At 51.2% G+C, this 57,671-nt stretch carries 51 protein-coding genes (1 of these 51 running past the window's edge); 35 read left to right on the forward strand and 16 right to left on the reverse strand.

Going from position 1 to position 57,671, the window contains the following annotated elements:
• The first annotated feature begins 98 nt into the window (after positions 1 to 98).
• Positions 99 to 1,178 carry a succinate dehydrogenase/fumarate reductase iron-sulfur subunit gene (locus AC5JO6_RS02740; RefSeq protein ID WP_496079505.1) on the forward strand — a complete coding sequence of 360 codons (1,080 nt, stop codon included), beginning with the start codon at positions 99 to 101 and terminating at the stop codon, positions 1,176 to 1,178.
• Positions 1,179 to 1,245: 67 nt separating this feature from the next.
• Here AC5JO6_RS02740 and AC5JO6_RS02745 read toward each other — a convergent pair whose 3' ends face one another.
• The 4 genes from AC5JO6_RS02745 to AC5JO6_RS02760 form a co-directional block, all read right to left on the reverse strand.
• Positions 1,246 to 1,761: a TolB family protein gene (locus tag AC5JO6_RS02745; protein ID WP_496079506.1), complete on the reverse strand. Its 516-nt coding sequence runs from the start codon at positions 1,759 to 1,761 to the stop codon at positions 1,246 to 1,248.
• Positions 1,762 to 1,823: 62 nt separating this feature from the next.
• The gene (locus AC5JO6_RS02750; RefSeq protein ID WP_496079507.1) at positions 1,824 to 2,363 is read right to left on the reverse strand and encodes a TolB family protein; all 540 of its coding nucleotides are present in this window, start codon (positions 2,361 to 2,363) and stop codon (positions 1,824 to 1,826) included.
• Between the two features lie 95 nt (positions 2,364 to 2,458).
• On the reverse strand, positions 2,459 to 3,235 hold the full coding sequence (locus AC5JO6_RS02755) for a Ycf66 family protein (protein ID WP_496079508.1): 777 nt from the start codon (positions 3,233 to 3,235) through the stop codon (positions 2,459 to 2,461).
• A 470-nt stretch (positions 3,236 to 3,705) separates the two neighbouring features.
• The gene (locus tag AC5JO6_RS02760; RefSeq protein ID WP_496079509.1) at positions 3,706 to 3,822 is read right to left on the reverse strand and encodes a photosystem II reaction center X protein; all 117 of its coding nucleotides are present in this window, start codon (positions 3,820 to 3,822) and stop codon (positions 3,706 to 3,708) included.
• 175 nt (positions 3,823 to 3,997) lie between these two features.
• Between AC5JO6_RS02760 and AC5JO6_RS02765 the strand changes: the two genes are divergently transcribed.
• Positions 3,998 to 4,291: a YggT family protein gene (locus tag AC5JO6_RS02765; protein ID WP_496079510.1), complete on the forward strand. Its 294-nt coding sequence runs from the start codon at positions 3,998 to 4,000 to the stop codon at positions 4,289 to 4,291.
• 94 nt (positions 4,292 to 4,385) lie between these two features.
• On the opposite strand, the gene purH is transcribed toward AC5JO6_RS02765, so the two are convergent.
• Positions 4,386 to 6,014: a bifunctional phosphoribosylaminoimidazolecarboxamide formyltransferase/IMP cyclohydrolase gene (purH, locus tag AC5JO6_RS02770; RefSeq protein ID WP_496079511.1), complete on the reverse strand. Its 1,629-nt coding sequence runs from the start codon at positions 6,012 to 6,014 to the stop codon at positions 4,386 to 4,388.
• 190 nt (positions 6,015 to 6,204) lie between these two features.
• Here purH and AC5JO6_RS02775 point away from each other — a divergent pair, with 190 nt between their 5' ends.
• The 3 genes from AC5JO6_RS02775 to coaBC all read left to right on the forward strand — a co-directional run bounded on the left by AC5JO6_RS02775 (position 6,205) and on the right by coaBC (position 8,572).
• Positions 6,205 to 6,858, forward strand: a complete 654-nt coding sequence (locus tag AC5JO6_RS02775) for an alpha/beta hydrolase (protein ID WP_496079512.1) — start codon at positions 6,205 to 6,207, stop codon at positions 6,856 to 6,858.
• A gap of 105 nt (positions 6,859 to 6,963) precedes the next feature.
• A complete protein-coding gene (gene isiD, locus AC5JO6_RS02780) occupies positions 6,964 to 7,176 on the forward strand; it encodes a protein IsiD (RefSeq protein ID WP_496079615.1) in 213 nt (70 codons plus the stop codon).
• Between the two features lie 190 nt (positions 7,177 to 7,366).
• Positions 7,367 to 8,572 (forward strand): bifunctional phosphopantothenoylcysteine decarboxylase/phosphopantothenate--cysteine ligase CoaBC, encoded by a 1,206-nt coding sequence (gene coaBC / locus AC5JO6_RS02785; protein ID WP_496079513.1) that lies wholly within the window; start codon positions 7,367 to 7,369, stop codon positions 8,570 to 8,572.
• 22 nt (positions 8,573 to 8,594) lie between these two features.
• Here the strand turns inward: coaBC and AC5JO6_RS02790 are convergent, their stop codons facing one another.
• Together AC5JO6_RS02790 and argZ are read right to left on the reverse strand one after the other, a co-directional pair.
• Entirely contained in the window at positions 8,595 to 8,801 is a 207-nt protein-coding gene (locus AC5JO6_RS02790) for a hypothetical protein (RefSeq protein WP_496079514.1), read from the reverse strand.
• A gap of 425 nt (positions 8,802 to 9,226) precedes the next feature.
• Positions 9,227 to 11,332 carry a bifunctional arginine dihydrolase/ornithine cyclodeaminase gene (gene argZ, locus AC5JO6_RS02795; RefSeq protein WP_496079515.1) on the reverse strand — a complete coding sequence of 702 codons (2,106 nt, stop codon included), beginning with the start codon at positions 11,330 to 11,332 and terminating at the stop codon, positions 9,227 to 9,229.
• 230 nt (positions 11,333 to 11,562) lie between these two features.
• On the opposite strand from argZ, the gene AC5JO6_RS02800 reads away from it, so the two are divergent.
• From AC5JO6_RS02800 to AC5JO6_RS02825, 6 genes are all read left to right on the forward strand, one after another.
• Positions 11,563 to 11,739, forward strand: a complete 177-nt coding sequence (locus AC5JO6_RS02800) for a DUF6888 family protein (protein WP_496079616.1) — start codon at positions 11,563 to 11,565, stop codon at positions 11,737 to 11,739.
• A complete protein-coding gene (locus AC5JO6_RS02805; protein WP_496079516.1) occupies positions 11,736 to 11,957 on the forward strand; it encodes a DUF6887 family protein in 222 nt (73 codons plus the stop codon). The genes AC5JO6_RS02800 and AC5JO6_RS02805 overlap by 4 nt, the downstream gene beginning before the upstream one ends.
• A gap of 70 nt (positions 11,958 to 12,027) precedes the next feature.
• Positions 12,028 to 12,201, forward strand: coding sequence for a hypothetical protein (locus tag AC5JO6_RS02810; protein WP_496079517.1), 174 nt, complete (start codon positions 12,028 to 12,030; stop codon positions 12,199 to 12,201).
• A 258-nt stretch (positions 12,202 to 12,459) separates the two neighbouring features.
• On the forward strand, positions 12,460 to 13,179 hold the full coding sequence (gene sfsA, locus AC5JO6_RS02815; protein ID WP_496079518.1) for a DNA/RNA nuclease SfsA: 720 nt from the start codon (positions 12,460 to 12,462) through the stop codon (positions 13,177 to 13,179).
• Positions 13,180 to 13,288: 109 nt separating this feature from the next.
• Positions 13,289 to 13,900: a hypothetical protein gene (locus AC5JO6_RS02820; RefSeq protein WP_496079519.1), complete on the forward strand. Its 612-nt coding sequence runs from the start codon at positions 13,289 to 13,291 to the stop codon at positions 13,898 to 13,900.
• A gap of 215 nt (positions 13,901 to 14,115) precedes the next feature.
• Positions 14,116 to 14,781, forward strand: coding sequence for a M23 family metallopeptidase (locus AC5JO6_RS02825; protein ID WP_496079520.1), 666 nt, complete (start codon positions 14,116 to 14,118; stop codon positions 14,779 to 14,781).
• Between the two features lie 256 nt (positions 14,782 to 15,037).
• On the opposite strand, the gene topA is transcribed toward AC5JO6_RS02825, so the two are convergent.
• Complete coding sequence (gene topA / locus AC5JO6_RS02830) at positions 15,038 to 17,782, reverse strand: type I DNA topoisomerase (RefSeq protein WP_496079521.1); 2,745 nt, start codon at positions 17,780 to 17,782, stop codon at positions 15,038 to 15,040.
• A gap of 441 nt (positions 17,783 to 18,223) precedes the next feature.
• On the opposite strand from topA, the gene AC5JO6_RS02835 reads away from it, so the two are divergent.
• Both AC5JO6_RS02835 and AC5JO6_RS02840 read left to right on the forward strand, forming a co-directional pair.
• A complete protein-coding gene (locus AC5JO6_RS02835; RefSeq protein WP_496079522.1) occupies positions 18,224 to 19,813 on the forward strand; it encodes an NAD(P)H-quinone oxidoreductase subunit N in 1,590 nt (529 codons plus the stop codon).
• Between the two features lie 4 nt (positions 19,814 to 19,817).
• Complete coding sequence (locus AC5JO6_RS02840; RefSeq protein WP_496079523.1) at positions 19,818 to 20,288, forward strand: cobalamin biosynthesis protein; 471 nt, start codon at positions 19,818 to 19,820, stop codon at positions 20,286 to 20,288.
• 9 nt (positions 20,289 to 20,297) lie between these two features.
• Here AC5JO6_RS02840 and AC5JO6_RS02845 read toward each other — a convergent pair whose 3' ends face one another.
• Positions 20,298 to 21,770: a tellurite resistance TerB C-terminal domain-containing protein gene (locus tag AC5JO6_RS02845; RefSeq protein WP_496079524.1), complete on the reverse strand. Its 1,473-nt coding sequence runs from the start codon at positions 21,768 to 21,770 to the stop codon at positions 20,298 to 20,300.
• 246 nt (positions 21,771 to 22,016) lie between these two features.
• Between AC5JO6_RS02845 and AC5JO6_RS02850 the strand changes: the two genes are divergently transcribed.
• From AC5JO6_RS02850 to AC5JO6_RS02865, 4 genes are all read left to right on the forward strand, one after another.
• Positions 22,017 to 22,736: a TIGR02117 family protein gene (locus AC5JO6_RS02850; protein WP_496079525.1), complete on the forward strand. Its 720-nt coding sequence runs from the start codon at positions 22,017 to 22,019 to the stop codon at positions 22,734 to 22,736.
• Between the two features lie 286 nt (positions 22,737 to 23,022).
• On the forward strand, positions 23,023 to 24,396 hold the full coding sequence (gene accC / locus AC5JO6_RS02855) for an acetyl-CoA carboxylase biotin carboxylase subunit (RefSeq protein WP_496079526.1): 1,374 nt from the start codon (positions 23,023 to 23,025) through the stop codon (positions 24,394 to 24,396).
• 279 nt (positions 24,397 to 24,675) lie between these two features.
• Complete coding sequence (locus AC5JO6_RS02860; protein ID WP_496079527.1) at positions 24,676 to 25,146, forward strand: DUF4079 domain-containing protein; 471 nt, start codon at positions 24,676 to 24,678, stop codon at positions 25,144 to 25,146.
• A gap of 222 nt (positions 25,147 to 25,368) precedes the next feature.
• Entirely contained in the window at positions 25,369 to 26,697 is a 1,329-nt protein-coding gene (locus AC5JO6_RS02865) for a leucine-rich repeat-containing protein kinase family protein (protein ID WP_496079528.1), read from the forward strand.
• Positions 26,698 to 26,764: 67 nt separating this feature from the next.
• Here AC5JO6_RS02865 and AC5JO6_RS02870 read toward each other — a convergent pair whose 3' ends face one another.
• From AC5JO6_RS02870 to AC5JO6_RS02880, 3 genes are all read right to left on the reverse strand, one after another.
• On the reverse strand, positions 26,765 to 28,189 hold the full coding sequence (locus AC5JO6_RS02870) for an ABC transporter ATP-binding protein (protein WP_496079529.1): 1,425 nt from the start codon (positions 28,187 to 28,189) through the stop codon (positions 26,765 to 26,767).
• A gap of 95 nt (positions 28,190 to 28,284) precedes the next feature.
• Positions 28,285 to 28,551, reverse strand: a complete 267-nt coding sequence (locus AC5JO6_RS02875; RefSeq protein ID WP_496079530.1) for a hypothetical protein — start codon at positions 28,549 to 28,551, stop codon at positions 28,285 to 28,287.
• A 13-nt stretch (positions 28,552 to 28,564) separates the two neighbouring features.
• Positions 28,565 to 28,945 (reverse strand): DUF6883 domain-containing protein, encoded by a 381-nt coding sequence (locus AC5JO6_RS02880; RefSeq protein WP_496079531.1) that lies wholly within the window; start codon positions 28,943 to 28,945, stop codon positions 28,565 to 28,567.
• A 190-nt stretch (positions 28,946 to 29,135) separates the two neighbouring features.
• On the opposite strand from AC5JO6_RS02880, the gene AC5JO6_RS02885 reads away from it, so the two are divergent.
• From AC5JO6_RS02885 to infB, 9 genes are all read left to right on the forward strand, one after another.
• Positions 29,136 to 31,250, forward strand: a complete 2,115-nt coding sequence (locus AC5JO6_RS02885; RefSeq protein ID WP_496079532.1) for a hypothetical protein — start codon at positions 29,136 to 29,138, stop codon at positions 31,248 to 31,250.
• A 242-nt stretch (positions 31,251 to 31,492) separates the two neighbouring features.
• Positions 31,493 to 34,312, forward strand: coding sequence for a zinc-dependent metalloprotease (locus AC5JO6_RS02890; RefSeq protein ID WP_496079533.1), 2,820 nt, complete (start codon positions 31,493 to 31,495; stop codon positions 34,310 to 34,312).
• 69 nt (positions 34,313 to 34,381) lie between these two features.
• Positions 34,382 to 36,181, forward strand: a complete 1,800-nt coding sequence (sppA, locus tag AC5JO6_RS02895; protein WP_496079534.1) for a signal peptide peptidase SppA — start codon at positions 34,382 to 34,384, stop codon at positions 36,179 to 36,181.
• Between the two features lie 199 nt (positions 36,182 to 36,380).
• Complete coding sequence (locus tag AC5JO6_RS02900) at positions 36,381 to 36,581, forward strand: hypothetical protein (RefSeq protein WP_496079535.1); 201 nt, start codon at positions 36,381 to 36,383, stop codon at positions 36,579 to 36,581.
• A 651-nt stretch (positions 36,582 to 37,232) separates the two neighbouring features.
• Entirely contained in the window at positions 37,233 to 38,552 is a 1,320-nt protein-coding gene (locus tag AC5JO6_RS02905) for an SGNH/GDSL hydrolase family protein (RefSeq protein WP_496079536.1), read from the forward strand.
• A gap of 161 nt (positions 38,553 to 38,713) precedes the next feature.
• Positions 38,714 to 39,175 carry a ribosome maturation factor RimP gene (gene rimP / locus AC5JO6_RS02910; protein WP_496079537.1) on the forward strand — a complete coding sequence of 154 codons (462 nt, stop codon included), beginning with the start codon at positions 38,714 to 38,716 and terminating at the stop codon, positions 39,173 to 39,175.
• 134 nt (positions 39,176 to 39,309) lie between these two features.
• Entirely contained in the window at positions 39,310 to 40,677 is a 1,368-nt protein-coding gene (gene nusA, locus AC5JO6_RS02915) for a transcription termination factor NusA (protein ID WP_496079538.1), read from the forward strand.
• A gap of 23 nt (positions 40,678 to 40,700) precedes the next feature.
• Positions 40,701 to 41,000: a YlxR family protein gene (locus tag AC5JO6_RS02920; RefSeq protein WP_496079539.1), complete on the forward strand. Its 300-nt coding sequence runs from the start codon at positions 40,701 to 40,703 to the stop codon at positions 40,998 to 41,000.
• A gap of 765 nt (positions 41,001 to 41,765) precedes the next feature.
• The gene (infB, locus tag AC5JO6_RS02925) at positions 41,766 to 44,921 is read left to right on the forward strand and encodes a translation initiation factor IF-2 (RefSeq protein ID WP_496079540.1); all 3,156 of its coding nucleotides are present in this window, start codon (positions 41,766 to 41,768) and stop codon (positions 44,919 to 44,921) included.
• 152 nt (positions 44,922 to 45,073) lie between these two features.
• On the opposite strand, the gene sodB is transcribed toward infB, so the two are convergent.
• A complete protein-coding gene (gene sodB / locus AC5JO6_RS02930) occupies positions 45,074 to 45,682 on the reverse strand; it encodes a superoxide dismutase [Fe] (RefSeq protein ID WP_496079541.1) in 609 nt (202 codons plus the stop codon).
• A gap of 585 nt (positions 45,683 to 46,267) precedes the next feature.
• Between sodB and AC5JO6_RS02935 the strand changes: the two genes are divergently transcribed.
• From AC5JO6_RS02935 to AC5JO6_RS02950, 4 genes are all read left to right on the forward strand, one after another.
• Entirely contained in the window at positions 46,268 to 47,557 is a 1,290-nt protein-coding gene (locus AC5JO6_RS02935; protein WP_496079617.1) for a M16 family metallopeptidase, read from the forward strand.
• 241 nt (positions 47,558 to 47,798) lie between these two features.
• Complete coding sequence (locus tag AC5JO6_RS02940) at positions 47,799 to 49,100, forward strand: M16 family metallopeptidase (protein WP_496079542.1); 1,302 nt, start codon at positions 47,799 to 47,801, stop codon at positions 49,098 to 49,100.
• 330 nt (positions 49,101 to 49,430) lie between these two features.
• Positions 49,431 to 50,525: a tetratricopeptide repeat protein gene (locus tag AC5JO6_RS02945; protein WP_496079543.1), complete on the forward strand. Its 1,095-nt coding sequence runs from the start codon at positions 49,431 to 49,433 to the stop codon at positions 50,523 to 50,525.
• Positions 50,526 to 50,626: 101 nt separating this feature from the next.
• Positions 50,627 to 51,280: a cadmium resistance transporter gene (locus AC5JO6_RS02950; RefSeq protein WP_496079544.1), complete on the forward strand. Its 654-nt coding sequence runs from the start codon at positions 50,627 to 50,629 to the stop codon at positions 51,278 to 51,280.
• 35 nt (positions 51,281 to 51,315) lie between these two features.
• On the opposite strand, the gene AC5JO6_RS02955 is transcribed toward AC5JO6_RS02950, so the two are convergent.
• Positions 51,316 to 52,329, reverse strand: a complete 1,014-nt coding sequence (locus AC5JO6_RS02955; protein WP_496079545.1) for an FkbM family methyltransferase — start codon at positions 52,327 to 52,329, stop codon at positions 51,316 to 51,318.
• A gap of 614 nt (positions 52,330 to 52,943) precedes the next feature.
• Between AC5JO6_RS02955 and AC5JO6_RS02960 the strand changes: the two genes are divergently transcribed.
• From AC5JO6_RS02960 to ruvC, 5 genes are all read left to right on the forward strand, one after another.
• Complete coding sequence (locus AC5JO6_RS02960; RefSeq protein ID WP_496079546.1) at positions 52,944 to 53,525, forward strand: biotin transporter BioY; 582 nt, start codon at positions 52,944 to 52,946, stop codon at positions 53,523 to 53,525.
• A gap of 47 nt (positions 53,526 to 53,572) precedes the next feature.
• Complete coding sequence (gene lspA, locus AC5JO6_RS02965; protein ID WP_496079547.1) at positions 53,573 to 54,061, forward strand: signal peptidase II; 489 nt, start codon at positions 53,573 to 53,575, stop codon at positions 54,059 to 54,061.
• Positions 54,062 to 54,367: 306 nt separating this feature from the next.
• Complete coding sequence (locus AC5JO6_RS02970; protein WP_496079548.1) at positions 54,368 to 54,718, forward strand: phosphomannose isomerase type II C-terminal cupin domain; 351 nt, start codon at positions 54,368 to 54,370, stop codon at positions 54,716 to 54,718.
• A 116-nt stretch (positions 54,719 to 54,834) separates the two neighbouring features.
• Positions 54,835 to 55,935 (forward strand): magnesium chelatase ATPase subunit I, encoded by a 1,101-nt coding sequence (gene bchI / locus AC5JO6_RS02975; protein WP_496079618.1) that lies wholly within the window; start codon positions 54,835 to 54,837, stop codon positions 55,933 to 55,935.
• Between the two features lie 58 nt (positions 55,936 to 55,993).
• Positions 55,994 to 56,485, forward strand: a complete 492-nt coding sequence (gene ruvC / locus AC5JO6_RS02980) for a crossover junction endodeoxyribonuclease RuvC (RefSeq protein ID WP_496079549.1) — start codon at positions 55,994 to 55,996, stop codon at positions 56,483 to 56,485.
• Between the two features lie 12 nt (positions 56,486 to 56,497).
• Here the strand turns inward: ruvC and AC5JO6_RS02985 are convergent, their stop codons facing one another.
• Together AC5JO6_RS02985 and AC5JO6_RS02990 are read right to left on the reverse strand one after the other, a co-directional pair.
• Complete coding sequence (locus AC5JO6_RS02985; RefSeq protein WP_496079619.1) at positions 56,498 to 56,959, reverse strand: GNAT family N-acetyltransferase; 462 nt, start codon at positions 56,957 to 56,959, stop codon at positions 56,498 to 56,500.
• 12 nt (positions 56,960 to 56,971) lie between these two features.
• Positions 56,972 to 57,671 carry the 3' portion of a transglutaminase TgpA family protein gene (locus AC5JO6_RS02990; RefSeq protein WP_496079550.1) on the reverse strand. The gene runs 1,601 nt beyond the window's last position, so the window shows 700 of its 2,301 coding nt (coding positions 1,602-2,301); its start codon lies off the right edge, out of view — the gene reads right to left on this strand; its stop codon occupies positions 56,972 to 56,974.

Consider the following 57,671-nt stretch of genomic DNA (forward strand, 5'->3'; position numbering starts at 1 on the left):
CAAAACCAGTCTCAGCTTTTCTTGTGTCAATTTCTGTTCGTCGAACTCACGTTAAACTAGAAGCACAGCAGCATACTTCCGACTGAAGAACGCCTAAAATGCAAGTCCTCTTTAAAGTCATCCGCCAAGACCAAGCCACTGCACCGAGAGTTGAAACCTTCACACTCGACGTTGATCCCGGCAGCACAATTTTGGACTGCTTAAATCGTATTAAATGGGAGCAGGACGGCACATTGGCATACCGTAAAAATTGTCGTAACACGATTTGCGGCAGTTGTTCTATTCGCATCAACGGGCGATCGGCGCTGGCGTGCAAAGAAAATGTTGGCAGCGAACTGGCACGGCTGCATCAGTCGATGCCTAATTTTGTAGACAATACGACAGACGGTACACCACAAGACACCGCTGAAACAATTCCCACAATCACAGTGGCACCAATGGGCAATATGCCCGTGATTAAGGATTTAGTGGTAGATATGCAGAGCTTCTGGTCGAATTTGAAGGCGATCGATCCTTACGTCAGTACGGCTGCACGGCAAATTCCAGAGCGCGAATTTTTACAGACTCCAGAAGAACGCGCCAAACTTAACCAGACAGGCAATTGCATCCTTTGCGGCGCTTGCTATTCCGAGTGCAATGCGTATGAGGTAAATCCCAACTTTGTGGGACCACATGCTCTAGCGAAGGCATATCGTATGGTTGCCGACTCGCGCGATGACGAAACGGAAGCGCGGCTAGAAAAATACAACCAGGGTACAGACGGCGTTTGGGGCTGTACGCGCTGTTATTTCTGCAATTCCGTCTGCCCGATGGAAGTCGCGCCGATGGATCAAATCAGCAAAATCAAAAGCGAGATCCTAGACCGCAAAACTGATCAGTCGAGCCGCTCCATTCGTCACCGCAAAACGCTGATTGAGCTGGTAAAACAAGGCGGCTGGATCGACGAGCGTCAGTTCGGTCTAAAGGTCATGGGCAACTCCTTCCGCGATCTCAAAGGTTTAGCCAGCATCAGCCCGTTAGGGTTACGGATGGCTGTGAAGGGCAAGTTTCCGCTCAGCTTTGAGCCATCTGAGGGAGCCGCGACCGTACGATCGCTCATCGAATCTGTACAAACCCTGGAAGCATCAAACGTTCAGCTTGAGACTCTCGCCGAAACACCAGAACCTGTTGGTGGTTAGCGCAAGACAAGGCTAAAGGCTAAAATTGCTTAAACACTAGAGCCTGTTGGTGGCTAGAGCGTGAACTCTAACGGGAATGAGGCAACGTCTCCAACGGTTGTCCATCGCGGTTGTACAACAAAATATCCCACTGTCCGTTGGCACTCGACTCAAACGCGATCGTGTTGCCATCAGCAGTAATGGTCGGGTTACGAACCTCCGCCTTCAGATTTTCCGTGAGGTTGCGAAGCTGTCGGGTCTCGCGATCGTAGAGATAAATGCCCGATCGCCCTTCACGAGAGCCAGCAAACACCAGCAAGCGACCATTTTCCGAAATGCCGGGACTGGAGATAATCATGTCGATCGCGTTCAACCCAGGCAATTCCACCAAATTGTGAACCACCGTGTCGTAAAGATATAGGTTTTGGCTGCCACTGCGATCGGACACAAAGACGATGTAACGACCCGAAACGCGCGGTTGCAGGTCGGCAAAACCACTATTGAGGCTCCGTCCACCGGGATCAAACGGGAAATTGACCAACTGAGCACCACAGCCACTCAAAACGCTGGCGCAAAAGAGACTGACAGGGAGACGGCACTTCACAAACAAAGGATGAAGGATTAAAAAGTTTTGAGTTCATTCAGCCTTTAGCCTTCTAACCACTGCTAAGGAGACGCTGACGGTTGCGATCGCCGCACATCCGACATATCTGATTCGACATTCGGACCGCGATCAATCACTTCAATATCCCACTGCCCTCGAATGCCTGTTTCAAAAGCGACATAGCGTCCATCAGGGCTAATGCTAGGGTTGCGAAACCAGCCACGGTAGTTAGCAGTCAGTATCTGCGGTTGCTGGAGAACCCGATCGTAGAGTTCGATTTCAGGACGGACAGTATCGCTGGCAATATAGACGATGTAGCGTCCCGTATAGCTCAAGCTGGGCGATTCTGCGATCGCGTCAAGCCGATTCAAGCGAGGCAAATCAACGACCTGCCGCTGCTTCAAGTCATAAAGCAAAATGCCACGATTGCCGTTACGGTTTGACACAAAGGCTAGAAAGTGACCATCGCCGCTGAGGGCTGGCTGTTCGTCATGATGGCGGCTGTCAAATTCAGCAGAAACAGTAGGTAAACGTTCTTGACTACAAGCGATAGTCAAAACAGCCAGTAAACCGAAGCGAACGCTTGCCTTCAATAATCTCACGCTTTGCCACGCTTGCTTTGGCTCACCGTTGCAATAGCCTCTAGAAGCGTTCCCAAGCTGGCTGTTCCTCACCTTCACACAGGCTGTGAAAGTCTCTAGTAATTTCCCCAATTGTCGTCTTCATCCGTGTCCACCGGACGATAGTCAACATACTCTGAAGACACACCATTTCTCGACTCAGAGCGTCGATCGCGCGAAGGTGCTACATCGTCAGACACTGGACGGGAACGTCGTGGACGGGATGCAGGCGACTGGTTACTTGAGCGCGAGGGGGACGTGCCACGACTACGAGTAGGTCTATCATCCCAAAGGTCGGTATTCTCACGATTGCTGCTGGGCGTATCGGTTACATCTTCAGTAGGACGAGGGCGACGCTTGCGAGTGCGATCGCCAGTACCAAGTCGGGCTTCGCTGGTACGACTGGTGGAACGACGACCCGGCTCCTCATCATACTCATCTCGCTCAGAGCGAACGTCACGAGTCCCCCTGATGCGTCTGGCGGCTGGTCGTTCTTCGTAGGGATTCAACTCTTCCAAATCTGCCCGATAGACCCGACTAACCGGACGCTCATCATCAACAATGGGTGTGTTTCGCTTTGCCTGCTCTGTAGCAGCACCGCGTAGACGGATGCTTTCGTAAGCAAAGAAGATTGCTGCACCCGCCAGTAGAAACTGGTTGAACTGCAAGATTGGGTCTAGCCGCCAGCCCTGGAATACAAGAATGCCGCCACAAAGGAGCGCGATCGCTGCAAAGAAAATATCGTGATCGCGGGCAAGTCTAGGACGGTACGATCGCAGAGCGTAGAGACCAGCGCCAGAGAGTGCTAACACTATTCCTACAAGACTCGCCGGATTCAGCGCAAAGTTGACCATCGCATCCCTCTCCTAAGTACATCCTATGTTAACGACTGATGCCGAAATCTCCAACAAACCCATCCAAAAATGACGCTCGTTTTGGGGGCGCTGTCACCACAGAATCAAGAATCTCGCTCGCTCCTGAACTGCTCAGAGAGATCACAGAACCTGTGACGGCAAGCTTAAAAACGTTGCCAAGCGGCTTGAGAGATACAGCACTGCTGCTTCAGTATTCCCTAACTATAGGCTAACTAAAGATCCGAACGGCTGGATCGCACTGACTGGCTCGCACTGGCTGGCTTGCGATTTAACCGTCATCAACCCGAGTAACCCCTGGGATCACCTTAGAAACGCAGCTTAAAGCTTGTTTCTGCGTTAGCCCAAGGGTTTCACTCGTCTGTGATCCATTTGCCTTTTATCAATGCGGGCTTCATCTATTCGATGTAAGCAGCCATAACTGCTACTAGCATCTGCCTAAGAGCATTTGCCTAAGACCGTTGGATTTTATCTTTCTGGCTAATGAAAAGAAGTGCGCCGAAAATGCCTCCGACCACCACACCACCTGCCAACAGGCTGATGAAAAAGTTTACTAAAGCAGGAGTCATAAGTAGGTTGCCTCTTGAATAACGCTGTCTTGATCATCAGTTTAACGGTCTGTTACGCACTTGAGAAGCAGATTGAGCAAAAGGATTTTGATCACACAGTGGGTTTTCTGACTGCCAGGGGGATGAATGGCGTTAAAATCGTCTGTAGCACGCCTTAACACTTATTTGCTGAGTTATGGATTCTGTCGCGATCGCCTCCCTGGTTCTCGGTCTGCTCCTCGGTGCCATGACCTTTCTCTTCATCTTCCGTATTGTGCTGACTTGGTATCCTCAAGTTGACCTGACACGCTTTCCCTTTAATGTGATTGCAGTGCCGACTGAGCCATTCCTATCACCCTCGCGGAAAATCGTACCACCACTTGGCGGAGTCGATATCACACCGATCCTCTGGGTTGGTATTTTTAGTCTTGTACGAGAAATCTTGCTGGGGCAGCAGGGGCTTTTAACAATGATGCAGAGAGGCTTTTAGTTGAGAGGAACCAGGAGACAGGAGTCAGATTCACTCAAAACTTCCCTTTACCTCCCCATCTCCTCATCTCCTTTTCACCCCCCTCTCTCCTCCACTAATGCAAGAAGTGCCTCATGCCTGTTAGCACCATCACAAGCCCCAATTCGTTAGCAGCATCGATCGAGTCTTGATCGCGGAGACTGCCACCGGGTTGGACGATCGCACTAATCCCAGCCGCTGCTGCTGTACGCACAGAGTCATCAAACGGGAAAAAGCCATCGCTGGCAAGGACTGCCCCCTGTGAGCGATCGCCTGCTTGCTCCAGGGCAATTTTAACGGAGCCGACACGGTTCATTTGTCCCGCACCGACTCCTAATGTGGCGCGATCGCGCGTGACGACAATAGCATTAGACTTTACATGCTTGCAGAGCTTCCAGGCAAACAGCAGTTCTTCTAGCTGCGTGTCTGTGGGCTGTTTCTCGGTGACGACCTTCCATTGGTTTGGATCAACAGGGCGATCGTCTGAAGTTTGTGTCAGAAAGCCACCTGCGATCGCCTTCACAGTTTCCTTTGCACCGTGGCTCAAATCCTTGAGCACCAGAACTCTAAGGTTCTTCTTGGCGCTGAGGATCGTGGCTGCCTCCGGTTCACAGCCTGGGGCTACGACACATTCTAAAAAGGTCTTGGTCATGGCTGTTGCGGTATCGGCATCAATGGGACGATTGAGCGCCACAATGCCGCCAAACGCGGAAGTAGAATCGGCATCAAAGGCTTTTTGGTATGCGTCTACTAATGTTTGACCAAGCGCTGCACCACAGGGATTTGTGTGTTTGACGATCGCCACTGCTGGATCGCTCTGAGGATCAGCAAACTCAGCGATAATCTGCCGTGCTCCCTCCAAATCGACAAGATTGTTGTAGCTCAACTCCTTTCCCTGAAGTTGTGTTGCCGCTGCCCATCCCGTTGCGATCGTACCCGTTTGATACCACGCTGCGGGCTGATGCGGATTTTCGCCATACCGCAATGCCTGAAGTCGCGCTCCCACCAGCTCAAAGGTTTTCGGTAACACCTCTGTTGACTGCTGACCGCTGACCGCTGACCGCTCTTCTAACTTCTCTTCTAAATGCGCCTCTGCTGACTGCTGACCGCTGACCGCTGACCGCTCTTCTAAATACACCGTGATCGCCCGATCATAACTCGCCGTATGCTGAAATGCCCGTAAAGCAGCCGTTTGTCGAAAGGCTGGTGACGCACTGCCGTTGTTTTGCTGCAATTCCTTTAGATAGTCGCTGTACTGAGTGGGGCTACACAAAATGGTAACGTGAGCATGATTTTTGGCAGACGCACGAATCATGGCAGGACCGCCAATGTCAATTTGCTCGATCGCTTCTGTCAGAGAGACGTTTGGTTTGGCGATCGTCTGCTCAAACGGGTACAGGTTCACGACGACTAGCTCGATCGGGCGTATTTGCTGTGCGTCCAAATCGGCTAGATCTTGCGGCACATCGCGCTGCGCCAGGATGCCACCATGAATGCGGGGATGCAGCGTTTTTACTCGCCCTCCCAGAATTTCAGGCGATCCGGTGTAATCCGAGACTTTGGTGACAGGCAGTCCAGCAGCCTTCAGCGTTTGAGCCGTACCACCGCTGCTAATCAGGTCAAAGCCAAACTCGGTTACCAGGTTCTGTGCCAGTTCAATCAGCCCTGTTTTGTCAGATACACTGAGCAGTGCCAGCCGTGCCATGCGCCTCAACTCCCGTAAAACCCTAGATTAGTGTACTGGAGGATGCGTCAGGGAACAGAACGCTCCCAAACTTGCGCCAGTCACGCTCAAGCAAGCTCACGTTTTTGGCTGCAAAATTTTTGCGGAAATACCACCAGTAAGCCGATCCCACGTTACGATGAGCGTTGCAGTATCGATAAGGAAAAGCCCTGTGACCCTGCAAGCGCTCACCATTTCACCCGCTACAGGCAAGCCACCCCAAGGCACGATCGTCATTTTGCACGGTTGGGGTGCTAGTGCTCAGGATGTGTTTTCTTTAGCGCCAATCATCCGCTTACCCGCTTACCAGTTGGTTTTTCCTGATGCACCCTTCTCATATCCATATGCAGCGGGCGGCAGAATGTGGTACGACTTCCCCAAAAACTTTAGCTTTCAAAGTACGCCTGAGTTTCGCTCTCGTGCTGATCTGTCTACCAGCCGTCGGTTGTTGACTGACTTTCTCAAGGCGTTGCCCAAAACAACTGGAGTGCCGCTCTCGCAAACCATTCTGGGTGGATTTTCTCAGGGTGGTGCCATGACGCTAGATGTTGGCTTGGGGCTACCGTTAGCAGGCTTGCTGGTGCTGAGTGGCTATCTACACGCGCCGATCGCCCCTCAAAAAACGACCTTTCCGCCTCTGCTTATGGTGCATGGTAAGCAGGATCAGGTTGTACCCCTGTCAGCAGCACAGCAAGCACTGAGAAGCCTACAGGCTCTAAAAATCTCTGTGCGCTATCGAGAATTTGAGATGGGACACGAGATTCAGCCGATCGTGCTGGAGCAAGTACAAAGTTTTGTTAAAGAGTTATTGCCTAACAATAAGTAAACTGTTAAGGCTGCACTTGGATGAATTGTGTGGGGTAGTATGTAGTACGGGCTTATACCTAGAGTCAGTTGAGTGACCTGGGCGTTTACGAAAGAGGTGATAATGATGGCGACTCTAAGCGTTGAGCAATTGGATGTGACCAAGTTGACCACTACAGACGTGGCAGAACTCGCTATTCGTCTGGAAAAGGATGATTATGTCAATGCTTTTGAAGGGCTGAGTGACTGGCATCTTCTGCGGAAAATTGCCTTCCATCGTCCAGAATTGGTCGAGTCTTACCTCTATCTGCTTGACATGGAAGCCTACGACGAAGCCTGAAAGAATGCAGGATTAGACGCTAGAAGTGGAGGATGCAGACTAAGAGCTTGCTAAAAAATAACGGCACACTTTTGGATCAGCGATCAGCTTTTCGCTGACGGCTGACAGCTACAGACCATGCTGTTATTTCTGTACAACTCCTAAAGTAAAGAAGTTAGCCTCTTCAATTCTGCCTCTTTAGTCTTAATCTATGCAAGGCAAACGTGTTCTCATTGGCATTAGTGGCGGCATTGCAGCATACAAGGTTTGCGAAGTCATATCCACTCTGGCAAAGCAGGGAGTTGCGGTACGCGCGATTTTAACCAACTCGGCACAAGCGTTTATTACACCGTTAACCATTGCAACCCTGTGCCGCCACCCTGCCTATACCGATGAGGCGTTCTGGCAGGCAACCCACGATCGCCCCTTGCATATTGAACTCGGTGAATGGGCAGACGTATTCGTACTCGCACCGTTGACGGCAAACACGCTGGCAAAGCTGGTCTACGGCATGGCAGATAACCTGCTCACAAATACAGTGCTGGCTTCCACCTGCCCCGTGCTGCTTGCGCCTGCCATGAACACCGATATGTGGGAGCAAGCGCCCGTGCAGCAAAACTGGCAGGCAGTGCAAACCCAGGCACGGATGCATACCCTTGACCCTGGTGAGGGAATTTTGGCGTGCGATCGTGTCGGCACAGGACGCATGGCTGAACCAGTCTCAATGCTGGCTCATATCGAATCGTTACTATACACCAATGGGCACCGCTATCTGGTCGGCAAGCAGGTGCTTATCAGCGCTGGCGGTACCCGTGAATTTTTTGATCCCGTTCGCTTTCTGGGCAATCCGTCAACTGGGAAAATGGGCATTGCGTTGGCACAGGCAGCACTGCATCGTGGCGCTACGGTCACGCTAGTACATGGTCTAGACGTGTCGATCGCCGCTTTGGATGGCGTGAGAACGCTTGCCGTTACCAGTGCTGATGAGATGCAGAAAGCACTGTTTGACTGTTTCTCTGATGCAGACTGGACAATTATGGCGGCAGCGGTAGCCGATGTGAAACCTGCCAGCTACAGCCCAGAAAAGTTGCCAAAGCGATCGCTCCCCGCAGCGCTTCCTTTAGAACCCGTCACCGATATAGTGGCGACACTCGCCACCTTGAAACAGCCGCACCAAAAGCTCATTGGCTTTGCAGCGCAGAGTGGCGATATTGTGACACCTGCTCTAGAGAAACTGAAGCAGAAAAAACTGGATGCGATCGCGGCTAACCCGATCGACCAACCAGATAGCGGGTTTGGCAGCGATTTTAACCAGGCTGTGCTGCTGGATGCTCGAGGGCGAAAGCAGGTGGTTGAGCCATGCAGTAAGCTCCACATGGCGCACCAGTTGCTTGATTTTGTTCAAACACTGGCGTAGCAAGCGTTGAATAAGCTTCAGCTCAAAGATAGAAGGTTGGGTAAGACGGATTGGCGCGATCGCAATCCAGTACTGCTTTGCCACTATCTATGGGTTGATCGACCGTTTTGGAGACTGACCGATCGGACGCAACTTGCTTCTCATCTGAGATCTGTGTGTTGCGCGGTTTTTTGCGTGCCGATAGTTCGGCTTCTTCAGCCAGGATGTAGAGGTAGGCAAGATTTTCCATAGGAGCCAGGGAGCTTTTTAGCCGAGTGTGGTTTTGAACATTGCTAACGTAGAGTTCAACTAATGCATCAACCCTGATTACGTAGCCAGTAGACCAGTTAGTTAACAGGCTCATTCGCCGCCATACGAAGTACCTGACTAGCTGTTGATTTGATCGGTTCTACGATCGCGTGTGATCTGTATCTGGAGGTAGAGCAAAGACTGAAGAGACAATATGATGCAGAGAGCTTATCTACTAGAGATAAGGACTGCGCTACATATTGTGCTGATAAATCGGCTGACATCTTCATTCATCATCATTGATGCAAGATCAGTAAGCATCACACAAACTGGGTAATTATTCTATTACAAAAATTAAAGGAGACATGATGAAACACGTCTCCTAAAGCGACAGTTTCGATCGCAAGGAATCAGGCAGAGGTCGATTTAAGCCACGCGGTATGGACTGGTGAGCTTGTTGAGTTGCTGTACGAGCAGGCTGAGGAATAACCCAACATCCGTCACTACACCCACCGATTCAACGGAGCCACGATCGCTCAGCTTCGTGACGACAGCGGGGTTGATATCCACGCAAACCATTTTTACGCCAGCGGGGGTCATATTGCCCACGCCGATCGAGTGCAGCATGGACGACAGCATCAAAATCAGATCGGCACCTTGAATCAACCGGGCGTAGTCTGTTTGCGCTTTGATCAAGTCCATTTGCGTATCCGGCAGCGGACCATCATCACGAATGGAACCAGCCAACGAGAACGGGATGTTGTGCTGCACACATTCGTACAGAATGCCGCTGGTAACAATGCCTTGCTCGACTGCTTTGGCAATGCTACCGTAGCGACGAATCGTGTTAATCACCTTCAAATGGTGCCGATGCCCACCACGTACCGAAACCCCTCGCTTCATATCCACACCCAATGATGTGCCCATCATGGATTGCTCGATATCGTGCACGGCGATCGCGTTTCCACCCAAGAGCGCCTGTACATAGCCTTCGCGCACCAGATGTGCAAGATGTTCGCCACCACCTGTATGAATCACCACAGGACCAGCGCTGACGACGACTTTGCCGCCCTGATCGCGGATCTGGCGCAGTTCCCAGGCGATTTGCTCGACCACCAGTTCTACGCGCCGCTCACTAGAAACGCCAGCACCCATGAAACTAAATTCCTGAGTATTGCGCTGTTCCCGTGATTCGGTTTTGCGAATGGTACGGATGCCTTCAATGCCAACGACGACACGATCGCCCACCTGCAAATCGCGTAGCAGGCTGCAATACGCATCAAGACCATCAGGGGTTTCGCGGACGACGATCGCAGCATCCATCCGCTGTCCACGCACCTTCACCCACTGGCACTGTACCCTCACTTCAGTGGGGTAGATGGTTGTGACGTAAAAGTCATCGGGTGAAACGCCTGCCTGCGTCACCGTTTCTAAAATGCTGTCACAGACATCCTCTGGCGGTGGCAAGGCGCCCAAGTCAATCAACTGAGACATGAGCGTTTCCATCACCTCGTGGGATGGCGCGGTCACTTTCACTTCCGCAGACGAGGTGCTTTGGCGCTGTTCACCAAGATTAAAATTCAGCACCTGGAAACTGCCGCCACCGTCCACAATCAAGTCCAACGCCTGGTTGATCAATCCTGCGTCCAGCAAATGTCCATCCATGCGAACCACACGGCTCTCGACGGTTGCACTGGCATGAACGTCTACCTGGACTGGCTCTGTGACTCTTAGCGTCAAACATTTCGCCGCGCCGCCTGCCTTCAAGAATTCTGTTAAGGGCGTTTCCAACACTCGAAAGCCAACCGATTCCAGTCGTTGCTTCAGCTTGTCGCTGGCTTTGTTGAGGACGATCGTGCGATCGATGTTGACAGCATTACACGCAAAGGTGACCGCATCTTCTTCCGTGATCGCAATCCGCTTTGCTTCTGGTACTCGCATTTCAATCAGGCGATTAGAGTAGGCATCAAACGCAGGCGCATAGTACAGTAAATAGCCATCCGCTAGCGGACAAAAGCAGGTATCCAGGTGATAAAACCGCTCATCCGTCAACCGTAGCGACAGCACTTCAATATCTAACCAACGCGCTAGATACGGGTGGGAATCGAGTTCCGATCGAAAGCCATAGCCAGCCCATAGCCAGCGTCCTTCGCGGTCAAATAGCGCATCGCCCGCACCTTCAAACGGCAGATCCTTTGGCAGTTCATGCACCGTAAAGTCATGCTCCTCCAGCCATGCCTTGAAGAACGGTTCTTCACCCTGGCGCTCTTTATGGAAAAAGCGACTGAGTACGGCTGTCTTACCGAGCACCAACCCTGCATTCGCTGTAAAGACCATATCTGGTACACCTTTTTCGGGCTTGACCAGATCCACGATCGCGTGATCTTTCAACAGATGAAACAGTTGCTGCCACTGCTCAACGGCGCGATCGCGAGACGACTTGTGAACATTACCCTCCATCCACGGATTAATCACATAATCCACGTCGTAATGGTCAGGCGCACACATGAGAAAGCGAATTGAAGATGTCATAAGAATGGCTGCCAGCGTAGACGCAGGGAAGAAAACTGGGGAAGGTCAAGCATCTATTGTATTACAGGAGTTTCCTTGCTCATCACCACCGTCACTGTTCAGTAACAATCTCTGCGGCTTGAGGACTGCGGCTTGAGGCAAGGACAAGTAACCCTTGGAGAGGGCTTTGCCAGTGGAGGTTTCGTTCCATGAGTCCTCTAGAATAGAAGCACATAGTTGAGGCTAGAGTCATTTTACCGACGGGTGAGCAGGGAAAAGCGTGTATTCGGGTTTGTCAATATCTCACGAACTTCTATCGTTCCTTAGACCTTGTGCGGTTTGATGAGCGGTCAGGCATCGTCTACATCTTTAGAGGCGAAGATCTGCAAGTTGTAATTTATCGTGATGGCAAGTGGAGGTTTAGATGAAACCAGACTTTGACGCTATGAGTCTTCCAGAGCTACGGGCTTACCTGCTTTCACATCGCAATGACGACAAGGCGTTTTACAAACTTGCCGATCGCCTCGAATCAAGTGCCGACGAGTCAGAGCTTTACCCGCTACCAGAGACACCTGAAACCATCGCTATCATGGAAACTGCTATCCAGAACCACATCAAGACGTTAGAAGAGAAGCGAAACGGTTAGGCGATAGTGGCTACGGCATTGACCGAGAGAGTCATACTGGGCATAAACGTCTTTTACACTGCTGCTATAAATGTCTGAAACCAAAGTAGCTGATCCTGAATTTGTCAATAACCGTGAATCGTTCTTTGCTTTCGTGCAGGCGCTTATTGATGATCGGGAAGCGGCGATTGAACAAGAAAAATTATCTCCAAGCTGTTCGTACAGTCCGAACGTAGGAGGGTGGGAGAATGTGAGTGACCATTGAACGCTACTTGGATGCAGCTTTAGCATGGGCAAAAGCAACGAACATGGGTATCTCGCAAGGGCTTCCTGAAGAACCGTCGTGGAGAGCTTTCGCAATATTTCTATACCTTGGCAAGATATACGAGTAGGTTGAAGTGGATTAGCCGTTGGCTCGTGATTGCAATCGCTTCGCGCACATTCTGCCTGTGTTTTCTGTTTATTGCTCACATCGATCGCGTTCGATCGATCACCTTTCTGTATCCACATCTAGTTTCTAGTAATGACCGACTTTCTGTATCAATATCCCACGCTTTATCCTGGCATTTTGCTGAAACGGTACAAGCGGTTTTTTGCCGATATTGAGTTAGCAACAGGCGAAATCATTACGGCACATTGTCCGAATACGGGACCGATGACGGGCGTTTGCACAGTGGGCAGCAAGGTTTACGTCTCTGCCAGCGATAACCCAAACCGCAAGTTGGCGTATACGTGGGAACTCATTGAAGTGTGCGATACCGTACCAACCTGTGTCGGCGTGAATACCAGTTTGCCGAATCGGGTGGTTAATCTAGCGCTGATGGCTCAGGTGATCCCAGAGTTGGGTGCATACAGCGAGATTCGGTTGGAGGTACCCTATGGTCAGGACAAGAAGAGTCGGGTGGATTTTTTGCTGAAAGGGAGCGATCGCCCCATTTACATCGAAGTCAAGAACACAACCTGGGTGCAAGGTAATCTGGCACTGTTTCCCGATACGGTGACGACACGCGGACAGAAGCACTTGCGCGAATTAACCGCACTGTTGCCCAATGCAACCGCAGTGATGCTGTATTTCATTAACCGCAATGACTGCCCTTATTTTGCCTCAGGCGATAGTGCTGATCCAGCTTATGGAAACTTGTTGCGGGAGGCGATCGCCCTCGGCTTACAGGTTCTACCCTGCCGTTTCGATATTTCTCCGCTCGGCATTCGCTACCTGGGTTTAGCTGAACTGAGACGTTAGGCTGGAAAATCTTGCTCATTACCGCCATCATATTGGTCTGGTTTTGTACCACAGGGACTAAACCAGAGAGACCCAACGAATGGCGTGGATTGGGCAACAGGAGAACACCATGCTAAGTGATACGCCCAAAATGGCATACCCGCTACTGTGGGCGATGGGACGGCAGCGGACTGACCAGCGGCAAGCGGTACGATCGCACGTCTCTCTTGCACGCGCCACAGATGATCTGTTGTATGAGCTTCAACTGCTTGATGCTGTGGAGATTGTCATCAGTTGCAATGTGGAGCCATTAAAGCAGTTTCCCGGCTATCCCGAACGCTTTGAACTGCCCGACGATCCTGGGGTTGCTGTTTATTTCACCGTGGATGGCATCCCCTACATTTTTGCGTGCGATGACTTTGAAGCCGTGCAGGGTAATATGCGAGACATTGGACAACTGCTGCGCGAAAAACGGATGCTGAGTCAACTTCACCAATGCGCGTCGATCGAGCGTGAATTTGCAGGCTACAAAGCAGCGGTCATGCCTGTCGAAGCCTCACCGCGTCGTAAACCCTGGTGGAAAGTATTGTATGTCTCACCGGATGCACCCTTAGCGGTTATAGAAGCGGCGTACAAAGGTTTAGCCAGAATTGTGCATAGCGACCTGGCGCAAAACAGCGACGATGCAGCGATGGCAGCATTGAACCGCGCGATCGAAGAAGCGAGATTGATGCGACGGTAAAGGTTTACCAAAAAAATACGGTCATCGATCGATGTCGTGCAGTAAGATACATCGGGCACTGTTGTGCAGATGTCTAAGCTGATTTATGGCAGTCAAAGACGATTTTATCCGGATGGCTGTTGGTGTAGTCCGTCAATGTAGCAGACCCATTCACTGAATCATGTACAGCATCCAGAAACCTTTTACAGACGCATCAGGCAGTTGAGGAGCAAGCAATGACACAACGGTCAACCCCTTCACTACGTTGTAGATTGACGTTAGCTAGTCAGATTTTGTTGCTGGCAGGTCTTGGACTGGCAAGTGTATTTTCGCTCAGCAACGAACAAGCAACTGTGAGAGCCTCAGAAACTAGCTCTAGCCAAGTTGCCACATCTGGGGGCACCTGGCGCGGCGCATCGTTTCCAGTTGAAAATTTTCAGGCATACACCTCACCCTTTGGCTACCGTGGTTCTGTCGATGGTGCCGCTGGGCAGGAGTTTCATCGGGGACTTGATCTGGCAGCGCCAGAAGGCAGCTATATTCGCAACTGGTGGGCAGGCAAGGTGGTTGAAGTGTCAGATAATTCTGCCTGTGGTACGTCTGTTGTGGTTCAATCCGGTGAATGGGAACACGTTTATTGCCACATGAAAGGGCGAGTTGAGACGGCGAATGGTGGACGTTATCTCAGCGATCGCAGCGGTGGCATTCAACTTTGGGAAGGACAAGTTATCCCAGCAGGTGTGCGGATTGGTCGTGTCGGCATGACTGGACGCACCACAGGTCCGCACTTGCATTGGGGGCTGAAATATACCGGGAAATGGGTTGATCCGGCATTGGTACTGCGCGCGATGTATGCCGAACAGCCCAGAGCAAGAGTCATCTCCAATCGTTCTCAGGGATAACGAGCGATCGGGCTAAAAACATCTGCGTCAGTGCTGGAAAGACACGATCGCTCGTAAGCGAACGCCTCAAGATGAAAACTTCTTGAAACAGTGTGCTGCAACGATCAAGCTGCTACGGTCTTTGGCATATCAGATTGACATACAGCCATAGTCACCTGGGTTAGGACGGGGTGCAAGGGTGAAACACCGTTGAATTCATCGCTGACTGTTGATCGCTGATCGTCAATCGCAAGACTTCTCAGTATTAGAGGAACATTCAAGCGGGTGACGCTTTCTTCTTCGTGCTCGTTTTGGTCGCTGCTTTTTTAGCCGTCGTGGTCTTTGCTGCGGCAGTTTTTTTAGCGGCTGTCTTTTTAGTCGTGCTGGTTTTGGTGGTTTCAGCCGTTGAGGCGGCACTGGCTTTGCGCGATCGTCCGGTTTTCTTGGTACCTGCTTTGGCGTTGAGCGCTTCCACAGCCGTTGTCATGGCGATCGCCTCAACCGTTTCGCCTTCTGGTAGCGAGGCGTTGACCTTGCCATGTTTGATGTAAGGACCGTAAGGACCGTCATAGATATTAACAGGTTCGCTGTCTTCAGGATGGGCACCCAGTTCTCGAAGTGGCTTGGCTGCGCCACGTTTACCGCGTCCAGCTTTGGGTTCTGCCAGCATTTCGAGGGCGCGATCGAGCGTAATGGTTAGCACATCGTCGCCTGCTTTGATCGAGCGATACTCCTTCACGCCCTTGCCCTGATCCAACACGACGTAAGGACCAAAGCGACCCAAGCTAGCTTGAATTTTGCCGCCCAGTTCGGGATGTACGCCCAGCAGTCGCGGCAGCATAAGTAGCCCTACTGCTTGCTCCAGGGTGAGCGTATCGGATGTGACACCTTTGGGTAGCGAGGCGCGTTTGGGCTTCGGGTTGGCTTCCGATTCGTCACCGAGCTGCACATACGGACCGTAAGCACCAATTTTGAGGTAGATCGGTTCGCCCGTTTCGGGATGTAGACCGACTTTATCGGGTCCTTCAGTTTTTTGACGCAGCAGGGTTTCTACCTGTGCTGGATCGAGATCCGCTGGAGTCAAATCTTTAGGGATCGAGGCTTTTACTGTCCCGTCGCTGTCTTCGGCTTCAATATAGGCACCAAAACGACCAATGCGAACTTTCGCTGCCAGATTTTCCAGATTGACAGTTCGTGCCTCAGTGGGATCAATTTCACTTTCACGGTCTTTGACCTGGGTTTCCAGTCCGGTTTCACCCAGATAAAAGGCTTTGAGGTATGGGAGCCATTCCAGTGCGCCTGTTGAAATTTCGTCCAGGTCGTGTTCCATCCGGGCGGTAAAGCTGGTGTCTACGAGGTTGGGGAAATGTTTCTCCAGCAGGGCAGTAACAGCAAAGGCTGTAAAGGTGGGTATTAACGCATTGCCGACCATGTTGGCATAGCCCCGATCGATGATTGTGCCAATAATGCTGGCGTAGGTACTGGGGCGACCGATGCCTTCACTTTCTAGAGTTTTGACGAGAGAGGCTTCGGTAAAGCGGGCGGGGGGTTGCGTTTCGTGACCGATCGCATCCAGATCCGTGCAGTTGGGTGTGTCACCAACCTGTAGTGCGGGTAGAATCACTTCCTGGTCTTCGATCGCCGCATTGGGATCATCTGACCCTTCCACATAGGCGCGGAAAAAGCCCGCAAAATCAATGCGCTTACCGCTGGCACGAAAGCCTGCATCCTCAACCTGAATCTGCACAGTAATGTGAGTTTGACGCACTTCTGCCATTTGGGTCGCCACCGTGCGTTTCCAGATCAGGTCATAGAGGCGAAATTCGCGGTCTTTCAGCCCCGTTTGCTGTGGTGTACGGAAGCTGCTGCCAGAGGGACGAATGGCTTCGTGTGCCTCTTGAGCACCTTTGCTCTTCGTGGCATATTTGCGCGGCTCAGGGCTGAGGTACTCGGCACCATACATCGACTGAACGCAATCGCGCGCTGCGGTAATGGCTTGCTGAGACAGGCTCACGGAGTCTGTCCGCATATAGGTGATGTAGCCTTGCTCGTAAAGGCTTTGCGCGGTTCGCATAGTGTCTCGTGCCGAAAGCCCCAGTTTGCGGTTTGCTTCCTGTTGCAGCGTAGAGGTTGTAAAGGGTGGCGAGGGCTTCCGGTTGACGGGACGCTCTTCGAGGTTGGTGACTGTCCACGGGCGATCGCGGACTCGATCCTGTAGCGTCTGCGCTTCTGCCTCATTCAGCAGCACTACATTACGTCCAGCAATCACCTGCCCGGTTGCCTCATCAAAGTCGCTACCGTTGGCAACTCGCACACCTGCCAGAGTGACGAGACGGGCTTCAAAGTGAGGTGTATTTCGATCACTCCTCTCTCCTCTCTCCTCGTCCCTCACCTCCAACATTGCCTTCAAATCCCAGTAGCTACCCTGACGGAACGCTCGTCGCTCACGTTCGCGTCTGACCAGCAGACGAACAGAGACAGACTGCACCCGTCCAGCGGAGAGTCCAAACGCGATTTTTTTCCACAGCAGGGGCGAAAGGGTGTAGCCAACGAGTCGATCGAGAATGCGACGCGTTTCCTGAGCGCGCACCAGACGTTCATCCACATCGCGGCAATTGAGAATGGCTTGGCGAATCGCATCCTCAGTGATTTCATGAAACACCATGCGCTTGATGGGCACGGTCGGCTTGAGGATTTGCAGCAGGTGCCAACTAATGCTTTCGCCTTCGCGGTCTTCGTCAGTTGCCAGAAAGAGTTCGTCAACGCCTTTGAGTGCCTCTTTCAGTTCCTTAACAATTTTCTTTTTATCTTGTGGAACGACATACAAAGGCTCAAAGTTAGCCTCTACGTTGACACCCAGCGGTGCCCACTTTTCACCCTTGACGCTTGCCGGAATCTCACTCGCAGACTGAGGCAAATCACGCACGTGCCCCATTGACGCTTCTACCCGATAACCTGCGGGAAGGTAGTTGCGAATGGTACGTGCTTTAGTGGGCGACTCGACAATGACAAGCTTTGACATGGGGATCGTTAACGCTGAGAAGGATATCGCGGCAATCAGGTTGCTCCCTATTTGTAACCAATATTGCATTGACTACCAGGGGAAGTGAGCGTTTCCTGAAATGTGGTTTCTAGAGCTGATGAACGTGACGGTTAGCCTGATGCTTGGCTACATGCGAGGGGGAGAGTTGGTTTCATCACTAAAGTTGCTTCATCACAGAGTTGCATCATCACAGAGTTGCATCGTCACATTGAGAAAGGGTTTCAACAAGATGGCATAGAGACGATCGCAACTGCAACTAACCTTAATCCCAATGCTACGGAATACAGCGCTACAGTAAATTGCGATGTAGAATCCACTGTAGAGGATTTCTGACTCGCCCGCCTCCCTGATGACTCAGAGAGTCGATCGTTCCTTTCCCTCACGTAACCCTAACGTATCTTATTCATAGAGCTAAACCTCATGGATTTCGCCACGCTTGCTGCCCAGCTCAACACTGGGACGATTCTGCCGGAAGGCATTGTGATTACTACCCTCTTGATCGTCATTGTGGGTGATTTGATTGTGGGGCGCACTGCCTCCGCTCGATGGACACCCTATGTTTCGATCGCAGGACTCCTCGCTGCTGTGGTCGCCCTGTATTACCAGTGGGAGACGTCAAACCCGATCGCCTTCCTGGGAAGCTTCAACGGCGATTCGCTGAGCGTACTTTTCCGGGGCATCATTGCGCTGTCGGCAGTGATGACAATTCTGATGTCGGTGAGCTATATCGATCAGTCTGGTACATCGCTGGCAGAATTTCTGTCGATTTTGCTCACTGCGACGATCGGCGGGATGTTCTTGTCAGGTGCAGACGAACTGGTCATGATTTTCGTCTCGCTGGAAACGCTTAGTATCTCCTCGTATCTCCTGACGGGTTATACCAAGCGTGACCCCCGCTCGAATGAAGCGTCGTTGAAATATTTGCTCATTGGAGCATCCAGTTCCGCTATTTTCCTCTACGGTCTGTCGCTACTGTATGGCTTGTCTGGTGGCAAAACGACGCTGAGTAGCATTGCTGCTCAGATTGCCGAGACGGGATCAACACAGTCGCTGGGTCTGGCGATCGCGCTGGTGTTTGCGATCGCGGGTATTGCCTTCAAAATCGCCGCTGTTCCCTTCCATCAGTGGACTCCAGATGTGTACGAAGGTGCGCCTACGCCTGTTGTTGCCTTTCTCTCGGTTGGCTCCAAGGCGGCTGGGTTTGCCCTGGCAATCCGCTTGCTGGTAACGGCGTTCCCATTGCTGACGGAAGAATGGCATCTCGTCATGACAGCGCTGGCGGTTCTTAGCCTTATTTTGGGCAATGTAGTGGCGCTGGCGCAAACTAGCATGAAGCGACTGCTGGCATATTCCTCGATTGGGCAGGCTGGCTTTGTCATGATCGGTTTGGTCATCGATAGCAATGCCGGGTACGCCAGTCTACTCTTTTATCTGATTTCGTATCTGTTCATGAACCTGGGCGCGTTTACAGGTGTGATTCTCTTCTCGCTGCGAACAGGCACCGACCAGATCAGCGAGTACGCAGGGTTGTACCAAAAAGACCCACTCTTGACCCTTTGCCTGAGTCTTTGCCTACTCTCGTTGGGTGGGATTCCGCCTCTGGTTGGTTTCTTCGGTAAGATTTACCTGTTTTGGGCTGGCTGGCAAGCAGGTGCCTATGGACTGGTGTTGCTGGGGTTGGTTACTAGCGTGATCTCCATTTACTACTACATCCGCGTGGTCAAGATGATGGTGGTCAAGGAACCGCAGGAAATGTCTGACTCCGTGAAGAACTATCCCGCTATTAGCTGGGAACTGCCGGGGATGCGATCGCTCCAAGTAGGGCTTGTGCTGACGGTCATTGTCACGTCGCTGGCTGGCATTCTCTCTAACCCGTTGTTTACGCTGGCAAACAACGCTGTCCTGCAAACACCGCTGTTGCAAGCCACTCTGACGGCTGGCAAGGAGGCTGTGGCAACTCCAGTGGCTCAGCGGTCAGCAGGCAGCGGTCAGCCGATCGTTCTGCGATAGCTGAATGCTGAGTGCCCATTTTAAGGCTGAAACGTTGGGCGACCAATGCTCATTCAGAGAACTCTGGGTGGGCATTGGTTGTAAGCGAGGAACGTCAGCGATCGTCATTGAGCAAGCGATCCAGGCGGTCTTTCAAGCACATGGTTTAGCAGAAGAGGCGATCGCAGGCATTGCTACTGTTAATACCAAGGCGGATGAAGTGGGATTAGTCGCCTTTTGCCGCGATCGCCATTTACCTTTGCGCTACTTTTCCGCTGATGTGTTGCGCTCAGTCACGATCCCCAATCCGTCGAGCGCGATCGACAAATATGTCGGCACATCCAGCGTGGCTGAAGCAGCCGCTCTTCTAGCGTGTTCCCTACACGCCATACCCCAGCTTTGCGTCCCCAAGCAAATTGTTCGCCATGTGGGGCAACCAGGAGTGGTGACGGTTGCGGTTGCCCGATCGCTGGCAACGTCTGTTCACCCGCTTTAGTTGATAGACTCAGTTCGCCAAGTATTCGTAAGTCTTCAGCAGCTTTTTGACCGTTTTGAGATGGTCACGCACGATCGTGGCTGATCCTGCTCCTGATCCCGCGTCAATCAGCAAATCCCCGATCGTCTCCAGCGCCCGCTCATTGATGGAGTCGATCAGCAGTTCAGGCATGGTCAAATTTTCCTCGGCAATATGCTTCAGCACGGCTGCCGGACGGTTCTGCTCGACGATTACTTTAATGACCTGTAGCTCATACTCTGGAAGCTGCACCATAAATTCAGTCCATTCATGCGGCAAGTCGGATGAGGGCTTGTCAAGCGCGATCGGCTCCGGTACTGTTACAGTCGCTTGAGTTGAGCCGCTTTGTATTGGCTGAGTGGTGCGGGTCGTCATAACGGGTTGCTTAACCGATGTATCAAGAACGATCGCTGGCTCAGAGTAAGCATCACCATTGCCGTTACTGCCGTTTGAACTGCCTTTTTTGCTTTTTAGTTCAGGCAGTCCGGGTGCTTTGGCTGGCGTTTTAGCAATTGGCAGAGCAGCCTCCAGCGCTTTCAACTGTTGTTCTAGTGCTTCTTTTTGGCTGCGGCGATCGAGAATCTGAGCTTCAAGAACGCGGAGTTCGTCTTGCAGTGAGCTGACTTGCGCTTGTAGCTGTTTGAGCGCTGCTTGAAGAGGATTTGAACCCGTTTCTAATTCGTGCTTCTTTGTCTCTGCGTAGGCTAAAAACTGCTCTAGCTCAACCCGACACGTTTCTAAATCTTGCACTTCGCCCTTGAGCGTTTTAGCGGTGGCTTCAAGTTGCCGCTTTTCCTCTCTGAGATTTGCCAGCTCCCGCGATAGTTTTTCTCTCGTTTGGCGATGGTCAGTAATGTGTCCTTTAATTTGGTTCAGTTCTACCTGTAGCGCGGCGAGGTTGGTTTCGATGGTGCGCTTGGCAGCAGTAGCCTCTGCAAGTATGTCTGGCTTGAGATCACTGGATGGCGCTACATCTGAAGCACTTGTATGAGGGCTAACCCACGGTGGACTGCCTGCTGCTGGAATCTCAGTGGGCAATTCATGCGGTCTTACGTCAATCGGAGGATTCGTCTGCGCTGGAGCCGACAGATCCCAACTCAGCGCTCTGAGGGATGCAGGCAGGCTTCTGGTAGGCGAATTCATAAGCTGTGGCTGACCGGGCGGTAACGCCAACGAGTTGAGGTTAGCTGCTAACTGCTCTTGCTCTGCTTCTAGTTGCTTATAAGCGTGGTAGGCTTCTGCACGCCGTTGTTGCAATGCCTGAATATGGTTCTTGAGATCGGCGATGCGGGCGTGTGCGTGCCGATGCTGTTGTCGATCGACCACCGCTGAAGCAGCTACCGCAGCGACTGTGGTCGTCATACCCGACGCGATCGCGTTGCCAAGATGGCGACCCGTCAGAAAACTAATGCCAAAACTGATGCCAAAGGCAACAGATCCAAGAAAAAGTCGCTGTTTCACCATAGTCAGGTCACAAAAGATAACGGGCTAGAAAAACCAACCCATCGACAAAGCGTTCAACTGTCAGCCAGCGAATGAGCGTAGGATGGAATGGAGGCAGGTATGAGTGGTTACTGCGTCTACCCGCAGCGGCTCACGAATGGCGATCATCATAGAGCGTTGCCCACAGGAAAGCCTGTAGTTGAAATCGCTCAATGCTAAGCCCTCTTTTGCTCAATGGTAGGTTAACTCAAGACATTTGATGCATTAATGAACGATAGGGCGGTTTGGCAACGAGTCGGGCTTTATGGGATGTGCTTGGGATTGGGAACCGTAGCGCTTCTGACGATCGCGGCGCTGACCCCACGCCAATGGTACGCATCGTCCCAGCAGGCAGACTGCAAATTTAGAGTCTACGTCTCTGGGGATCTCATGCACACCAACTTTTTTGTCCCCGTACGCACTGAGGCGTTTGACTGGAGTCAACATCTCGATCTAGCCGCGATCGGCAAACAGGCTCCGGCTGACTATCGTTATCTTCAGTTTGGTTGGGGCGATCGCATCTTTTATGTCGAAACGCCTTCCTGGGAACACGTCAGTTTTGCTAGTGCAGTGCGATCGCTAGTGCTACAAAACCCGGCTGCACTGTTTGTCAAAGGACAGACAACGCTTCCTCACTCCCCTAACGAAGCGCTCAGATGTGTCAGCTTGAGTGAGGGCAATTATGTGAAGCTCATGCACTTCCTCAAAGCCTCGTTTCAAACCGATCAACAGGGTAACGTACAGCGCATCAGCTCTGGACAAGACGGTGACAGCAGTTTCTACAACGCCACAGGTTACTACTCCCTCCTCAGAACCTGCAACTCCTGGACAGCGGACGGTTTACGCACCGCTGATGTGAATACACCCGTCTGGGGCGGACTTGCCCCCGCCGTCTTGCGTCAACTGAAGGATACGTGTGGGTGTGGGGAGGGAGGGAGTAGGGAGTAGGGAATGGGGAGTAGGGAGTTGTACAGCCCTTCGGGCATACCAGAAAGGTTTTTAGTTTTTAGAAGGATCTAGGAAATGCCCATTCACTAACAACTAGCAACCAATAACTAGCAACCAACAACTAGCAACCAACAACTAGCAACCAACAACTAACAACTGGTTCAACTCACCCTTCACCCCTTACCCCTCTCTCCTTTCCTCTCTTCCTCCTCCCTCATCTCCTCATCCTCTTCCAGTACCTCACAGAAGCGTTTATTCTACTCAATACAGAACCCAAAATTAAGAGATGCAGTTTTCAAAAGTTTTAATTGCCAATCGGGGCGAGATTGCCCTCCGCATTCTTCGTACCTGTGAGGAAATGGGGATTGCTACTGTCGCCGTTCACTCAACGGTCGATCGCCACTCGCTTCATGTACAGCTTGCGGATGAGGCTGTTTGCATCGGCGAACCGCCTAGCAGCAAAAGTTATTTAAATATTCCTAACATCATTGCAGCGGCGTTAACCCGCAATGCTACAGCCATTCATCCTGGTTATGGGTTTCTGGCAGAAAACGCTCGCTTCGCCGAAATTTGTGCGGATCATCAGATCGTCTTCATCGGTCCGTCTCCGGATTCGATTCGATCGATGGGCGATAAGTCAACGGCAAAAAAGACGATGCAGCGAGTCGGTGTACCCACGGTGCCAGGTAGCGAGGGCTTGTTGACCGATGAAGCAGAGGCACGGGCGATCGCCAGCAAAATTGGCTACCCCATTATCATCAAAGCCACAGCAGGCGGCGGTGGACGGGGAATGCGACTGGTGCGAGACGAGAGCGATTTGGGTAAACTCTTTGCCGCCGCACAGGGGGAAGCCGAAGCCGCATTTGGCAATCCCGGCGTTTATCTAGAAAAGTTTGTGGAGAAACCGCGCCACATTGAGTTTCAAATTCTTGCAGATACGTTTGGCAACGTGATTCACCTGGGTGAGCGAGAATGCTCTATTCAACGTCGTCACCAGAAACTGCTAGAAGAAGCTCCCAGTCCTGCGCTAACCCCCTTACTGCGCGAAAAAATGGGTACGGCTGCGGTGATGGCAGCCAAATCAATCAACTATGTGGGTGCTGGAACCGTCGAATTTTTGCTTGATCTCTCTGGCGAATTTTACTTCATGGAGATGAATACCCGCATTCAGGTAGAGCATCCCGTCACAGAGATGATTACAGGGCTGGACTTAATCGCTGAGCAAATTCGCATTGCCCAGGGCGAACCGTTGGGCTTGACTCAAGACCAGGTGCTGCTGCGAGGACACGCGATCGAATGTCGCATCAATGCCGAAGATCCTGAGCACAACTTTCGCCCGCACCCTGGACGCATCAGCGGTTACTTGCCTCCCAGCGGTCCTGGTGTCCGGATGGATTCTCACGTTTATACCGACTATGAAATTCCACCCTATTACGACTCCTTGATTGGCAAACTCATTGTGTGGGGGCACGATCGCCCGGCTGCCATCAGACGTATGCGCCGTGCCTTACGCGAGTGCGCTGTGACTGGCTTACCCACGACGATCGCGTTTCACCAAAAAATTCTAGACAATCCAGACTTTCAGCGCGGCGATGTCTATACAAACTTTGTTGAACAGATGATGCAGAAGTCTCAGGAGGAGGTGAGGAGTGAGGGGTGAGGGTAGTAAGGAGCTAGGGAAGGTGGGGAAGCCGGGGAAGCCTTTTGAGTCGATTGAGCCGTCAGCCGTCAGCCGTCAGCTTTCTTCCAACAGTTAAAGCTTAAAAACCTTTTTTGTACACCTAATGAGCTTTAAACTCCCTCTGCTCCCTCTGCCCCCCTGCTCCCTCTTCCCTCTGCCCCTCTCCTCCCTCTGCCCCCCTACTTCCCCTCACTCTCCCCTGCTCCCCCTCCTTCTTCATGCTAACTTTTATGAAGTACCCCTCGATTCTTTAGTTTTATGAGTTTTGCAATTCCTGAATCTGTTAAAGTTTGGAGCCAGTTCTTTCACCCAGTCCTCATGTGGGTTTTATTGGCGCTGACGCTGTACGCTTTGTATCTTGGCATCAAGGTTCGCCGCGTTCGCTCTGCTGAAGGGGAAGAGAAAAAAGAGCTAATTAAAGGCAAGTTTAACGTCAAACATTTCCAGATTGGTTCGCTAGTTTTGGCGCTGATGGTAGTTGGTTCGATCGGCGGGATGGCAGTCACCTACATCAATAACGGAAAGCTGTTTGTGGGTTCTCATCTATTAGCCGGGCTGGGCATGACGGGGATGATTGCCGTTTCAGCTTCGCTCTCTCCTTTGATGCAGAAGGGTGCAGATTGGGCACGCTACACGCACATCGTTTTGAATATGGCACTCTTGGGATTGTTTGGCTGGCAGGCACTGACTGGGGTTCAAATTGTGCAGCGCATCATTAGCAAGATGTAGGTTCACCAAGCTTAAAGTTTTCTCAACGTAAGGGTAGCATTGTCTGATTCAGTGGGTCGATCGCGGTTTCGATAGCGTACGATCGTGGGTTCTGATTTCTGTCTCAATCATTGGTGGTGTGTCCAAATCTACTGCTTCCTTCTATAGAACTGTTAAATGCAACGGTTCTGTAGAAGGAAATTCTGGTGCCAACCAACATGCGAACCTATTTTGAACGAATCTATGGAAACGCTTGACTTGCTTCGATCGGGTCAGCTTGAGGGCACTAAAAAACTCACTCTTTCCTGTGGCTTAACGCAATTTCCATCTGAAATTCTGGCGTTGGCAGAGTCTTTGGAAGTCCTGGAACTCTCAAACAATCACTTCAGTTCGTTGCCAGATAAGTTTGGGCAATTGCAGAAGCTCAAAATTGTATTCTTCAATAACAATGAGTTTGAAGCCATTCCAGAGGTGCTGTCGCAATGTCCAGCGCTTTCCATGATTGGCTTTAAGTCGAATAAAATCACGCGTTGCGGCGAGAATGCTTTACCGAAAACTACCCGCTGGCTCATTCTCACTGCGAACAGGCTGGAGCAGCTACCGACTTCAATCGGCAAGTTAAGTCATTTACAAAAGCTCATGCTGGCGGGCAACCGCTTGCGATCGCTCCCTGATGAAATGGCTGCCTGTCAAAATCTGGAACTGATCCGGCTGGCGGCAAACCGTCTCACGGTACTGCCCGACTGGCTGTTCACGCTGCCTCGTCTGGCATGGCTGGCGTATGCGGGAAACCCTTGCTGCATGGCTGCGCCCTCGACTGAGCGATCGCTCCCAGAAATCAGTTGGAGTGAGTTAGCGATCGGCGACATTCTGGGTCAAGGGGCTTCCGGCATTATTTCTAAGGGCGTTTGGCATTCCAAAACTCAACCGGACTCTCGACCAACAGACGTGGCGATTAAGATCTTCAAAGGGGAGATCACGAGCGACGGTCTACCAACGGATGAGATGCGAGCCTGTATCGCGGCTGGAGTTCACAACAATCTAGTGAATGTGCTTGGTAAGCTAGCCCACAACCCAGAAGAGCAATCAGGACTGCTGCTTTCATTCATCCCGCCTCACTACAAAAATTTGGGTAATCCGCCCGATCTGGATACTTGCACAAGAGATACTTACCCGTCGGACAAGACGTTCTCTTTAGCAGTCATTTTACGCATTGCTCAGGGTATTGCCGCCGCTGCTGCACATCTCCACGATCGCGGCATCATGCATGGCGATCTCTACGCTCACAATATTTTGGTCGATGAAACAGGAGCGAGTTTACTGGGAGACTTTGGAGCCGCCTCTTTTTATGACTCGACTGATTCGTTCACAGGTCAAGCAATGGAGCGGTTAGAGGTGAGAGCCTTTGGCTGTCTGCTTGAGGATTTGTTAAACCGCTGTGATCGTGAGAATGCGATTGCTCAAGAAGAAATCATCGATCGACTGCGCGCCTTACAGCAAGACTGTATGAACTCGATTCCCTCCAAGCGTCCTCTCTTTAACACCGTCTGCAAACGCCTGAATGTTGCTTGAGAGAAACCGGGTTTCTGGGTGTAATATAACGCTTCAGACTATAGCTTCTCGTAAGAAACCCGGTTTCTTACGTAAGATTCGTTGGCACGATCGCCCGTCCGTCGTGATCAAAAAGATGGATTTTATCAGGAGACATGGAGAGCCAGAGTTGTTCACTGAGGCGAACGGGGCGATCGGGTTCAATGCGCGCCTGTAGCAATGAGGCATCATCACTGGCACCGATGAGACTGACTGCTAGGTAAGTTTCGCTGCCAAGTGCCTCGACCAGTTCCACCTGCACTGGCAAATTTTTGGGTGCAGCCGCGCTCACGTTTAAATGCTCTGGACGAATGCCCAACGTGAGCATCTGACCATCATAGGATTTGAGTACCGCTGCCCAAACTTCTGGCAGCGTCAGGCGAAATTGAGCATGGGTAAGGAGCAGCGGTGCTTTGAACTGCACTGATAGAAAGTTCATCGGTGGTGAGCCAATAAATTCCGCTACAAAGCGATTGGCAGGATGGTTGTATAGCTCTAGCGGCGAGGCAATTTGCTGAATTTGTCCGGCGTTCATCACCGCAATGCGATCGCCCATTGTCATCGCTTCGGTTTGGTCATGCGTCACATAGATCGTAGTCGTGCCCAACTGTCGCTGAAGTTTGACGATTTGCGATCGCGTTTCTGCCCGCAGTTTGGCATCCAGATTCGACAGCGGCTCATCCATCAAAAACACTTGCGGCTTTCGCGCCATCGCTCGCCCCAGAGCAACCCGCTGCTTCTGCCCACCCGACAACTGCTTGGGCAACCGATGCAGCAACGGCTCAATTTGCAAAATCTGCGCGACCGAGCGGACTTGCTGGTCAATCGATCGTTCTCGCGCCGATCGAAACCGCAACCCCTTCGGCAACTTTCGCGTTGTCTCAATCAAAAGATTTTCAGCCCAGATGGGGAGTGAGGGGTGAGAAGAGTAGGCAAGGGGAGCAGAGGAAGCAAGGGAAGCGTCTTGAGCTGGTTTCGACCGCTGACCGCTGACCGCTGACGGCTGACCGCTAACCCCCGACTCCCGACTCCCGACTCCCGACTCCCGACTCCCCACTTTCGTCCGTCTCAACCCAAACGCCAGATTCTCATACACCGTCATGTGCGGATACAGCGCGTAGTTTTGAAACACCATTGCAATGTCGCGCTCTTTGGGGGGAAGGTCATTAACAAGGCGATCGCCCACATACACATTTCCCCCCGTCAGTTCCTCAAGACCCGCAATCAGGCGCAGTAAGGTACTTTTACCGCAGCCAGAGGGACCCACCAGCACCATAAATTCGCCGTCTGCAATGGTCAAATTGATGGCGCGGAGAACGCTGGTGGCGTGCGATCGACGGGCAGAGTCTTTGACGGCTCCATCGCTTTTGCCGATCGGTGCAATCAACGGTTCTGCTGCGATCGTCGTGGGTGCTGGTTCACCTCCGCGACCAGAAAAGCTTTTGTAAATGTTTTCAAGAACAACCTGTGCCACAATGCCGCCTGCTTTACGCCTACCTATTCGGATAACCTACGCCTTTGCCTACAAGCCTGCGGCTGGCATAAACTCCTAATTGCCATCCTCGCTTATCAGGAGCGTGATTCTACCTGCATCGTTGCCTCGGAGCTTTCGGTTTCCTGCATCACAGAAAATTGATCTGGCTGGAGAATAACATTGTCATACTCATAACCACCAATAAGCTGATGGTTGGGCATTGCTATATCTACAGCGTATCCTTCTGGTTGTCTGTAGCATTCCACGATGGTTCCTACTGTTCCTATTGGAATGATACGATCGCTAAAATCGACCCGAATGTCAACTAACGTCTTAATTTGGCTGTAGATTCTAGCTTTCATTGCCCGTCCTCCATCAGCGATACACTTCTAGCCAATTCGTAATCAATCTTGGAATCTCTGATCCATTATCGATCTGCCACACCGTTATGAGACATCCCTGTCTACCATTCACACCGCGAAGCATCACCTCAACCTTAAACCTCAACCCATAAGTGCTGGTTTGACCTGGAATGGCTGGTGCATCGATCAACTGCTGCTTTAGTTGACTAATCACATTCTGGGCTGCAAGGCTACGGCTAGAGGCATTCTGCACATCATAGCCGATCGCTTCAAACGCTACCCATTTTCCCTGATTTGCAGGATTAGCCGGATTCATGGAATAGACCTCAAACTTTCGAGGATCAATCTCGGCAACCTGAGCAAGCGGTAAAGGCTCACCAGGATTCCAGATCATAGGCTTGGAGCTTACGGTTTAGTACTGAGGCGATCGCGTCTGCTTACTCAGATCCATCCTACGTTGAGTTGAGTCTCCTTAGCTCGATCGCCCCTCCATATAGAACCTCTACCATGCCTGTTCTCGATCGGATTTGGCTGGGCACTCTAACCAGAGAACTACCTACCCACGCCTTCGCCGCCTTAACGCCATGACAGTCTCTCCACCTGACCTTTTGGAACGTGCCCAAAAAGCTGATACCGAAGCCATTGCAGCCCTGATGAATCGATCCCTGCAACCGAAAGGTATTACGGCGAAAGTGAGCCTCAAAGAGCATTGCTTAAAAATCATGCTGGAAGCACTCGAAGTGCCAGAACAGCAACCCTCCGTCGAATTTATTCGTAAGGGCATCACTGGTTTAAGAGCTGAGGCCATCAAACACGTCAAGGTTTACGGTCGAGAATTAGGGGAAGATTTTCCAGGTTGGCAAGAGGAGTTTGAACTAGCTGTACAAGTTGCGCCGAATTTTACTGAGCTTGCGAAACAGCGAGATGTTAATGCTATTGGAATACTTGTGGCTCAGTGGTTAGACGCTCAAAACGTGACTGCAAAAGTCAGCTTAAAGGATGACTGCTTGCGGATCATGCTAGAAGCGATCGGAGTGCCCAATCAACACGCGATCGCGCCTCTGCTGCTCGACAACTTAAGAAAATTAGGCATTCAAGACTGCACAACGCTGAAAATTAGCGGACGCGAACCCGGTGATGACTTTCCAGACTGGCAACAAGATCTTGAACTTGAGAGTCGGGAAGTTGTCTCAATGTTGCTAACTGAGTCTACTTCTGAAACGCAGATCTCAGCGTTAGTCGTCTCAAAATTATCAAGTGAAATACAAGCACAGCCAGGTCGGTTAGAACTTGCAAGACAAGGTAATTTACAAGCCATTCACGATGTCGTGAACTACCTTCAGCCCCAAGGTGTTACAACAACGGTTGACCTGAAAAGTGAATGCTTATCCATTACCTTGCTTGCTGAGCAAACACCTGATCAAGCTCAAACGGTTGCATACATTCACAAAATGCTTGACAAACTAGAGTTCAGTTTTATCAAGCAAGTTAAAGTTTACGGACGATCTAAAGAGGCGATCCTTCCTGCTTGGAGCCAAGAACTGAGTTTTAGCAAGCCGCCAACGGAAGAGGTTTCTTTTTGGGGTTCCATGTTTGGGGCAGTTGCAGGAGCCGTGGGTGGTACAGCCGCCTATGCGGGTAGCGCAGTTGCAGGCACTGCTTTTGGAGCGGCTGGCTCAGTAGGCAATGCAGCAGCACAGGCAGGTGGCGCGATCGCTGGTACTGCCTTTGGAGCGGCTGGTGCTTTGGGTAACGCGGCATTACAAGCAACCGATGGCGCTGGCTACGTGTTTGACATGATTAACAGCAGTCCCCAGCTACAAGTTTTGACCAAAGCGCTTAACGTAGACTGGCTACTCAAAATTGCTGATCAGGTAGACATTGTTCAAGCTGAAACGCACGTCAAGAATTTAAAGCGAAAATATCCCAATGAAAAACCTGGTGATATCGCTCATCGGGTGATGCAAGAAAAGGCACTCTACGTAGGCGGTACGGGGTTTGCTAGCAGCTTACTACCGGGCTTTGCGGCGGCGATGGTTGCGATGGATTTGGCAGCCACAACCGCGATACAGGCAGAAATGGTGTATCAGATTGCCGCTGCTTACGGGCTAAACCTGCACGAACCCGCCAGAAAAGGTGAAGTCATGGCAATTTTTGGTTTGGCGCTGGGTGGCAGTGCTGCACTCAAAGCAGGTTTAGGGGCTGCAAGAAATATTCCCGTTGCAGGAGCCGTGATTGGTGCGGGTAGTAACGCCGTCATGCTGTATGCACTAGGACACGCCGCCTGCCAATTTTACGAAGCAAAGTTGACTCCTTTAGCGTCTCAAACTGCCCTCAAAGCCTCTCAACTAGAGAGCGAAAAGTATTTGCAGGGCGCGATCGTGCAGCAAGTCATTATGGATCAAATCCTGGTTCACGTGGTTCTAGCAGGCAATCCTGGCAAAACCTGGGCGGGGATTTTGCCAGAATTACAGATGTTTAACTTTAGTCCTGCGTCACTAGAGGCGATCGCTACTAACGCGAAAGCTCCACCGACGTTAGAGAAACTGCTCAACCAAATTAATAGTGAGTTTGCTGTACCGTTGCTGGCTCAATGCCAAAAAATCGCGCGGCAAGACGGAATAATTACGCCAGCAGAAGCAGCGGTGCTTGCCACTGTGACCAATAAATTGAACATCAACCTGACGACGATCCGGTAGTTAGAGCGGTTACTCGTTGTGGAAGTCACACTTTTGTAAATACGGGAGTGGGGAGTCGGGAGTCGGGAGTAGGATCGCGATCGGCTGAATGTCTCCTTTTCTATACAGTTTTATACAGACAGACAGGCTTTTCGCCAACTTGGGCTAAGATCCTCAGAGCGAACTTCAGAACTACGTCCTTTGGCAGTGGCGTTAGCTGACGCTTTGTGTCGCTTTGCTTAATCCCAACACACCGCTGAAGCATGAAACGAATCTCGCTGGTGGCTGCATTTGTGATCGGGTTGTTCCTGGTGTTGGTGCCAGCTTATGTGCGAAGCGAGGTGCGATCGCCCTCGACGATCGCTCAACCGTTGACGTTGCCTTCAGATGTCCCTCCAAGCGACGTGAAACCAGCGATCGGGGCAGGTACGATCAAGCCGCCGCCGCTGATGGCAGAGGAGCCTGAGGAAGAGTCAGACAAGCCCTCGTTTGAGCAGATCGTCAAAGGGACAAAGCGGCTAAACGGGCTGTTTACGCTTTATCGGGATGAGGCTGCTGGCAAGCTTTACGCTGAAATTCAGCCCGAACAACTGAACGTCAACTACCTGTGTACGGTCACGATGGAATCGGGCATTGGGCAAGATGGCTTTTATAGTGGGATGCCATTAAACGATTTTCTGTTTAATTTTCGTCGCGTCGGTAATAAGCTTCAGTTTGTGGTGCCCAATGTATTTTTTCGGACTCGTCCGGGTGATCCGCTTCAGCGATCGGTCAAACGATCGTTTAGTGACTCGGTGTTGCAGGCGCTCCCCATTCGCAGTACGCATCCCAAGCGCAAAAGTTTTCTCGTCGATCTCAGTCCACTCTTTCTCAGTGATTTGCCCGGTTTGAGTCAGTCGTTATCCAGTACGTTCGACTCGACGTATAGCCTGGATGCGGGCAAATCGTCGTTTGGTCCCGTGCAAAGCTTTCCGCTAAATGTGGAACTGGAGTCGAACTATGGCTTTTCGAGTGGAACGGAGAGTGCCCCACCCGCTCTATCGACGTTACCGGACAGCAAAACGTTTAACTTACGAGTGCGCTATAGCCTGTCGCGCCTCCCGGTTAAACACAATTATCGTCCTCGCTTAGCCGACGATCGCATCGGTTATTTCATCACAGCCTATCAAGATTTTTCTGATGACTCGCCAAGAGAGCCGTTTGTACGCTACATCCAGCGCTGGCATTTGAAGAAAAAAGATCCCGATGCACCGCTCTCGTTGCCTGAAAACCCGATCGTGTTCTGGATTGAAAACACCGTCCCACTTGAATACCGAGACGCTGTGCGAGACGGGACGCTGATGTGGAATAAAGCGTTTGAGCAGGCGGGGTTTAAAAATGCGATCGAAGTCCGCCAAATGCCCGACAACGCTAAGTGGGATCCTGCGGATGTACGCTACAACACCATTCGCTGGCTCAGTTCGTTTGATGCCAGCTTTGCTGGCTGGGGGCAAGCGCGGGTCAATCCACTTACAGGTGAAACATTAGATGCAGACATTTTGATTGATGCCAGTTTTGCACGGTATGCAAAACAGCAATATCGCAACCTGGAACAGCCGCGCCAGGAGCGATCGATGTCAGCGATCACGCAGCTTACGGGTAATTCCAAACTTTGTGGCTATGGCGTGGCAGCCAATTTCATGAAGCAATCGACGATCGCAAAACCAGCGTTGCAGCCCAAGCGAACGCTCCAACGACTGGGCAACTATGACTTGTGCTATGGCAGGGAAGCGGCACGACAACTGTCGATCGGTGCCATGTCTCTCTCGATGTTGCACAACGTCAGACCCGGTAGCGAACCGATGAAGCGGTTTGTACAGTCCTACTTACGAGAACTCATTGCCCATGAAGTGGGTCACACGCTGGGATTGCGCCACAACTTTCGAGCCAGTGCCATGCTGTTGCCAGCCGAGCTAAACAACACCGAAATCACGCATCAGAAAGGTTTGGTCAGTTCAGTGATGGACTACACTCCTGTCAATCTGGCACCAACAGGAACCACTCAGGGTGATTATTTTACGCAGACAGTTGGACCCTACGACGAGTGGGCGATCGCCTATGGTTACACTCCCACCAATGCCCTTGTTCCACAAGCTGAAACCCGCCTTCTAAGCAAGATTGCTGAACGTGCCCCCGAACCTGCGCTTGCCTATGCCACTGATGAAGACGTTGACGCGGAACTCGACCCACTGACAAATCGCTTCGACCTCAGTGGTGATCTGCTAACCTATGCACCGTGGCAACTGGAGAACGCCCAGAAACTGTGGCAAAAACTTGACCAGAGCACTCCTGTAAGGGGCGAAAGCTTCAGTGACGTGCGAGCGAAGTTCGATGACATTTTCTACTACTACCTCCGCTATTCCAACCTTCTCACAACGTATGTTGGTGGACAATCCTTTAACCGCTTCAAAGGTGGCGACGTGGCGGGACGATCGCCGTTTGAGCCAGTGCCCGCCGAGAAACAGCGTCAGGCACTGGCATTGCTGCAAACCCACGTCTTTGATGCCAACAAATTCCAGTTCTCCCCCGCCTTTTTAAATAAACTCGCGCCCTCACGCTGGGAGCACTGGGGCGAAGAAGCACAGTTCTTCTCGCTCGACTACCCGATTCACGATCGCATCCTCCTTCTCCAAGCCATCGTGCTGTATAACCTGCTGGACAGCGATCGCCTGTCACGGCTACGCGATGCAGACCTCAAAACGCAAGCCGGACAAGCATTCGCTCTCCCAGAATTATTTGATACTCTGCAAACATCCATCTGGCAGGAAGTGCTGAAACCGGAAGGGACGCTCAAGCTCTCTAGTCTGCGTCGAGGGTTACAGCGTGAATATTTGAAAGCATTGACCGCAATGGTGCTACGCACCGCTGATGTCCCTGACGATGCCCGCACGTTGGCATGGTATGAATTGAAGCAGCTTGCCAGCGCGCTCGATCGCGTCCTCAAGCGGGAAGGAAAAGATGCAGACACGCAGACAAAGGCACATCTAGAGGAAACGCGCGATCGCATTGCGAAAACCCTGGATGCCAAACTGCAAACCCAGTAATTAAGCTAAAAGAGTGAGTAGGATAGAGGCAAATCGGATCAAAACGGCAATTGCACCCTGGAAGCTTGAATGCGCGACTTTCTGAAAAATACCCTCGCTACTGTATTGGGCTTATTGATCTTTTTGGGTCTGAGCATCGGTGGGCTTTTAGCGATTATGATTGCGATCGCAGCCCGTGATACAGGTCCTCAAGTCAAAGACAAGTCCGTATTGGTGTTTGACTTGGGAACCAACATTACCGATGCGAAGCGCAGCACTAGCTCCAGTCAGGCATTAGGGGACGCGCTCTCAGGCAGTGCCACCAACGACACGATCAGCCTCCGCGCCGTGCTAGATGCCATCAACGAGGCAACCCGCGATCCTAAAATCGTTGGCATTTACCTGTATGGAGACCAAGAGAGCGCTGGTGGTGCCGGGTTTGCCACGCTTAAAGAAGTGCGAGAGGCGTTGCAGCGCTTCCGCGCTTCCGGCAAAAAAATTATTGCGTACGATATCTCATGGCAGGAACGGGAGTACTACCTTGCATCGGTGGCAAACACGATCGTCCTCAACCCCATTGGCTCCTTTGATCTCAACGGACTGAGTTCCGAATCGATGTTCTACGCGGGCGCACTGAAAAAGTTTGGCATTGGCGTACAGGTAACGCGTGTTGGCAAGTACAAATCAGCGGTCGAGCCGTTTTTGCTCACAAAGCGCAGCCCCGAAAACCGTGAGCAAACCCAGCAATTGCTCAACGATCTGTGGACTGAGTTGCTGACAACAGCAGGCAAAGACCGCAAACTCACTGTGGCGCAACTGCAAACCATCGCTGACACCCAGGGCACTTTGATGGCAACCGATGCTCTCAAAAGTCGCTTAGTGGACAAACTAGCGTATCTAGATGAAGTCGTCGCCGACTGGAAGCAAGTGGCTGGTAGCGATGAAAAAAACAAATCGTTTCGGCAAATTAGCCTGAAAGCCTACGCCAAAGTTGCTGAAGACAAAGTTGACAAAGGCGCTAAAAATCAGGTTGCTGTTGTTTATGCAGAAGGCAATATCGTCAGCGGTCAGGGTGGAACAGGGGATGTCGGGGGCGATCGCCTTGCTAAACAACTCCGCCAACTCCGTCAAGATAACGACGTGAAAGCAGTGGTGCTGCGGGTCAATAGCCCTGGTGGCAGCGTGACGGCTTCAGAAGTGATTCAACGGGAAGTCATCCTTACTCGTAAGGCAAAGCCGCTGGTCGTTTCAATGGGTTCTGTCGCCGCATCGGGTGGCTACTGGATTTCGACCTACAGCGATCGCATTTTTGCTGAACCTAACACTATTACAGGCTCGATCGGGGTATTCGGTGTGCAGCCTAATTTTCAGGCGATCGCCAACGCCAACGGCATCACCTGGGATGCCGTCAAAACGGGACGCTACGCCGATAGCCAAACCACTTCCCGTCCCAAAAATCCGCAAGAACTGGCAATCCTGCAAAAATCGGTCGATCAAATCTATGACCAGTTCCTCACCAAAGTCGCCGATTCCCGCAAACTGCCTAAGGCTAAAGTTGCCGAAATCGCTCAGGGACGAGTGTGGTCAGGGCTAAAAGCCAAACAGCTTGGCTTGGTCGATGAACTGGGCGGCATTGAGGCAGCCATTCAGGATGCTGCCAAACGCGCCAAACTGGGCAATGATTGGCAAGTTGAAGAATATCCCAAAACACGTGGTCTAGAACGGTTCTTTGAGCAACTGGGGAACGACGCAGCGGCTCAGAGTGCCTCGCCTCGCGATCCGCTTACAATCCAGGTCGAAAAACTTCAGGCAGATTTAAACGCACTCAAAGCGATGAACGATCCGCTAGGGGTTTATGTCCGCCTTCCCTTCAATTTCAGAATTGATTAACCCTGTTCGTTTAGTTCGCAGAAGCTTTACCTTTACTCAGTCATAACTTCATACAAAGCCAGTCATCTCTGTATATTGTTTAAGTGTATGGAGTCTGCTCTTGCGATCGCTGACTGTACTAAAAATTAAGGTTTGATGTAACCCCTGTTCTCCAGAGCGTGCAATGGCTCACGTAGAGAATAGTCTCTCACTGAGGTGAATGCTGGAACGCGACTACTCTGCCCAACTACTTGAACTCTCGTGTGCTGGTACCAGAACTCATCTTTATCTTGCTGCAACAGCGGTGCTTGAAGGGCGATCGATCGCATCTTTCCGATACCTCGCGTTAATTGAGTGTAATTTTAATCGCGGCGAGAACGCGCTGGTTGAACCCTGCGATCGCGCTTTTCAACTGACTTAAGCTGTTAGGTTTTGTACCCTTCATGTGCAGCCGTCTCAGTTTCACTCACCATACCTGAGCCTCAACTTTACGCCTGTCTGCGAAAAGTTGTAGCGCGCCCAACCAGTAACCACTGTGATTGATGGGTGTCATCAAGCTTCCCTGCTTGCAATTAGCAAAGAAACCAACTTTTGCTCTACCGCGTCGCTACAAGTAAGAGTGCTTGCTGAGAGGCTGTTTGAAAAGTGTCTGGCGGTTAAAACCGCGACTACATTAACAAAGTCCGCCTGCGCGGACTACCTCAGCACGAGGGTTTTGGAACCTGCGTAGGCAGGTTTTGTGCGTGTAGCCGCGACTTCAGTCGCCAGAGCTACACGCATCTGGACTTTTAAAACATCCTCTGAGCTTTGCTGTGCACTAGCTGCTTAGGTTTTAGCTTTTTCAACCTAACCAGAGACCACATGTAAAGGTGATCCCACATCTATAATGTCCAATCTTAAATTTGGTAGGCTCCGCTTGGGTAGGACTCGCTTTAGCCGTTTTGCCGTTATTGGTTTTGGTCTTGCGCTTGTCGTTGTGGCTGTACTGACCTTTGGTCATGTTCAGTCATTACTTTGTTCGATAACCAAGCCCACTGTACAAAAATCAGGGACAAGTCTACTACCTGCGACTGTGAGTGATCCGGTTCGCTATGGCATTGGTCTGCAACGCACAATGAACCTGCTGCGTACTAGCACTCCTGAACATCGCAATACGGTTAAGATCCTTTTTTATGGTCAGTCCATTACGAAGCAAAATTGGTGGCTAGAGATTGCCGATGACTTCAGGCAACGCTTCCCCAATGCTGACATTATTTTTGACAATCGCGCGATCGGGGGCTTTTCTAGCTCACTGCTCGTCCGCACTGCTGAGCATGATCTGTATCCGTTTTACCCAGATTTGGTCATCTTCCACGCCTATGGTGGGCATGGCGATTATGAAAAAATTATTGCCAATATTCGCCGTCGTACCACGGCTGAGGTTGTACTGGTTTCAGACCATGTTGACTGGCTGGCAACGGGCACAAACGCCGATGATTCAGATGCGGTCAAACGGTACAAATGGCATAACAAGCACTCCAATGAGTGGCTGCCTGCACTCGCTCAAAAGTATGGCTGTGAACTAATCGAGATTCGTAAACCGTGGGAGCGCTACCTTAGGGATAACAAGCTTCAAGCTCAGTCGTTATTAAGAGATGGCATTCATCTGAACGCTCGTGGCGATAGTTTGATGGCAGATCTGGTGGGAAACCATTTACGCAACGTACCCCAACTAACTTTCAATCCATCCAAAGAGACTGTGAAGCGCTACGTTGTTGGCAGCGATATTCAAATTAAAGACGGCAAGCTTGCACTAGAGTTTGATGGCAACCGCGTTGATCTAGTGCGAAACACCAAGGCTGACAAAAATCCTGGGTTTGCCCAGATTCTGATTGATGGTAAGAGTCCCTCAACGCTACCTGACCTTTACACCATCGGTCGCCCCAGTAATGCGATCGGTGTTGAGTGGCCCTCCATTCTGCATGTGACAGCCAAACAGCCTCTGGTCGCAGAAGATCGGCTATTGGTGGTGACAGCAGTCGATACAGAGACCCAAAAAGTTAAGTTCGATGCGTTTGGCTCTAAAACCGGGTTTGACGGTCGTGGCGACAGTGACCAAACCTTTGTGTCCGACTCTGGGCGAGTTGTGATCGAGCCGCAAGATTGGTGGCTAAAGCATGCGTATCAACTCTCTAATCAAATGGTACCCGTTGGCTTTCAGATTAAGTGGCGTGTCGAACCATTGTTCTCGGATACCTATGCTGTACCAGATGCGATAGATCCATCCCACGAATCCGTGACGCTCGCTGCTCAAAATCTCAGCAATGCTAAGCATACACTTGAGCTTTTGCCAATCACTTCAAACGATTCATTACCCCAAGAGATTCGTGTGTACCGCCCTCTGGTTCAGTAATGTAGTACCGATAGACCAGATTGGAGTAGCACTGCTTCAACTCTAGCTTCATGAGCTACTATGAGTAAGAGCGCCACAGGGAACTCTTGTGGTCTCTTCTGGCTTCGTGAAGTTTTAACTTCGTGAGAAGTGGGTTACGCCCACTTTTTTTATTGGTACTCATGGCTCATCCGCTGATTCCACAAATCATTGATCTGGCTCATCCACTGGCAGACTCTCTTGGCTTGCAGGTCGTTGGGGCAGTTTTTCACACCAACCAACAGCCTCCCATCTTACGTATCGATATTTGCCATCCTGAGCGCGATACAAGCCTGGAGGACTGTGAACAGTTGAGCCGCGCCTTGGAGTCAACGCTGGATGCCACAGAAATTCTGCCAGAGGCTTATGTGCTAGAGGTTTCCAGCCCTGGTATTTCTCGCCTGCTGACAACCGATCGCGAGTTTATTTCGTTTAAGGGCTTTGCCATTATCCTGACAACGGCTGAACCCTACGCCGGACAGCAAGAATGGACGGGACAGCTAATTCGACGGGATGAGAGCACCGTTCACATTAACCAAAAAGGACGAGCGATCGCCATCCCACGTGCACTGGTCACCAAGGTTCAACTAGACGAACGGCGGTAGTTCAGAAATCAGAACTCAGGAGCCAGAAGATTTAACTCAGAACTCTTCCCTTAACTCCCCATCTCTTCATCCCCCCATCTCTTCATCTCCTCACCCCTTTTTCCCAATTCCCTCACACTTACGGAGACTTCCCAATGTCAATGGTCACCCTACCCGGACTCAGAGACATGATTGATAGCATCAGCCGGGAGCGAAACCTGCCCAAACTGGCGGTACAGGCAGCGCTGCGCGAGGCATTGCTCAAAGGCTACGAGCGGTATCGTCGCACTCAGCGAATCGATAACCCCAACTTTGACGAAGAGTACTTCGCCAACTTTGAAGTGGAGCTGGATGTGGAAGAAGAAGGCTTTCGGGTGCTGGCAGCGAAGACGATCGTGGAGGACGTTGAAAATCCTGACCACCAGATTGCACTTCAGGAAGTCCAGGAAGTTGCTGCTGAGGCACAACCTGGCGATACCGTTGTGCTAGACGTAACGCCTGATCAGGGTGACTTTGGGCGCATGGCGGCGATTCAAACCAAGCAAGTCCTTGCACAGAAATTACGCGACCAGCAGCGCAAACTGGTGCAAGAAGAGTTTCAGGATCTCGAAGGCACTGTTTTGCAAGCGCGGGTGCTACGTTTTGAGCGGCAGTCCGTCATTATGGCGGTGAATAGCGGCTTTGGACAACCAGAGGTCGAAGCTGAACTACTAAAGCGTGATCAGCTTCCTAACGACAACTACCGGGCAAACGCAACATTTAAGGTCTACCTGAAAAAGGTTTCTGAAGGCGCACATCGAGGACCCCAACTGCTGGTATCACGAGCGGATGCTGGTTTGGTGGTCTACCTGTTTGCCAACGAAGTCCCCGAAATCGAGGATGAGATTGTCCGTATTGTCGCAGTTGCTAGAGAAGCCAATCCACCGTCTCGCTTCGTGGGTCCGCGGACCAAAATTGCGGTCGATACAGTAGAACGTGATGTTGATCCCGTGGGGGCTTGCATTGGAGCGAGAGGCTCACGAATTCAGGTGGTCGTTAACGAGCTACGCGGTGAAAAAATTGATGTCATTCGCTGGTCTCCTGATCCCTCAACCTACATTTCCAATGCGCTGAGTCCAGCACGTGTTGATGAAGTCCGCCTAGTTGATCCCGAAGGACGGCAAACACATGTGTTGGTACCCGACGATCAACTCAGTCTGGCGATCGGCAAAGAAGGGCAAAATGTGCGTCTGGCAGCCCGTCTCACAGGCTGGAAAATCGACATTAAGGACTCTGCGAAGTATGACTATGAAGCAGAGAACCAGAAGATTGCAACCGCACTGGAGTCGCGTCGTCGATTACAACCCGTTGAGTCTGACGAGTACGACGACTACGAAGACGAAGACGAACCAGAGACTGCTGAAGAGGCATACGTCGCTCCTGAGGTTGCCACTGAAGACGATTTCTTAGACGACGAGCAGGCAACAGGTGCTGCGGCTGACGGCTCTGGGGTTGAATCGAACGACGCTCTAAAGCGTCCCTAAGCGGTTGCTCATGGTGGGTGTGAATGAAGCCAAACTATCGACGCTGTGTTAGCTGCCGCAAAGTCGCTCTCAAGGAGGAATTTTGGCGCATTGTGCGACTCTCATCTCCTCAAGCGCACACCTCTTCCTTGGTAGAGTTAGATCAGGGTATGGGACGATCGGTGTATCTCTGCCCCCAAGCAACGTGCTTAAAACTGGCACAAAAAAAAGATCGCCTGGGGCGGGCACTCAAAGCGCCAGTGGCTGACCAGTTGTACCATACGCTCTGGCAGCGCTTGTCTAGCGATCAGGCGAGGCATCAACCGGAACAAACGCTTCAGTAACGTGAGGGTGACGATCGGCAACGCAAAAACCAATTTCAGTCTCTTGCTACCGGAACAGGGTAAGATAAACGCCTTGTAGGGAAAAATTAACTTTGCACGGTGACTGCGTTCAAAATGACAGGTATTGGCTAGACTGATAGCTGCGGTTCCAGACTTTAAGAGGGCGACTGTACACTTTGATCTGTTATAAGCCAGCGATTCGTTGCAAGCCAGCGGTGCTCCCCAAGCAGAGCACACGTATTTTACAAGCGAGATACCGTATTAGTGAGCGGTTTCATAGATCTCTGCTGTATCGATTAGTTGAACGATCGAGCGCTTGCTTGATGCCAGATCGATGGCGTTCCTCAACCCGTGGAGGCGCAGAGAAACTAGGGGACTAAAGACGATATTGACATGACGTAAAACCAATGTCGTTGTTCCCAAAGCGCCAAACCTAGAACCACACCTTGCGGCAGTTTTGACCAAGGTAAGTTAGTGTGAGGATGTTAGCCAGTACTGGCTGTAACCGTTGCATCAAAACCAGAAACCCAAATCAAGCCAGTGTCGTCAGATTTGTGCAAAATTAGAAGAAGGAACTCTTTGCAGCCTTGGGCATCGCCCATCGCTTTTTGGGACTGTTGTAATGAAAAGCTAGAGTCACCCCCGACCGGAATCAGTAGGTCTTTAGTTCCCCCTTGGGAATAAGTTCAATTTGAATCCAATGTCGTTTTAGTCAAAGCAGCAGGCAATTATGTGAAAACAGGATAGGTAGCGAGGGCAGAGCGGATGAATAATGGCAAGGTCAGAATTTACGAGTTATCAAGGGAATTGAATTTGGACAATAAGGATTTATTAGCCGTTTGCGAACAGTTGAACATTTCAGTAAAAAGCCACAGCAGCACCATTACTGACTCCGAAGCTGAGTTGATTCGCACGGCTGCCGAGACGTACACTGCCAAGCCCCCCTCTCCTGCCAAGTCTGCCCCATCCCGCAATGGGGCTAACTCTCAGACGGCGGAGGCAAAAACGAAAACAGCAGCTCCAGTGCAAAAGAAGCAGCAGATTCTTGAAATCCGCAAGCCCGTTATTCGTCAAGCGCCCAGTCCAGAACCTCCTAACCCACCTCAACCCAGTGCTCCTCAGCCCACTGCAATTGAGCCAGCGCCAACGACCCCGGCACCGACGAAGCCGTCGGTACCAAGCCGTCCTGCCCATCCTGCCGCTGCAAGTGTGCAGGTAGAACTGCCAGTCAGTCCTGAAATTGACACCCCAGCATCACTACCCGACGATCAGCCGCAAGTACCCGATAGTAGCTTCCATGAGGAGACGGTTGCAGCGCCAGCGATTCATGTTGAAGCGCGCGATCGTCCTTTAGCTGTAGTAGAGAGCCAACCTGAACTTTCAGTACCGCCAGCGCGACCAAGCACCTCAGCCAACACACCTCGGGTTAACCTTGCCAACCGCCCCCTCTTAAAGCGTTCTCGAGCAGATCAAGGTCCACAGACCGTTATCGAGTCAGAAGAGCCAGCAAGAGACGCTAGCCCTGTAGCTGAACACGATGCAGCCTTTAAAGCACCATCGAAACCAGCTCCAGTGAACCGCGCCCCAGGACCGGTTAAACCTGCCGACGGTCGCTCGGCTCCCCGACCGCAAACGATCGTCGAATTGCGCCGTCCGCCTCGCCCCGTGCGTCCTGGTGAAGGCACGGCTGTTGAAGGTTCACGCGTGGAGGGAGTGGTTCTACGCGGCAACCGTCCAAGTGCGCCGTCAGCACCTACTGCTGCTGCCCCTGGAGGCGTTGCTTCTCCAGATGTGCAGCTCCAAGCACGACCCGCATTGCCTCGCACTAAAAAGGCTAAAAGTTGGCAGGAGGAGGAAGAGGAAGGGCGCGAAGCTGAAAAAGCAGCCAAGGTTGCTGGCAAGACGAAGCGCCGCACTCAGGTAGCGGTCGACGAAGATGAAGACGATATCGACAACCTCTTGAACAAAGATGGTGAGGCAGCCACGCCGATCAGCCTCTCTTTGGTGCGCCCTGCAAAACCGAAATCAGCGCGTGCGACTCAGGTAAAAGCACCCGCGGCAGCACCAAGAGCGAAAAAGACCTCTAGCCCACGCGATCGCCGCGATCGTCGTGAACAAGAAGTCAAAATTGAAAAGCCAGAGAAGATTACTCTACATGGCGGTCTGACGGTGCAAGAGCTGTCTTCCATCATGGAGATTCCCGATACCGACATTATTCGCACCTTGTTTATGAAAGGTATTGCGGCGACGGTCACTCAGACGCTTGACATCGGCACGGCAACCATGGTGGCGCAGGAACTGGGAGTCGAAGTTGAGACTGGACAGCGAGAAGCCGAAGCGAAAAAAATCACTGAAATGCTGGATGCGGGTGATCTGGAAAAACTCCAGCGCCGTCCACCAGTCGTCACCATTATGGGGCACGTCGATCATGGCAAAACAACCTTGCTGGATTCGATTCGCAAAACCAAGGTGGCGCAAGGCGAAGCGGGTGGCATCACGCAGCACATTGGCGCTTATCACGTCGATGTCGAGCACGAAGGCAAGATGCAGCAGGTTGTCTTCTTAGACACGCCTGGTCACGAAGCGTTTACTGCCATGCGGGCACGTGGTGCAAGGGTCACAGACATTGCGGTGCTTGTCGTTGCCGCTGACGACGGCGTGCGTCCGCAGACGATCGAAGCAATCAGCCACGCCAAAGCGGCAGAAGTGCCCATCGTGGTTGCCATCAACAAGGTGGATAAGGAAGAAGCACAGCCCGATCGCGTGAAGCAGGAGCTAACCGAGTACGGTCTAGTACCCGAAGAATGGGGTGGCGACACTGTAATGGTGGCGGTCAGCGCCATTTCAGGTGAGAACCTGGATACGCTGTTAGAAATGATTCTGCTGGTCGCTGAAGTAGAAGACCTTTACGCCAACCCCGATCGCTCTGCAAGAGGAACGGTGATTGAGGCACACCTCGACAAGGCGAAAGGTCCTGTAGCGACTCTGCTGATTCAGAATGGTACGCTGCGGGTGGGCGATACGATTGTTGCGGGTTCGGCTCTGGGCAAAGTACGGGCAATGGTAGACGATCGCGGTCAACGTGTGAAGCAAGCCGATCCCTCCTTTGCGGTTGAGGTCCTTGGTTTGGGCGACGTACCAGCCGCAGGCGACGACTTCCAAGTCTTTGAGGATGAAAAAGAAGCTCGTTCGATTGCATCTGACAAAACCGACGAGCAGCGCCAATCTCGACTCCTACAGGCAATGTCTTCACGCCGCGTCAGCTTGAACACGATTTCTGCACGCGCTCAAGAAGGTGACCTCAAGGAGCTGAACCTGGTCTTGAAGGCAGACGTGCAGGGTTCTGTAGAGGCGCTTCTCGGTGCGCTGAAGCAGCTCCCTCAGAACGAAGTGCAGGTGCGAGTGCTGTATGCCGCTCCTGGTGAAATCAGTGAAACTGACGTGGATCTAGCAGCAGCAAGTGATGCCGTCATGATTGGCTTCAACACCACACTGGCAACAGGGGCACGTCAAGCCGCCGATCGTGCTGGGGTTGATGTCCGTGAGTACAACATCATCTACGCACTGCTTGACGACATTCAGGCGGCGATGGAAGGTCTACTCGAACCTGAACTGATTGAGGAACCGCTTGGTCAGGCTGAGGTGCGGGCAGTGTTCCCGGTCGGACGCGGTGCGGTAGCTGGCTGCTATGTCCAATCTGGTAAGCTCGTTCGCAACTGTAAGGTGAGGATTCGTCGCGGCAGCGAAATCGTTCACGAAGGCAACCTGGATTCGCTGAAGCGGATGAAGGAAGATGCGCGTGAAGTGAACGCTGGCTACGAGTGTGGTATCGGTATCGACAGCTTCAACGGCTGGAAAGAAAGCGATGTCATTGAGGCATACCGCATGATTACCAAGCGACGGACACTGTCACCGAAGTAATCAACGTCTGATACTAAAGATGGGTAACCCTAGGGTTACCCATCTTTCAATTTTCTTTAACGTGTACTGATTGCTTCGTTCGCTCGATCGCCCAATAAAAAAGCCACGCAAATCGCGTGGCTTTCTTCGATCATTAGTGCTCTATTACTGCACTATGCAGCAGCTAGATTCTTAGCGGCAAAGTCCCAGTTGACCAGGTTATCAAGGTAGTTCTTGATGAAGGCTGGACGAGCATTTCTAAAGTCGATGTAGTAAGCGTGTTCCCAAACATCAAGCGTCAGGAGTGCTTTTTGTCCGTGAGCCAATGGGTTTTCAGCATTAGGGGTTTTGGTAACCTTCAAGGTGCCACCATCGTCAATCAGCCATGCCCAACCGCTGCCGAATTGAGTTGTTGCAGCAGTCGTAAAGTCTTCTTTGAACTTGTCGAAGCTACCAAACGCGCTGTCGATTTTTGCTGCGAGGTCACCAGTCGGTGCACCACCACCAGTGGGGGCAAGGCTATTCCAGAAGAAAGTGTGGTTCCAGACTTGAGCTGCATTATTAAAGATGGTCGCCTTGGAAGCATCTTTAAAAGAGACTTTGATCACCTCTTCAAGCGATTTGTCAGCTAGTTCAGGCGCTTTTTCTGCGATCAACTTATTGAGGGTATCGACATACGTCTTATGGTGCTTGCCGTAGTGGTATTCAAAGGTCTCAGCCTTCATACCATGAGATTCTAGAGCGTTAAAGTCGTAGGGGAGGGGAGACTGTTCAAATGCCATTGTGTTCTTCTCTCTATCTAAATCTGCGTTGAAGTTTAAAGCTTGCTAGCAAAGCCTTGTGCCTGCGCTGCTTTATGGTTGCGATCGTGCTATCTCTATCGACTACAGGAGCCTGAGAGACCTATAGAAACAGAACTTAACGCTCAGATTCTATCGCATAAGCACAGATTAAATCAGGCTTTAGTGCTCCCTCTGAGGATAGAAATTAATCCCATCACAACAGATGAATAGTTTGTTCATCTAGCTACTATTAGCGGATGTCCAGCGATTTAGCCAATCATTAGACTGGAAGCTATGAAGCAACGAAAGGCTCGGTTAGCGATTGCCAGCGTCAATATTGACATCAGTTCTCAGGCTTTTCTAGTGGTAAGTGTAAAATCGAACGCTAGCGATGTTAGGAAACGGTGACTTTTGCTTCGTTGTCAAAGTGATCTTAAACGCTGGTTAGCCTTACCACAAAGAGTTATAGCGATCGAGAGCAACTGAAGCAGGCGTAAAATGCAGCTAGGTAGCGACAAGGTTCTCTATAATTTTGGTAAAGGCAGAGACATTTCGTCCTGAACTGAACTATTGAGTCTACTTGATTTGCCTCCGGTTCTTAGTCAAGCACCCTTCCCAGCCCATCTCGTCACGCTGGACAATGGGTTAACGATCATTCACCAACATCTATCGGCAACTTCAGCGGCAGCGGTTGATGTTTGGGTTAAGGCTGGCGCGATCGCCGAACCCGACGCATGGACTGGCATGGCACATTTTTTGGAGCACATGATTTTCAAAGGTACCGAGCAGATGGCTCCTGGTTCCTTTGATTTAGCGATCGAGCGACGGGGCGGCACTACGAACGCCGCTACCAGCTACGACTACGCACATTACTTCATCAATACAGCGGCACAACATCTGGAAGAAACGTTGCCCTACCTGGCAGAGTTGCTGTTACATGCGGCAATCCCAGACAGCGAATTTGGACGCGAACGGCAAGTCGTGTTGGAGGAAATTCACCAGTCTTACGATGACCCCGATTGGGTTGCGTTTCAGTCACTCAATGAAATGGTGTATCAGCGACATCCCTATGGGCGTTCCATTTTGGGTACTGAAGAGACGCTAATGGCACGATCGCCCGCTGAAATGCGTCAGTTTCACAACGCACACTACCAGCCTGAGAATATGACTGTAGTTGTGGTTGGCAATATCACCTGGAACGCGACGATCGATCTGGTCAGCCAGACCTTTCAATCGTTTGCTCATCCGCTTGACTGCCCTCGCCACATACCCGAAGCCGAACCACCCATTACTGATATTCGTCGTCAAGAAATGCACTTGCCGAGACTAGAGCAAGCACGGTTGATAATGGCATGGATCGGTCCGGGCGTTGATTCTCAGTCCCAGGATCTAGATGAGCAATTGCAAGCTGCCTATGGGTTAGACCTCCTTTCGGTGCTGTTAGCCGAAGGACGTACATCGCGTTTGGTGTGGGAATTGCGTGAAGAACGTAAGCTGGTACAGGCGATCGGTAGCAGCTTTTCACTCCAGCGCGAATCAGGGCTGTTTACCATCAGTACATGGCTCGATCCAGAAAACCTGGAGCGCGTCGAGGCAATCATCTGCGATCGCCTCTCCCAACTGTCTGTCACGCTCATTTCTGAAGCCGAGCTTGCCCGCTGCAAGCGTCTGCTTTGCAATGATTACGCGTTTTCAACCGAAACTCCCAGTCAACTGGCTGGACTGTACGGTTACTACAGCATTCTTGCTAACCCTAGAATTGCTACCACGTACGTGCAACGGATTCAGGCAATCCAGGCTACCGACCTTCAGCGCCTTGCTAATCGCTACCTCTCCCCCTATCACTATGCGGCGACAGTGGTTAGACCGTTATGAGGGAAAGCGCTCAACGGTCAGCTTGTCGTGCTTAAGCCGCCTCTATATTTGTTTAAGCTTGATATTGAAGCCCAATTGGGTTGGCTGTTAACGCTACTCAAGCCACGAACTGCACCAAACGGCAGAGACTCTGCACACTCTACTGACTACTGATAGCTGACTACTGATAGCTGACGGCTGATAGCTAATAGCTGACCGCTCTTCGTCTAGCTGACCGCTCTTCGTAATTAAGGATGACTTCGTGAATTTAGGTATCAAACACTCTCCCCAGACCCGCATAGTACTTGCAAACGGCATCGTGGTTTTGGTGTGGGAAAATCCCTCCGCAGATATTATTGCTGCGCGGCTCTTCATTCGGGCAGGCAGTCAGTGGGAAGTATCGCAATCAGCAGGGCTATCGCATTTGCTGTCGGCTGTATTGACAAAAGGAACCGAGCAGCGATCGTCGTTAGAAATTGCCGAACAGGTTGAATCAGTGGGTGCCAGCCTCGGTGCCGATTCAGCGACAGACTATTTTCTCCTGAGTCTCAAAACCGTTTCCGCCGATTTTGCCGAGATGTTGGCGTTGGCAGGGGAATTGCTGCGATCGCCCAGTTTTCCGCAGTCAGAAATCGATCTGGAACGCCGCCTCACCATGCAGGCAATTCGCTCACAGCAAGAACAACCGTTCTCGATTGCCTTTGACCAACTGCGGCGGATCATGTATGGGGAACATCCCTACGCACTGTCTGGTTTAGGCACTGAAGCAAGTGTCGCGCAGCTTGAGCGCACTGATCTCCAGCGCTATCACCAGACTCACTTTCGCCCTGATAATCTCGTCATTAGCCTCTCTGGTCGCATCCAGTCTGATGACGCGATCGCCCTTGTGGAAAAAGTGTTCGGTGACTGGCAAGCACCCGCTACGCCTTTACCTGTGCTCAACTTACCTGCGATCACGTCTCAACCCGTGAGAGCCGCGATCGCTCAAGAAACGCAACAGTCGATCGTCATGCTGGGTTATCTGGCACCGCCTGTCGTCAGGGAGGGGGCTAAAGGAGACGAGGACATCCACCAGTCTCTTCAGAACTACACAGCGCTCAAACTACTCAATAGCTACCTGGGCAACGGACTTTCTAGTCGGCTCTTCGTCGAGCTGCGGGAAAAGCGTGGTCTTGCCTACGATGTGTCTGCCTTCTATGCGCCCCGCCTCCATCCCGCGCAATTTGTGGTCTACATGGGCACGGCTCCTGAAAATACAGCGATCGCGCTTGATGGTCTCAAAACTGAAGTCGATCGTCTGCGTACACACCCCTTTAATTCTGAAACCTTGCAGGCAGCTAAAGATAAAATTTTGGGGCAACATGCGCTGGGCAAGCAAACTAACGCTCAGATCGCCCAAACCTTTGGCTGGTATGAAACGGTTGGCTTGGGCATTGGCTTCGATGCACAGTTTCAAGAGCAGATGAGTGCCGTCACGATCGCAGACACTCAGACTGTGGCAGATCAATATCTCGTGGAACCCTATATCTCTTTGGTTGGTCCGGCTGACGTTGTAAAGGAATAATTCGCGCCTCCATAATTCTACGGAAGGGTTTACCCACAGCCTGGAGAAGGCTAGAAGAATTACTGAATACACCGCAGCATCAAAGCGATAGGCTGTGTTTCAAAGGGTTTACCTCAGAACTATCGGGTGCGTCTGGTCAAGCGCGTGTATAGCATTGACCCCAGCTAAACCAATCAACCGGATGAGACGCGATCGACTGTGAACAGTAGGCTACGACAAGTCATAGTTCTACAGTCCCTCCTGGTCTAGCCCGTCACTCCGGTCTGAGCGTTTCATCATTCCTTAAAAGCCTGAACCGACTGAGTTCGGTCACACCCAAGTAACGACATTATGAACAGCGACTTTGCAGCGACAGAGACAACGCCTGCATCTTCCCGCGAGACAGTGTTTCCGGTTGAACCTAAGCCTCTAGCGGTGGAAACCGCCAGCACTCTGCTTGCTGGTGGCGACACGCTTGTTGCCGATGTGGCACACACAATGGCAGAACGGTTACTGCACCAGGGCTGCGAACAATATCACACAGGGCAATTTGAAGCAGCACTAAAATTATTTCAGCAAGCGTTTCTGCTCTACCGCGATCGACAGGATGAGCACGGTCAGGGGAAAGCTCTGAGCAGCCTGGGCTTGACTCATTACAGCCTGAGAGATTACGCCAGAGCAATTAAATACTCCCAGCAAAGCCTGGAAATCGTGCAAAAGCTGCAAGACCGCCGCAGCATTGTGAAGATCCTTGGCAATTTGGGTAACGCGTATCGCCATCTTAAGGAGCAGGCAAAGGCGATCGAGTGTCAGCAGCAAAGCCTGACCGTAGCGCAAGAAATTGGCGATCGCCGAGGTGAGATGGCAGCGCTGAACAACCTGGGTTTAGCCTACAAAGCGCTGGGCGATCACGCAGCTGCAATCGGCTATGAAGAACAGAGCCTGATTATTGCGCGGGAACTGCAAGACGACCAGATCGAGGAGCAGATTCTGAAAAACCTGGGCAATGCCTGTTATGCCTTGGGCAGCTACACAAGAGCGATTGATTACTATCAGCAACGGCTAGTGCTGGCGCGTGAACTCAGCGATCGCCGCACTGAAGGACAAATTCTGCGGAATTTAGGTAACGCCTGCTACGCACTCGGCGACTATGATCGCGCCATTGAGTACAGTAAGCAATGGTTAACGGTCTCCAGAGAAACGCAAGACCGTCGTGGTGAAGAACAGGCGCTTGGTAGCGTTGGCGTTGGGTACGATGCTTTGGGCAATTATGCCAGAGCGATCGATTACTACGAACAACGGTTAGCGATCGCCCACCGCATGAAAGATCACCGTATTGCCGAACAAGTTTTGGGGAGCCTCCGCGTTGCCTACTATGCGCTTGGAGACTATACCAAAGCCACAGACTGCACTGAGCAGCGCCAAGCACTTTTGAAAGTAACGTGAGTCCGCGATCGCGATCAAATGCCTGTGACGAATCTCGACGCAACCCTGAACGTTGTACCTGAAATGGAGAAGAATGAGAGGAGTTTCTTCATTACAACGCTATGAACTGGTTCGCACAAGCTGTTATCGCAGGAGTGACATCATTTGTAGCAACTAATCTTGATGACATCTTGATTCTGATGCTTTTCTTTGCTCAGATGAACGCTACTTTTCGTCCTAAGCATATCTTTATTGGTCAGTACCTTGGCTTTACGGTCTTGATTGCACTGAGTTTGCCAGGATTCTTTGGTGGCTTGGTGCTACCTAAGATGTGGATTGGGCTATTGGGTTTGGTACCGATCGCGATCGGTATTAAGCAATTAGTAGACCAGAAGAACAACGAAACAACAATCCAGCTAATGTCTGATGACATTAAACAGCCCCAAGCTGGTCAACCAATACTTTCGAGCCTTGGCAGCTTACTTGCGCCGCCAACATACCAGGTTGCTACCATTACCATTGCCAACGGAGGGGATAATGTCGGTATCTATGTGCCGTTGTTTGCTAATAGCAACCTTCTCGAGTTAGGAGTCATTCTTAGCGTTTTCTTTGTCATGGTTAGCGTCTGGTGTTGCATCGCCTACCAGCTAACGCGTCACCCAATTGTTGCTCAGAATCTCACTCGTCACGGTAGCACGATCGTCCCCTATGTCTTAATTGGTTTGGGCATTTTTATTCTGATTGATGGTGAGACGTATCGGCTCTTGGGATTGTAGATTTAACACAGTGCGTTGAGCTTTTTCTACGTTTGTCACTCTACAGGGCTACTCGTTTCAGTGAGATAATGACGAACATTACCACTCACGTAATCTTGAATACTCATCACGATCGGAAAATTATTGAGTCCATGCTCGACCAACGCTGGCACCTGGGCTAACGTCTCTACAATGCTATTGGCAACGTTATAAGTTGAGTCGTTGCCATAGTGGAGAGTCAGATATTCGAGCAATTCCAAGGCATAATCGGGAAAATCAAGCGCATCGGCAATACAGGCTAGTTTCAAAAGATTAGCGGGTGTTTTTAGTGGCGAATCGTCTGATTCTGCTAGCAAATCACGGAAATAAAAAGCATCACCCCAAAGCACTTGACCAGAATTTGCTGCTGAAGAGATGGGCGATCGTGCCCGTGGTTGATGTGTTGTTGCTAACTCAAAGAGCGTAAAACCTTGAGCGCGGAGATAATGATCCAGATCCGCAAATAAGGGCTGACCGACATAAAGAGGTGCAAATTCAACTTCTGTTTGAACGGCAAGTACGCCATTAGCTACGGTCAGCGTTGCCCCTTCTAAAACGTGTAAATCTGCCCCTTGAACATCAATTTGCAAAAAATCAACGGCAGGAATTGCTTCTGCTTGGCAAGCTTGATCAAGGGTTGTGGTATTGAACGTCAGGGTAAAGTCTTGACTCATCAGTTCAAGAAGATTAGCAAATCTTGCCAAATATGGCTCATTGGGTGGATAGAGTGAGCTGCAAAAAGGTGCCTTAGTAACGTAGAGAGTTGCTTCACCAACATCTTTACTCAGCGCAAGAGGAATATGTCTCTCTTGCCAATTAATGCCCCTTGCTTCTAACTCGGTGTTGGCTGCATGGCAGGCATCTGCATCCGCATCGAAACCGTAGATCGATAGATTTGGTATAAAGGGACTCCAAATATTGCTGGCAAAATCATCTTCAGGATTAAGCTTGCGCGAACCGACACTCACGATCGTTAGATGAACGTCATTAAGATGATTGTTTTTCTTCAGAATAGAAAGTAGTAATGACACAGAGACCTCTTCATCGTTTGACTTTTAAATCGCTTGACTTAAACTTTACTCTCATGAATCATGATGACATTGAAACTCGTTGGCTTGGCGAGGGATATTCGCTACCTTAAAGCACCTGAATCCCGTGCTGTAGCAGTCCCAGATCAGTTGTGAGCGGAACTTAATGATGGAGCGGTCAGCGGTCAGCTTTTCTCTGTCTGCTGACCGCTGACGGCTAAGAGCTGCCATCAAGATGCTTCTCACAACTCATATAGGATCGCTATCTATAGATAAACGCTGAGGCTTTGGGGTTAATCGAGGGGCAGTTTAGACTGGAGGACTGCCCGTAGCGCTCAGATGGTAGGGGTAGGCGCATGGGGCGGAAGAAAGGGTGCCATCATCCTAGTTTGCCCTGCGATCGAGCTTCGTTACACACGTGCCATGCTTGGACGGCGAGACGCTTCAGAAACGATGATACAATGCCATCATTTTGTAATGGAAAGGCTGTGTCATTCCCCAAGCACTGTACGCTTTAAGACATAAATCAGTTAAAGAAACGTTTGAAAAGTAAAACGCAGACGTGAAAATTTAGACTCCATCGCTTGTTTGCGTTGACACTTCTACTTTTGGATGTGATGGCTTTTTCTACAGAATTGTTGTGGGCACTTATTGGTCTGATTCTGACGATCGGCGGCACCTTTTTAGAGGCGTTCGTGGCAACCCCAACGCTGGGTTCAATGAATGTCCAGACCCACTCTTTGGGAGTAACGTATCAGTTTGGGGCAGCTCTCCTGGTTGGGTGTCTGGGTGGTAAGAACGCGGCGGCACTCTCCCAAATTGCTTACATTCTGCTGGGATTAACCTGGTTTCCGGTGTTTTCTCAAGGGGGCGGTTTTGGTTACCTCAAAGAACCCAGTTTTGGCTACATTTTGGGCTTCATACCTGGCGCATGGCTATGCGGCTATTTAGCATTCAAAGCCTCAGCCAAGCTGGAGTCACTTGCGTTTAGCTGTTTGTGTGGGTTATTGAGCATTCACGTAACAGGCATCATTTACATGGCTGCAACCTATGGGTTGGGGCTGGTGAACATGAGGACTGGCTTACCGTTACAGCAATCTTTAATGAAATATTCGCTCTACCCACTACCGGGTCAATTTGCAATCGTGTGTGCTGTCACAGTGGTCGCTTTCACGCTACGTCATTTGATGTTTTATTGATAGCCTGAGAGGACAATGAGTGACGAGTGTTCTTCCAATCTGCTTCCATGCTGTTCAAAAACCGCTTCTTCTGGATCGCTGCTTTCATCGGACTGGCGCTCGATCGCCTGACCAAAATCCTATTCGTTACCTACATTTTCCCGCCCATCTTACACTTCACTATTCCAGTTCTACCGGGAGTATTTCACTTTACCTATGAGCTGAACCCTGGAGCGGCATTCAGCCTTTTCCCTGGCGGCTCCATTTGGCTACGCTGGCTTTCACTAGGAGTCAGCCTTGGGTTGATGCTGCTGGCATGGTCAAAAAAATTTACGCTCAATCGGTGGGAGCAGGTTGGCTATGGTTTGATTCTGTCTGGTGCGCTAGGCAATGGCATCGATCGCTTTCTGGTCGGCGAAGTCATCGACTTTCTCGACTTTCGGCTGATTCGCTTTCCGGTTTTTAATTTGGCAGATACGTTTATCAACGTCGGTATTGTCTGTTTGCTGATTGCCAGCTTTAGCCGATCGCCAGACTTAGAGGCTGGGAAGGAATAGTGCTATGGACTTGAGCGGTCAGCGGTTAGCGGTTAGAAAAAAGCTGACGGCTGGTAGCTGTCGCTTGCTTCCCAAAGGGTTGGCTAGTAGCCAATCAAATGTATGCCGTTTCTGAACGCTTTCTAGAGTACCAAGTCATGCGTAAATAAGTTCTAAATGCCCATGCTCAAGGACTTTGGAGAGTATGAGAGAGAAGAAATGGACTCAAGATCCGGCATGATAGGAAGGTAGGCTTTGTTAGGTAGAAATATGAGTGAAAGCAGCGATCGCACACTTCCTCACTCGCACCCAGTGGACTCTGACACGATGCGACTACGACCCTGGGGCACTGTCACGCTTTTAGAAGAAAGCAACCATTACCGCATCAACCGCATTGAACTGGCACCCAGCCAGCACATTAGCACTCAGATGCACTACCACCGCAGCGAACATTGGATCGTCGTTTCGGGCACGGCAAAGGTCATTTGCGATGGGCAGGAGACGATCTTGATGCAGAAGCAATCGACCTACGTGCCGATGTGTACACCGCATCGTGTCGAAAATCCCGGCGTGATTCCACTGGTGATGATTGAGGTGCAAAACGGCGAATATTTGGGCGAGGATGACATTACTCGTTTTGGGGATGATCCGGAGCGGGAAGAGACACACGGAGAGTAGAACGCCAAATTTGTCACTCAGAATGTCCCTCTCCATCCCGTCCTGTCCCCTCTGTGGCACAATGAGAAACAGCAATCAAGAAGCCTTTATAAACATCAGGTAAGTCCGTGAGTCCTATTGCGAATCCCGTCGTTACTGTTGAAAATGGTCGTCCAGCACGACCGTCGTCTCTTCGTCGTCGTCCTGTGTTTCCCTTCACGGCGATCGTGGGGCAGGAAGAGATGAAACTGGCGCTGTTGCTCAATGTGATCGACCCAAAAATTGGTGGGGTGATGATTATGGGCGATCGCGGCACCGGAAAATCAACAACGATTCGCGCTCTGGCGGATCTGTTACCTGAGATTGAGGTTGTTGCTGATGACCCCTTCAACAGTCATCCTCATGATCTAGAGATGATGGGTGATGCTGTGCGGCAGCAAGTGGAACAAGGCTTAGAGGTGTCGATCGCCAAGCAAAAAGTCATGATGGTCGATCTGCCATTGGGTGCCACTGAAGACCGTGTTTGCGGCACGATCGATATTGAAAAAGCTCTGTCTGAAGGGGTAAAAGCCTTTGAACCGGGGCTATTGGCAAAGGCAAATCGGGGCATTCTTTACGTTGATGAAGTGAACCTGCTGGATGATCATTTGGTAGACGTGCTGCTCGATTCGGCTGCTTCTGGCTGGAACACAGTGGAGCGAGAAGGCATTTCAGTACGGCATCCAGCGCGGTTTGTGCTGGTCGGCTCTGGTAACCCAGAAGAAGGCGAACTCCGCCCCCAACTGCTCGATCGGTTTGGCATGCACGCTGAAATTCGCACCGTAAAAGAGCCAGCGCTACGGGTGCAAATCGTCGAGCAACGGACGGAATTTGACCAAGATCCACAGGTTTACCTGGATGCCTGCCAGTCTGAACAAGATGAGTTGCAGCATCGGCTCGTCCTGGCTCAAGAACGCCTCAAGACCGTGGCGATCGACCATGACTTACGCGTCAAAATTTCGCAGGTCTGTTCAGAACTGGATGTGGATGGTCTGCGAGGTGATATTGTCACCAACCGTGCCGCCAAAGCGTTGACTGCCTTTGAAGGTCGTGATGAAGTTACAGTGCAAGACATTCGACGCGTGGTCACTCTCTGTCTACGCCATCGGTTACGCAAAGATCCACTGGAATCGATCGACTCAGGCTATAAGGTCGAGAAAGTTTTCAATCAGGTGTTTGGGCTGACAACTGGCGAGTAGCTTCGAGTGTTGAGCTTTGCGTTAAGAATAAACCTCAACGCTTAAAACTCAAACGTTTATGCAAAAGCGCATTCTCGGCTTAGATCCAGGGCTGGCAACGTTAGGCTTTGGAGCGATCGTCTGTTCAGGTGAAGCAGCAGGTAGCACCGAAGCGCAGGTAGCTGTCCTGGATTATGGCGTGGTACAGACTCCCGCTGGAAAAGAAATCGGGCAGCGTCTCATCATCATCCACGACGATTTGCATACACTGATGAAACAGTGGCAGCCAGACTTAGTGGCGATCGAGAAGCTCTTCTTTTACCGCATGGGTAACACGATCGCGGTTGCCCAGGCACGAGGGGTTGTTATGCTGGTGCTGGCGCAATACAGCGTTCCCTACGTAGAATTTACTCCCGCACAAATTAAACAAGCGCTAACAGGCTACGGGAACGCCGATAAACATCAAGTCCAAACGGCAGTCACACGTGAGCTAAAGCTTGACCAGATTCCCAAACCCGATGACGCTGCGGATGGCTTAGCTGTAGCGTTAACCGCCTGGTTTCAGAATTAGAGCTGCTGCATTCTACAGAAACTTTTCCATCACGTAATTGATAAAGGTTTCGTCCCGACGCATCACTGTCTGCTCTTCGACAACCGCAAACCCCATGCGCTGAAAAAATGGTCTAGCAGTAATACTTGCTTCAACGAACAAACGTCTCACTGATAGCTCAACAGCTTTCGCTTCGATCGCCCCATAGAGCTGACTGCCCACTCCACAACGCTGATAGGTTTTGTGGCAATAAAAACAGTCGATGTGTCCATTCGGCTCTAGCTCGCCAAACCCTGCAATCACACCTTCGTCATCAGCAACATACGTAAAGCGGTGGGAACACACCTCTACCCAATTTCTAAAGTGGATATTGTCAGGTGCCCATGCACTGACTTGGCTGCTTGAGTAATCGCGAATGTTAACCGCATGAACGGTCTCATGGAACAACTGCGCGATTTGTTCCGCATCCTCTGGCTTAAACAAGCGCACTTTGATCACGATCGCTCCTCAATGAATACGATGCGACTTTGAAGTTGAGCGTTGCTTCAAGTCACGTAGCCGCTGCTTTAACACCGCCAGGTTGGGCGCATTGCCCCCATAGCGCCAGCGGACATAAGCTTGAGAAATGTCATTGATCGCCCCTGCACGCACCGCAGACTGAGATTCGTAAGACTGCCGTGCATACTCTAAAGGGGTTTGGGCAGGTGGTTTGCGGAACCCCTGCATTGCCAGCCAAGTCAGCATTTGCTGGTAAAGACGCTCCATTGGCGGCAGCGTTCCTAACCAACGACGATAGCGCCATCCACGCCAACTACGCCAGAGCAGCCAGCCAACAAAGCCGCAGGCAAGCCCCAGCAGCAGCCCGACGAAAAGACCGACCCAACCGCTTGAAAATAGGCTCATGAGCGATGCGACTGCAAAGGCGATCCAGCCAACCAAGCGTCCGAAACCTTGATTAAGCCAACTGGTTACGGGGGAAGGCAACCAACCTGCGACCCATTGCCAAAAGGTTCGCAGCACGCTAAACGTTTGATTCTCTTCAATGGACGGTGGAATCAGTTCATGCCCCGGAATGGGATCAAAAGCAAACCAGCCATACTTAGGAAAGAAGACCTCTGTAATGGCATAGGCATCGGTGTTACGAACAACATACAAGCCAGTGAAGGGATTGAACTCTCCAGGACCAAAGCCTGCTATGAGCCGTGCG

It is taken from the genome of Tildeniella sp. (genome assembly GCF_059505325.1).

What these genes read in the sequence shown, in the direction of transcription:
- AC5JO6_RS02740 (WP_496079505.1), top strand. Translation starts at nt 99, where the DNA reads ATGCAAGTCCTCTTTAAAGTCATCCGCCAAGACCAAGCCACTGCACCG.
- AC5JO6_RS02755 (WP_496079508.1), bottom strand. Translation starts at nt 3,235, where the DNA reads ATGGTCAACTTTGCGCTGAATCCGGCGAGTCTTGTAGGAATAGTGTTA.
- AC5JO6_RS02760 (WP_496079509.1), bottom strand. Translation starts at nt 3,822, where the DNA reads ATGACTCCTGCTTTAGTAAACTTTTTCATCAGCCTGTTGGCAGGTGGT.
- AC5JO6_RS02765 (WP_496079510.1), top strand. Translation starts at nt 3,998, where the DNA reads ATGGATTCTGTCGCGATCGCCTCCCTGGTTCTCGGTCTGCTCCTCGGT.
- purH (WP_496079511.1), bottom strand. Translation starts at nt 6,014, where the DNA reads ATGGCACGGCTGGCACTGCTCAGTGTATCTGACAAAACAGGGCTGATT.
- isiD (WP_496079615.1), top strand. Translation starts at nt 6,964, where the DNA reads ATGGCGACTCTAAGCGTTGAGCAATTGGATGTGACCAAGTTGACCACT.
- coaBC (WP_496079513.1), top strand. Translation starts at nt 7,367, where the DNA reads ATGCAAGGCAAACGTGTTCTCATTGGCATTAGTGGCGGCATTGCAGCA.
- AC5JO6_RS02790 (WP_496079514.1), bottom strand. Translation starts at nt 8,801, where the DNA reads ATGGAAAATCTTGCCTACCTCTACATCCTGGCTGAAGAAGCCGAACTA.
- argZ (WP_496079515.1), bottom strand. Translation starts at nt 11,332, where the DNA reads ATGACATCTTCAATTCGCTTTCTCATGTGTGCGCCTGACCATTACGAC.
- AC5JO6_RS02805 (WP_496079516.1), top strand. Translation starts at nt 11,736, where the DNA reads ATGAAACCAGACTTTGACGCTATGAGTCTTCCAGAGCTACGGGCTTAC.
- AC5JO6_RS02810 (WP_496079517.1), top strand. Translation starts at nt 12,028, where the DNA reads ATGTCTGAAACCAAAGTAGCTGATCCTGAATTTGTCAATAACCGTGAA.
- sfsA (WP_496079518.1), top strand. Translation starts at nt 12,460, where the DNA reads ATGACCGACTTTCTGTATCAATATCCCACGCTTTATCCTGGCATTTTG.
- AC5JO6_RS02820 (WP_496079519.1), top strand. Translation starts at nt 13,289, where the DNA reads ATGCTAAGTGATACGCCCAAAATGGCATACCCGCTACTGTGGGCGATG.
- AC5JO6_RS02825 (WP_496079520.1), top strand. Translation starts at nt 14,116, where the DNA reads ATGACACAACGGTCAACCCCTTCACTACGTTGTAGATTGACGTTAGCT.
- topA (WP_496079521.1), bottom strand. Translation starts at nt 17,782, where the DNA reads ATGTCAAAGCTTGTCATTGTCGAGTCGCCCACTAAAGCACGTACCATT.
- AC5JO6_RS02835 (WP_496079522.1), top strand. Translation starts at nt 18,224, where the DNA reads ATGGATTTCGCCACGCTTGCTGCCCAGCTCAACACTGGGACGATTCTG.
- AC5JO6_RS02840 (WP_496079523.1), top strand. Translation starts at nt 19,818, where the DNA reads ATGCTGAGTGCCCATTTTAAGGCTGAAACGTTGGGCGACCAATGCTCA.
- AC5JO6_RS02845 (WP_496079524.1), bottom strand. Translation starts at nt 21,770, where the DNA reads ATGGTGAAACAGCGACTTTTTCTTGGATCTGTTGCCTTTGGCATCAGT.
- AC5JO6_RS02850 (WP_496079525.1), top strand. Translation starts at nt 22,017, where the DNA reads ATGAACGATAGGGCGGTTTGGCAACGAGTCGGGCTTTATGGGATGTGC.
- accC (WP_496079526.1), top strand. Translation starts at nt 23,023, where the DNA reads ATGCAGTTTTCAAAAGTTTTAATTGCCAATCGGGGCGAGATTGCCCTC.
- AC5JO6_RS02860 (WP_496079527.1), top strand. Translation starts at nt 24,676, where the DNA reads ATGAGTTTTGCAATTCCTGAATCTGTTAAAGTTTGGAGCCAGTTCTTT.
- AC5JO6_RS02865 (WP_496079528.1), top strand. Translation starts at nt 25,369, where the DNA reads ATGGAAACGCTTGACTTGCTTCGATCGGGTCAGCTTGAGGGCACTAAA.
- AC5JO6_RS02875 (WP_496079530.1), bottom strand. Translation starts at nt 28,551, where the DNA reads ATGAAAGCTAGAATCTACAGCCAAATTAAGACGTTAGTTGACATTCGG.
- AC5JO6_RS02880 (WP_496079531.1), bottom strand. Translation starts at nt 28,945, where the DNA reads ATGATCTGGAATCCTGGTGAGCCTTTACCGCTTGCTCAGGTTGCCGAG.
- AC5JO6_RS02885 (WP_496079532.1), top strand. Translation starts at nt 29,136, where the DNA reads ATGACAGTCTCTCCACCTGACCTTTTGGAACGTGCCCAAAAAGCTGAT.
- AC5JO6_RS02890 (WP_496079533.1), top strand. Translation starts at nt 31,493, where the DNA reads ATGAAACGAATCTCGCTGGTGGCTGCATTTGTGATCGGGTTGTTCCTG.
- sppA (WP_496079534.1), top strand. Translation starts at nt 34,382, where the DNA reads ATGCGCGACTTTCTGAAAAATACCCTCGCTACTGTATTGGGCTTATTG.
- AC5JO6_RS02900 (WP_496079535.1), top strand. Translation starts at nt 36,381, where the DNA reads ATGCTGGAACGCGACTACTCTGCCCAACTACTTGAACTCTCGTGTGCT.
- rimP (WP_496079537.1), top strand. Translation starts at nt 38,714, where the DNA reads ATGGCTCATCCGCTGATTCCACAAATCATTGATCTGGCTCATCCACTG.
- nusA (WP_496079538.1), top strand. Translation starts at nt 39,310, where the DNA reads ATGTCAATGGTCACCCTACCCGGACTCAGAGACATGATTGATAGCATC.
- AC5JO6_RS02920 (WP_496079539.1), top strand. Translation starts at nt 40,701, where the DNA reads ATGAAGCCAAACTATCGACGCTGTGTTAGCTGCCGCAAAGTCGCTCTC.
- infB (WP_496079540.1), top strand. Translation starts at nt 41,766, where the DNA reads ATGAATAATGGCAAGGTCAGAATTTACGAGTTATCAAGGGAATTGAAT.
- sodB (WP_496079541.1), bottom strand. Translation starts at nt 45,682, where the DNA reads ATGGCATTTGAACAGTCTCCCCTCCCCTACGACTTTAACGCTCTAGAA.
- AC5JO6_RS02945 (WP_496079543.1), top strand. Translation starts at nt 49,431, where the DNA reads ATGAACAGCGACTTTGCAGCGACAGAGACAACGCCTGCATCTTCCCGC.
- AC5JO6_RS02950 (WP_496079544.1), top strand. Translation starts at nt 50,627, where the DNA reads ATGAACTGGTTCGCACAAGCTGTTATCGCAGGAGTGACATCATTTGTA.
- AC5JO6_RS02960 (WP_496079546.1), top strand. Translation starts at nt 52,944, where the DNA reads ATGGCTTTTTCTACAGAATTGTTGTGGGCACTTATTGGTCTGATTCTG.
- lspA (WP_496079547.1), top strand. Translation starts at nt 53,573, where the DNA reads ATGCTGTTCAAAAACCGCTTCTTCTGGATCGCTGCTTTCATCGGACTG.
- AC5JO6_RS02970 (WP_496079548.1), top strand. Translation starts at nt 54,368, where the DNA reads ATGCGACTACGACCCTGGGGCACTGTCACGCTTTTAGAAGAAAGCAAC.
- ruvC (WP_496079549.1), top strand. Translation starts at nt 55,994, where the DNA reads ATGCAAAAGCGCATTCTCGGCTTAGATCCAGGGCTGGCAACGTTAGGC.